62 protein-coding genes (2 of these 62 cut by a window edge) are annotated in these 57,671 nt (G+C 31.2%); 10 read left to right on the forward strand and 52 right to left on the reverse strand.

Going from position 1 to position 57,671, the window contains the following annotated elements; genetic code table 11:
• The 6 genes from oraE to glyA all read right to left on the reverse strand — a co-directional run.
• On the reverse strand, positions 1 to 335 hold the 5' portion of the coding sequence (gene oraE / locus ACREV6_RS20050; RefSeq protein WP_431579817.1) for a D-ornithine 4,5-aminomutase subunit OraE. Its footprint begins 1,876 nt before the window's first position; the window shows 335 of its 2,211 coding nt (coding positions 1-335); the start codon lies at positions 333 to 335; its stop codon lies beyond the left edge, outside the window.
• A complete protein-coding gene (locus ACREV6_RS20055; RefSeq protein WP_431579818.1) occupies positions 335 to 700 on the reverse strand; it encodes an ornithine aminomutase subunit alpha in 366 nt (121 codons plus the stop codon). Before ACREV6_RS20055 ends, oraE begins: the two co-directional genes overlap by 1 nt.
• 64 nt (positions 701 to 764) lie before the next feature.
• Positions 765 to 2,177, reverse strand: a complete 1,413-nt coding sequence (ortB, locus tag ACREV6_RS20060) for a 2-amino-4-oxopentanoate thiolase subunit OrtB (protein ID WP_431579819.1) — start codon at positions 2,175 to 2,177, stop codon at positions 765 to 767.
• Between the two features lie 37 nt (positions 2,178 to 2,214).
• Complete coding sequence (gene ortA, locus ACREV6_RS20065; protein WP_431579820.1) at positions 2,215 to 2,505, reverse strand: 2-amino-4-oxopentanoate thiolase subunit OrtA; 291 nt, start codon at positions 2,503 to 2,505, stop codon at positions 2,215 to 2,217.
• A gap of 249 nt (positions 2,506 to 2,754) precedes the next feature.
• Entirely contained in the window at positions 2,755 to 4,149 is a 1,395-nt protein-coding gene (locus tag ACREV6_RS20070; protein ID WP_431579821.1) for a sigma-54 interaction domain-containing protein, read from the reverse strand.
• Between the two features lie 145 nt (positions 4,150 to 4,294).
• Complete coding sequence (glyA, locus tag ACREV6_RS20075) at positions 4,295 to 5,524, reverse strand: serine hydroxymethyltransferase (protein ID WP_431579822.1); 1,230 nt, start codon at positions 5,522 to 5,524, stop codon at positions 4,295 to 4,297.
• Between the two features lie 402 nt (positions 5,525 to 5,926).
• Here glyA and ACREV6_RS20080 point away from each other — a divergent pair, with 402 nt between their 5' ends.
• Both ACREV6_RS20080 and ACREV6_RS20085 read left to right on the forward strand, forming a co-directional pair.
• Positions 5,927 to 6,700, forward strand: a complete 774-nt coding sequence (locus ACREV6_RS20080) for a threonine/serine exporter family protein (RefSeq protein ID WP_431579823.1) — start codon at positions 5,927 to 5,929, stop codon at positions 6,698 to 6,700.
• On the forward strand, positions 6,697 to 7,122 hold the full coding sequence (locus ACREV6_RS20085) for a threonine/serine exporter family protein (protein ID WP_431579824.1): 426 nt from the start codon (positions 6,697 to 6,699) through the stop codon (positions 7,120 to 7,122). The genes ACREV6_RS20080 and ACREV6_RS20085 overlap by 4 nt, the downstream gene beginning before the upstream one ends.
• Positions 7,123 to 7,168: 46 nt before the next feature.
• Here the strand turns inward: ACREV6_RS20085 and ACREV6_RS20090 are convergent, their stop codons facing one another.
• From ACREV6_RS20090 to ACREV6_RS20190, 21 genes are all read right to left on the reverse strand, one after another.
• Positions 7,169 to 7,456 (reverse strand): metal-sensitive transcriptional regulator, encoded by a 288-nt coding sequence (locus ACREV6_RS20090; RefSeq protein WP_224854561.1) that lies wholly within the window; start codon positions 7,454 to 7,456, stop codon positions 7,169 to 7,171.
• Between the two features lie 236 nt (positions 7,457 to 7,692).
• On the reverse strand, positions 7,693 to 9,477 hold the full coding sequence (gene aspS / locus ACREV6_RS20095; RefSeq protein WP_431579825.1) for an aspartate--tRNA ligase: 1,785 nt from the start codon (positions 9,475 to 9,477) through the stop codon (positions 7,693 to 7,695).
• Positions 9,478 to 9,533: 56 nt separating this feature from the next.
• Complete coding sequence (hisS, locus tag ACREV6_RS20100) at positions 9,534 to 10,787, reverse strand: histidine--tRNA ligase (RefSeq protein WP_431579826.1); 1,254 nt, start codon at positions 10,785 to 10,787, stop codon at positions 9,534 to 9,536.
• Between the two features lie 51 nt (positions 10,788 to 10,838).
• Positions 10,839 to 12,266, reverse strand: a complete 1,428-nt coding sequence (locus ACREV6_RS20105) for a coproporphyrinogen III oxidase (protein ID WP_431579827.1) — start codon at positions 12,264 to 12,266, stop codon at positions 10,839 to 10,841.
• Between the two features lie 55 nt (positions 12,267 to 12,321).
• Entirely contained in the window at positions 12,322 to 12,930 is a 609-nt protein-coding gene (locus ACREV6_RS20110) for an MBL fold metallo-hydrolase (protein ID WP_431579828.1), read from the reverse strand.
• 10 nt (positions 12,931 to 12,940) lie between these two features.
• A complete protein-coding gene (gene dtd / locus ACREV6_RS20115) occupies positions 12,941 to 13,387 on the reverse strand; it encodes a D-aminoacyl-tRNA deacylase (protein WP_431579829.1) in 447 nt (148 codons plus the stop codon).
• A 33-nt stretch (positions 13,388 to 13,420) separates the two neighbouring features.
• Entirely contained in the window at positions 13,421 to 15,604 is a 2,184-nt protein-coding gene (locus ACREV6_RS20120) for a RelA/SpoT family protein (RefSeq protein WP_431579830.1), read from the reverse strand.
• Positions 15,605 to 15,733: 129 nt separating this feature from the next.
• Complete coding sequence (locus ACREV6_RS20125; RefSeq protein WP_431579831.1) at positions 15,734 to 16,252, reverse strand: adenine phosphoribosyltransferase; 519 nt, start codon at positions 16,250 to 16,252, stop codon at positions 15,734 to 15,736.
• A gap of 145 nt (positions 16,253 to 16,397) precedes the next feature.
• Entirely contained in the window at positions 16,398 to 17,276 is an 879-nt protein-coding gene (locus ACREV6_RS20130; RefSeq protein ID WP_431579832.1) for a DHH family phosphoesterase, read from the reverse strand.
• 153 nt (positions 17,277 to 17,429) lie between these two features.
• On the reverse strand, positions 17,430 to 18,308 hold the full coding sequence (gene secF, locus ACREV6_RS20135; RefSeq protein WP_431579833.1) for a protein translocase subunit SecF: 879 nt from the start codon (positions 18,306 to 18,308) through the stop codon (positions 17,430 to 17,432).
• A gap of 4 nt (positions 18,309 to 18,312) precedes the next feature.
• Positions 18,313 to 19,551 carry a protein translocase subunit SecD gene (secD, locus tag ACREV6_RS20140; RefSeq protein ID WP_431579834.1) on the reverse strand — a complete coding sequence of 413 codons (1,239 nt, stop codon included), beginning with the start codon at positions 19,549 to 19,551 and terminating at the stop codon, positions 18,313 to 18,315.
• A 79-nt stretch (positions 19,552 to 19,630) separates the two neighbouring features.
• Positions 19,631 to 20,995: a thioether cross-link-forming SCIFF peptide maturase gene (gene scfB, locus ACREV6_RS20145; RefSeq protein WP_431579835.1), complete on the reverse strand. Its 1,365-nt coding sequence runs from the start codon at positions 20,993 to 20,995 to the stop codon at positions 19,631 to 19,633.
• Between the two features lie 62 nt (positions 20,996 to 21,057).
• Complete coding sequence (gene scfA / locus ACREV6_RS20150; RefSeq protein ID WP_124999239.1) at positions 21,058 to 21,195, reverse strand: six-cysteine ranthipeptide SCIFF; 138 nt, start codon at positions 21,193 to 21,195, stop codon at positions 21,058 to 21,060.
• A 67-nt stretch (positions 21,196 to 21,262) separates the two neighbouring features.
• Complete coding sequence (locus ACREV6_RS20155; RefSeq protein WP_431579836.1) at positions 21,263 to 21,631, reverse strand: TIGR04086 family membrane protein; 369 nt, start codon at positions 21,629 to 21,631, stop codon at positions 21,263 to 21,265.
• Positions 21,632 to 21,729: 98 nt separating this feature from the next.
• Positions 21,730 to 22,023, reverse strand: coding sequence for a preprotein translocase subunit YajC (yajC, locus tag ACREV6_RS20160; protein WP_431579837.1), 294 nt, complete (start codon positions 22,021 to 22,023; stop codon positions 21,730 to 21,732).
• 129 nt (positions 22,024 to 22,152) lie between these two features.
• Positions 22,153 to 23,283, reverse strand: a complete 1,131-nt coding sequence (tgt, locus tag ACREV6_RS20165) for a tRNA guanosine(34) transglycosylase Tgt (protein WP_431579838.1) — start codon at positions 23,281 to 23,283, stop codon at positions 22,153 to 22,155.
• A 50-nt stretch (positions 23,284 to 23,333) separates the two neighbouring features.
• Positions 23,334 to 24,359, reverse strand: a complete 1,026-nt coding sequence (gene queA / locus ACREV6_RS20170; protein WP_431579839.1) for a tRNA preQ1(34) S-adenosylmethionine ribosyltransferase-isomerase QueA — start codon at positions 24,357 to 24,359, stop codon at positions 23,334 to 23,336.
• Positions 24,360 to 24,392: 33 nt separating this feature from the next.
• Complete coding sequence (ruvB, locus tag ACREV6_RS20175; protein ID WP_431580047.1) at positions 24,393 to 25,448, reverse strand: Holliday junction branch migration DNA helicase RuvB; 1,056 nt, start codon at positions 25,446 to 25,448, stop codon at positions 24,393 to 24,395.
• 23 nt (positions 25,449 to 25,471) lie between these two features.
• A complete protein-coding gene (ruvA, locus tag ACREV6_RS20180; protein WP_431579840.1) occupies positions 25,472 to 26,071 on the reverse strand; it encodes a Holliday junction branch migration protein RuvA in 600 nt (199 codons plus the stop codon).
• Between the two features lie 205 nt (positions 26,072 to 26,276).
• Positions 26,277 to 27,035 (reverse strand): hypothetical protein, encoded by a 759-nt coding sequence (locus ACREV6_RS20185; protein WP_431579841.1) that lies wholly within the window; start codon positions 27,033 to 27,035, stop codon positions 26,277 to 26,279.
• Between the two features lie 61 nt (positions 27,036 to 27,096).
• Positions 27,097 to 28,092 (reverse strand): YbgA family protein, encoded by a 996-nt coding sequence (locus ACREV6_RS20190; RefSeq protein ID WP_431579842.1) that lies wholly within the window; start codon positions 28,090 to 28,092, stop codon positions 27,097 to 27,099.
• Positions 28,093 to 28,344: 252 nt separating this feature from the next.
• Between ACREV6_RS20190 and aat the strand changes: the two genes are divergently transcribed.
• The gene (aat, locus tag ACREV6_RS20195; protein ID WP_431579843.1) at positions 28,345 to 29,013 is read left to right on the forward strand and encodes a leucyl/phenylalanyl-tRNA--protein transferase; all 669 of its coding nucleotides are present in this window, start codon (positions 28,345 to 28,347) and stop codon (positions 29,011 to 29,013) included.
• An 80-nt stretch (positions 29,014 to 29,093) separates the two neighbouring features.
• On the opposite strand, the gene rd is transcribed toward aat, so the two are convergent.
• The 11 genes from rd to ACREV6_RS20250 all read right to left on the reverse strand — a co-directional run bounded on the left by rd (position 29,094) and on the right by ACREV6_RS20250 (position 38,088).
• Positions 29,094 to 29,252 carry a rubredoxin gene (gene rd / locus ACREV6_RS20200; RefSeq protein ID WP_431579844.1) on the reverse strand — a complete coding sequence of 53 codons (159 nt, stop codon included), beginning with the start codon at positions 29,250 to 29,252 and terminating at the stop codon, positions 29,094 to 29,096.
• Positions 29,253 to 29,360: 108 nt separating this feature from the next.
• The gene (splB, locus tag ACREV6_RS20205) at positions 29,361 to 30,371 is read right to left on the reverse strand and encodes a spore photoproduct lyase (protein ID WP_431579845.1); all 1,011 of its coding nucleotides are present in this window, start codon (positions 30,369 to 30,371) and stop codon (positions 29,361 to 29,363) included.
• Between the two features lie 169 nt (positions 30,372 to 30,540).
• Positions 30,541 to 30,774: a hypothetical protein gene (locus ACREV6_RS20210; protein WP_431579846.1), complete on the reverse strand. Its 234-nt coding sequence runs from the start codon at positions 30,772 to 30,774 to the stop codon at positions 30,541 to 30,543.
• A 125-nt stretch (positions 30,775 to 30,899) separates the two neighbouring features.
• Positions 30,900 to 31,391 (reverse strand): LURP-one-related/scramblase family protein, encoded by a 492-nt coding sequence (locus ACREV6_RS20215; protein ID WP_431579847.1) that lies wholly within the window; start codon positions 31,389 to 31,391, stop codon positions 30,900 to 30,902.
• Positions 31,392 to 31,657: 266 nt separating this feature from the next.
• Positions 31,658 to 32,836 (reverse strand): nuclear transport factor 2 family protein, encoded by a 1,179-nt coding sequence (locus ACREV6_RS20220; protein WP_431579848.1) that lies wholly within the window; start codon positions 32,834 to 32,836, stop codon positions 31,658 to 31,660.
• A 170-nt stretch (positions 32,837 to 33,006) separates the two neighbouring features.
• Entirely contained in the window at positions 33,007 to 33,273 is a 267-nt protein-coding gene (locus tag ACREV6_RS20225) for a CD3324 family protein (RefSeq protein WP_431579849.1), read from the reverse strand.
• Between the two features lie 291 nt (positions 33,274 to 33,564).
• On the reverse strand, positions 33,565 to 34,161 hold the full coding sequence (locus ACREV6_RS20230; protein WP_431579850.1) for a hypothetical protein: 597 nt from the start codon (positions 34,159 to 34,161) through the stop codon (positions 33,565 to 33,567).
• Between the two features lie 132 nt (positions 34,162 to 34,293).
• A complete protein-coding gene (locus tag ACREV6_RS20235; protein WP_431579851.1) occupies positions 34,294 to 35,319 on the reverse strand; it encodes a DUF4153 domain-containing protein in 1,026 nt (341 codons plus the stop codon).
• Positions 35,320 to 35,339: 20 nt separating this feature from the next.
• Positions 35,340 to 36,131: a RelA/SpoT domain-containing protein gene (locus ACREV6_RS20240; RefSeq protein WP_431579852.1), complete on the reverse strand. Its 792-nt coding sequence runs from the start codon at positions 36,129 to 36,131 to the stop codon at positions 35,340 to 35,342.
• A gap of 42 nt (positions 36,132 to 36,173) precedes the next feature.
• A complete protein-coding gene (locus ACREV6_RS20245) occupies positions 36,174 to 37,034 on the reverse strand; it encodes a putative RNA methyltransferase (protein ID WP_431579853.1) in 861 nt (286 codons plus the stop codon).
• A gap of 4 nt (positions 37,035 to 37,038) precedes the next feature.
• On the reverse strand, positions 37,039 to 38,088 hold the full coding sequence (locus ACREV6_RS20250) for an AI-2E family transporter (RefSeq protein WP_431579854.1): 1,050 nt from the start codon (positions 38,086 to 38,088) through the stop codon (positions 37,039 to 37,041).
• Between the two features lie 184 nt (positions 38,089 to 38,272).
• On the opposite strand from ACREV6_RS20250, the gene ACREV6_RS20255 reads away from it, so the two are divergent.
• Positions 38,273 to 38,533 (forward strand): glutaredoxin domain-containing protein, encoded by a 261-nt coding sequence (locus ACREV6_RS20255; protein ID WP_431579855.1) that lies wholly within the window; start codon positions 38,273 to 38,275, stop codon positions 38,531 to 38,533.
• A 66-nt stretch (positions 38,534 to 38,599) separates the two neighbouring features.
• Here the strand turns inward: ACREV6_RS20255 and ACREV6_RS20260 are convergent, their stop codons facing one another.
• Together ACREV6_RS20260 and ACREV6_RS20265 are read right to left on the reverse strand one after the other, a co-directional pair.
• The gene (locus ACREV6_RS20260; protein WP_431579856.1) at positions 38,600 to 39,310 is read right to left on the reverse strand and encodes a hypothetical protein; all 711 of its coding nucleotides are present in this window, start codon (positions 39,308 to 39,310) and stop codon (positions 38,600 to 38,602) included.
• Between the two features lie 472 nt (positions 39,311 to 39,782).
• On the reverse strand, positions 39,783 to 41,057 hold the full coding sequence (locus ACREV6_RS20265; RefSeq protein WP_431579857.1) for a DEAD/DEAH box helicase: 1,275 nt from the start codon (positions 41,055 to 41,057) through the stop codon (positions 39,783 to 39,785).
• A 408-nt stretch (positions 41,058 to 41,465) separates the two neighbouring features.
• On the opposite strand from ACREV6_RS20265, the gene ACREV6_RS20270 reads away from it, so the two are divergent.
• The 3 genes from ACREV6_RS20270 to ACREV6_RS20280 all read left to right on the forward strand — a co-directional run bounded on the left by ACREV6_RS20270 (position 41,466) and on the right by ACREV6_RS20280 (position 44,502).
• Positions 41,466 to 42,335: an SDR family oxidoreductase gene (locus ACREV6_RS20270; RefSeq protein WP_431579858.1), complete on the forward strand. Its 870-nt coding sequence runs from the start codon at positions 41,466 to 41,468 to the stop codon at positions 42,333 to 42,335.
• A 99-nt stretch (positions 42,336 to 42,434) separates the two neighbouring features.
• Positions 42,435 to 43,370 (forward strand): M15 family metallopeptidase, encoded by a 936-nt coding sequence (locus tag ACREV6_RS20275; protein WP_431579859.1) that lies wholly within the window; start codon positions 42,435 to 42,437, stop codon positions 43,368 to 43,370.
• 16 nt (positions 43,371 to 43,386) lie between these two features.
• Positions 43,387 to 44,502, forward strand: coding sequence for an amidase domain-containing protein (locus ACREV6_RS20280; protein ID WP_431579860.1), 1,116 nt, complete (start codon positions 43,387 to 43,389; stop codon positions 44,500 to 44,502).
• 67 nt (positions 44,503 to 44,569) lie between these two features.
• Here ACREV6_RS20280 and ACREV6_RS20285 read toward each other — a convergent pair whose 3' ends face one another.
• Positions 44,570 to 46,234 carry a ribonuclease J gene (locus ACREV6_RS20285; protein WP_431579861.1) on the reverse strand — a complete coding sequence of 555 codons (1,665 nt, stop codon included), beginning with the start codon at positions 46,232 to 46,234 and terminating at the stop codon, positions 44,570 to 44,572.
• Between the two features lie 307 nt (positions 46,235 to 46,541).
• On the opposite strand from ACREV6_RS20285, the gene ACREV6_RS20290 reads away from it, so the two are divergent.
• From ACREV6_RS20290 to pepF, 3 genes are all read left to right on the forward strand, one after another.
• On the forward strand, positions 46,542 to 46,841 hold the full coding sequence (locus ACREV6_RS20290) for a hypothetical protein (protein ID WP_431579862.1): 300 nt from the start codon (positions 46,542 to 46,544) through the stop codon (positions 46,839 to 46,841).
• Positions 46,842 to 47,296: 455 nt separating this feature from the next.
• Entirely contained in the window at positions 47,297 to 47,743 is a 447-nt protein-coding gene (locus tag ACREV6_RS20295; RefSeq protein ID WP_431579863.1) for an RrF2 family transcriptional regulator, read from the forward strand.
• Positions 47,744 to 47,982: 239 nt separating this feature from the next.
• Positions 47,983 to 49,953, forward strand: a complete 1,971-nt coding sequence (gene pepF / locus ACREV6_RS20300) for an oligoendopeptidase F (protein ID WP_431579864.1) — start codon at positions 47,983 to 47,985, stop codon at positions 49,951 to 49,953.
• A 116-nt stretch (positions 49,954 to 50,069) separates the two neighbouring features.
• On the opposite strand, the gene ACREV6_RS20305 is transcribed toward pepF, so the two are convergent.
• From ACREV6_RS20305 to ACREV6_RS20355, 11 genes are all read right to left on the reverse strand, one after another.
• Complete coding sequence (locus ACREV6_RS20305) at positions 50,070 to 51,368, reverse strand: patatin-like phospholipase family protein (protein ID WP_431579865.1); 1,299 nt, start codon at positions 51,366 to 51,368, stop codon at positions 50,070 to 50,072.
• A 173-nt stretch (positions 51,369 to 51,541) separates the two neighbouring features.
• Positions 51,542 to 52,315 carry an RNA polymerase sporulation sigma factor SigG gene (sigG, locus tag ACREV6_RS20310; RefSeq protein WP_124999171.1) on the reverse strand — a complete coding sequence of 258 codons (774 nt, stop codon included), beginning with the start codon at positions 52,313 to 52,315 and terminating at the stop codon, positions 51,542 to 51,544.
• A gap of 322 nt (positions 52,316 to 52,637) precedes the next feature.
• The gene (locus tag ACREV6_RS20315) at positions 52,638 to 53,504 is read right to left on the reverse strand and encodes a helix-turn-helix domain-containing protein (RefSeq protein ID WP_431579866.1); all 867 of its coding nucleotides are present in this window, start codon (positions 53,502 to 53,504) and stop codon (positions 52,638 to 52,640) included.
• Positions 53,505 to 53,737: 233 nt separating this feature from the next.
• Positions 53,738 to 54,550, reverse strand: a complete 813-nt coding sequence (locus ACREV6_RS20320) for an aminoglycoside adenylyltransferase domain-containing protein (protein ID WP_431579867.1) — start codon at positions 54,548 to 54,550, stop codon at positions 53,738 to 53,740.
• A gap of 29 nt (positions 54,551 to 54,579) precedes the next feature.
• Positions 54,580 to 54,966, reverse strand: a complete 387-nt coding sequence (locus tag ACREV6_RS20325; RefSeq protein WP_431579868.1) for a hypothetical protein — start codon at positions 54,964 to 54,966, stop codon at positions 54,580 to 54,582.
• A 233-nt stretch (positions 54,967 to 55,199) separates the two neighbouring features.
• The gene (locus ACREV6_RS20330; protein ID WP_431579869.1) at positions 55,200 to 55,667 is read right to left on the reverse strand and encodes a hypothetical protein; all 468 of its coding nucleotides are present in this window, start codon (positions 55,665 to 55,667) and stop codon (positions 55,200 to 55,202) included.
• 78 nt (positions 55,668 to 55,745) lie between these two features.
• Entirely contained in the window at positions 55,746 to 56,081 is a 336-nt protein-coding gene (locus tag ACREV6_RS20335) for a hypothetical protein (protein ID WP_431579870.1), read from the reverse strand.
• Positions 56,082 to 56,140: 59 nt separating this feature from the next.
• Entirely contained in the window at positions 56,141 to 56,314 is a 174-nt protein-coding gene (locus ACREV6_RS20340; protein ID WP_431579871.1) for a hypothetical protein, read from the reverse strand.
• 224 nt (positions 56,315 to 56,538) lie between these two features.
• Positions 56,539 to 56,790, reverse strand: a complete 252-nt coding sequence (locus tag ACREV6_RS20345; protein ID WP_431579872.1) for a hemolysin XhlA family protein — start codon at positions 56,788 to 56,790, stop codon at positions 56,539 to 56,541.
• Between the two features lie 76 nt (positions 56,791 to 56,866).
• Complete coding sequence (locus ACREV6_RS20350; RefSeq protein ID WP_431579873.1) at positions 56,867 to 57,031, reverse strand: aspartyl-phosphate phosphatase Spo0E family protein; 165 nt, start codon at positions 57,029 to 57,031, stop codon at positions 56,867 to 56,869.
• A 279-nt stretch (positions 57,032 to 57,310) separates the two neighbouring features.
• Positions 57,311 to 57,671 carry the 3' portion of a GNAT family N-acetyltransferase gene (locus ACREV6_RS20355; protein ID WP_431579874.1) on the reverse strand. Its footprint extends 155 nt past the window's final position, so only the last 361 of its 516 coding nucleotides appear in the window; the start codon falls outside the window, past its right edge; its stop codon occupies positions 57,311 to 57,313.

Raw genomic sequence — 57,671 nt, forward strand, 5'->3', positions numbered from 1 at the left:
CTTTGCCCCATTGTCCTTATAACCATTAAATGATCCGCACCATGCCATGCAGCCATTCTCATTCTTCTTATATCATCTTCAAATCTTCCTGAAGCTATTTCTGTAGTAATAACAGGTCTTGGTTGTGGGTCTATACCCTCAAAGCTTCTTGCTGCTGGAAGACCATGGCTTTTCTTTAGTGGAGCTGATATTTCATGGTATGTAAACTCTCCTACTTTTCCTTCTTTATTTTCTTCTCTCCAGTGCCAGCCTCTCCATTTTGGTTCGTATTTATCTAAGTCTTTTAATATTTCTTCCACATTAAGTTTTATATTTTCTTCTAATTTTTCAACCATTACTTGTCACTTCCCTTCATTTTTTCTGATACTATATCCCAGCCTATTCCTCTGCACAATTCCTCTCCTGCTTTAAGGTAATCCATGTTCTTAAGTTTTGCATAAGTTAAAATAACATTTCCAATACCTTTCCCGAGTAAATTATACTTTGTACCATAATCAATTAATGGTTTTGCCTGCAAACTTGAAAATCCCATTCTGAGTACTACAGATCTCTCTATAGATGGTGATGTATGAGTATAGGCTAAATCCACAATAGGTTTTACAATTTCCTCAGTTAAGTTCCAAAACCTATCATATAATTGCTCCTCGGTAAGACCTTTCAAATGTTCCCTTCTTATTTCAAAATCATCTTCTCTTTTCATAAATTAAATTCCTCCTAAAAATTTTAGTACTTAATCTATTTCATTGCTTAATTTATTTAATTTTTTAATCTATTTCAATGTTATGTTGTTTTAATATTTCAACTATTTTTTCCATGCTTAGTTTTGTTTCTAAGGATAAAAACTTGATATCAACTTTTTCCGCCTTATTATCTATCAATTTGTTAAGGCAATTTTTTATGTAGGAATTTTTTAGCCCTTCCATATCAACATCTGTGACTGTTACTACTTCTGGATGAGATGGAATTACTATATTAACGCCTGGTATTTGATCTTTAGGATCACCTACATAAACCTTAATGCCGTTATCTTTAGCAAAATTAAGCTGGGGTATTAAATGTTTTCCAGCTCCAGTATATTCAGTCTCTTGCACAACTATTATGGCATCATCATCGTATTCCTGAGCAATTGCAAAAGCTGCTACTAAAGATGTATTGCCTGCTGGTCCTCTTTCTAGTCCTTCAAGCCCCGCGAGTATTTCAGTCATCCAAAATACTTCACCTTGAGAGGTAGTTACATATCTATCCAAATATCTTAGTGGCCGTGCTGCACTTCTAGGTACATCTGACCTGTCAGGATTTGTCATAAACGGAATACCAAAACCTGTATGGCCTGTTGTAAAGGATTTCTTGTTAAAGTCTATGTCTGAGGCCATATGAAGTCCGGAAAGATCAACTGATGCTCCTATTATTTTCGTTTTCACAGCACCTGCCTTAATAAGCCCTCTTGCAGTACCAGTAACATTTCCACCACCTGCATGAGTTATAATAACTGCATCAGGATCTTTACCAAATTTTTCTCTACACTGCTCAGCTATTTCATATCCTAGTGTTTCAATTCCAGCTACACCGTAAGAAGAATATAAAGACGCATTATAATATTTTGTATCTTCAAGTATTTTTAGGTAAATATAAAACAATTCAGGTCCCACGGAAAGCCTAATAACTTCTGCTCCAAGTCCCTCACACTTTCTTCCCTTTTCTAATATTTCTGGCTGCCCTATTTTTTTTGAATCATAACATTCGTTTGCTATTATACATTTAAGACCCCTAATGTTGGCTTGTGATGCAACCGCTGCTCCATAATTACCTGAAGTAGCTGCTCCTACGCCAATGTATCCTCTCTTCATTGCATCATATACAGATATAGATGCTCGTCTATCTTTAAAACTACCAGAAGGGTTACAACTTTCATCCTTTGCAAATATTCTAGCTGCATGCCCAGTTTTTGAAGTCTTCCTTGCAAGTTTTGTAATGTTTTTCAGCTCTATTAACGGAGTATTTCCCACCCCTACCTCATTTTGAATTTCTTTAACTTCCTCTAAGCAATATCCGACATCTTTCATCAATCCTTCATAATCAAAGGAAAGTTTGCCAGTTTCATATTTACTATAATCTATTCCTATAGATTTAAGAATTATTTCATTCTTACGTTCCATAAGCTCTTCATATTTATTCACCCTTTATTACCTCCTCTTAAATTATAATTAAACCTTACTATTTTGCTATTATTTCTCTAGCTTGTTTTCCTATATTACTTATTTCTTCAACATATTTGCCATAGGTATGGTAGTATCCTGGCTCTATGTCTACAACTTCACCGCTGGCAATTCTGCCTATATTAGTTTCAATTTGTACCTTATCCCCAAGTTCACAGTCGCTAAGGCACTTTCCTCGTGTCCAGCTCTTAAGTGGAGTTTTTTTTGTCTCATCTGGTATATTTGTAGCTCTATCTTCTGGTAGCAAAACGATTTCTTCTACTTCAACCCAGGTGCCTTTTTTTATCATAATTTTTACCTCCCATATTTAAAATTATTATTGAAAGTATTTTATTTATATAGAGCAATTTCTGTGCCAAATAAAAAACACATGTATCTAAGCCATTGCTTATGTACATGTGTTTGTTATTCGCAAAATATTCTGCATACTTTTTATATAACTGAGAATTTAGGCTGGTTATTTCTAGTTGCCCACCTGTTTACTTAGGTTTCTACGTATGCATAATATTTTGCAGGTATAGCAAAAAATCTTGCTCTTTTAATACTCTCCTAGTATTTTATGTATTTTTATTTTATATTGAAGAGTTTGTCTTGAAATACAAAGTTCTCTAGCAGCTTTACTAACATTATAATTATTCTTTTTTAATATTTTTTCTATTATAGTCTTTTCAATACCATTCATATAATTTTCTAAATGGAAGCTCCCATCATCCTTTGTAAGGATGTCCCCAGCAGTAGTACAATTATCATGTGCTATTCTAAAATCAAAATAGTTTTCTTCTAAAATGGAATTATAATCTGCCATATTTATTGCGGCTTCAATAACATTTGTTAACTCTCGTACATTTCCCGGCCAATTATATTCTTGAAGTTTTTTCATCATAACTTCATCAATACCTCTTATATTTTTACATAAAATTTTGTTATACCTTTCAATTAATTCCTCTACAAATATAGGAATATCATCTTTTCTCTCTCTTAGTGGAGGTATATTTATTCTCAGTACACATAACCTATAATAGAAATCTTTTCTTAATTTTCCACTTTCAATAAGTTTCTCTGGCTCTTCATTTAAGGTAGCTATTATTCGTACATCAATATCTATACTTTTAGTCCCTCCAATAGGCCTTATATACCCCTCTTGAAGTACCCTTAAAAGTTTAGATTGAAGATAAGGTTCTAGTGAATTAACTTCATCTAATAAAATGGTCCCATGATTTGCCTGTTCAAATAATCCTTTTTTATTCTCTGCCCCTGTAAAACCGCCCTTTTCTGTGCCAAAAAGCATCCCCTCTAGAAGTAGTGCAGGAATGGCTGCGCAATTTATAGGTATGAAGGGCTTGTCTTTTCTTAACCCATCATAATGAATGCTTTGAGAAAACACTTCTTTCCCTGAGCCAGTTTCTGCATATATCAATACAGAGGAACTTGACATACTAGCTTTTTTAGCTTTTTCAATAGCAGTTTTCATAGTAGGATTATCACCATATATATCACTAAAAGTATAATGGCTATTAATTTTTTTATCCAGATTTTGCAATTTACAAATACTTTCAGTTAGCTCTTTTAGCTGAGTCATATCTTTTGCTATTTCAATCACCGCTATAACCTTATTATCTACGGTTACTGGTACTGTAGTATTTATAGTAGTGACTTTTTTCTTGTACCCATTGCCATAATGTTGTATTAAGCCCACAATTTTTTCACCGGTCTTCAGTACATTCATAAGGGTAGAATCATCATCTTTTACATCCTCTAGATACTCACTAACTTTTTTCCCTAAGACTTCACTAGGCTCTATACCTTCAACTTTTCCCATGACATTATTATAATATATAGTTTTGCCATCCTTATCTACTACTTGAATTCCTTCTTCTAAATTTTCTAATAAACATTCTAATATCTTTTCTGCATTTGGAATTTCACTCTCCATATTACCCCTCCCTAATGGAGTATTTTTACTTTAAATTAATTATACCATATGAAATTTTATTATGTAAAAAAATAACACTGGTAATGAACCAATGTTATTTTTTAATATTTATTTTACATTTATATCCTATTCAATTCCCAAGTCCCTAATATAATGGGAATTTACTACATAATTGAACTACTTTTTCTCTAATCTCTTCTAAATTTCCTTCTCTATTTTCTATAGTTTCATTCATAAGCTGCGCTATTATTTTCATTTCTGCTTCTTTAAATCCTCTTGTAGTTACAGCAGGTGTTCCAATTCTTATACCACTTGTTACAAATGGGCTTAATGTTTCATTTGGTACAGTATTTTTATTGACAGTAATCCCAACAATATCTAATAGCTTTTCAGCTTCTTTACCAGTTATGTTTTTATTTGTTAATTCTATAAGTAAAAGATGGTTATCTGTACCGCCTGATACTAATTTAAAACCATATTTTAAAAGCTCTTCACCTAGTACTTTTGCATTTTTAACTACTTGTTCAATGTAACCTTTGAATTCTGGCCTAAGAGCTTCCCCAAAACAAACAGCTTTAGCAGCTATAGTCTGCATTAATGGTCCACCTTGCATACCTGGGAAAATGGACTTGTCTATTTGTTTCGCATATTTTTCTTTACATAAAATTGCTCCCCCTCTAGGTCCTCTCAATGTTTTATGAGTAGTAGTTGTAACAAAATCAGCATAAGGCACTGGAGACTGATGTGCTCCTGTTGCTACAAGCCCTGCTATATGAGCCATATCTACAAACATATAAGCTCCCACTTCATCACAGATTTCTCTAAAGGCTGCAAAATCTATAGCTCTTGGGTAAGCAGACGCTCCAACAACTATCATTTTAGGATTATGCTCTTTAGCCAGTGCTAGAACTTGCGCGTAATCTATAGTCTCTGTTTCTAGATTGACGCCATAAGGAATGAAGTTATATAAAATCCCTGAAAAGTTTACTTTACTTCCATGAGTTAAATGTCCACCATGACTTAAATTCATGCCAAGTACTGTATCTCCTGGTTTCAGCACCGAAAAATATACAGCCATATTAGCTTGTGAACCTGAGTGCGGTTGAACATTAGCGTGCTCTGCACCAAAAAGTTCTTTCATTCTATCGCGGGCTAAATTTTCTACTTTATCAACTACCTCGCAACCACCATAATATCTTTTAGCAGGATAGCCTTCTGCATATTTATTAGTTAATATAGATCCATTTGCTTCCATTACAGCTTTGCTAACAAAATTCTCAGAAGCAATTAGTTCTATATGATCCTCTTGTCTTGCATTCTCCTCTTGAATAATTTCGTAAACTTTTAAATCACTGTTTTTTAAATATTCCATCATATAAGTACCCGTCCTCTCATCTTTTAAATTAAATTATTATTTTGGTTTCTAATTTTGAATTCAAATAAATTTTTGAAAATAATATTATACTCCTATTATAAAATTTAATAACTTATTAATCAACCTAAAGATGAAAAATTCCCCGAAATGTTCTGAATTATTTGGTAAATACACTTATTATGGGATTTAAAAACACTTTATAGCATATTACTATAAGTATGTGTGATATTTTACACTACAAACGATTACAAATAATTCAATTTTCCAAATAATAATATTTTATTTGATTTATGGTATATAATGATATTGGAAATTTGTTATTGTTTAATATACATATTGCTGTATTTACAGTTTATAATATCCATAAAATCTAAAATTAGTTTTATACTGAAAGGAGATCACATGCATATTGACGATATTATTCATGTAGCTACTGAAGCTGGTAAAATCATACTCGAAAATGGCGGAGAAACTTATAGAGTTGAGCAAACAATTAGTATGATATGTAAGTCCTATGGCATACCACACACTGAAAGTTTTGTTACTCCCACGGGCATTATGGTTTCTATAACTAACAGTGAAAATAAGACAATATCATTAGTTAGAAGAATAAATAATAGAACGGTTAATCTTCGTAAGGTTGAGATGATCAACAATCTGTCTAGAAAAATAGTTACAAAGCCCATATCCACTTATGAAATGAAAAAACAAATTGAATATATTAATAATATACCACCCTATTCTTATATGACCACCACATTTTTTGCTGCTGGCTCTTCAGGATTTTTCACCTTGCTTTTTGGCGGAAATTATAAAGATTTTTTTGTATCCTTTATAATTGGAGCTCTTATAAATTATTCAGGTGGATATTTAGATAAATTAGAGGTAAATGGTTTTCTGAAAAACATGCTTGGTGGTGCCTTAGCTGCAACCTTAGCCCTAATAGCAGCAGCTTTAGGAATAGTTGGTAATATGAATACTATAATAATAGGGTCTATAATGATACTCGTACCTGGTATTTCTATAACAAATGCAATACGAGATACTATTGCTGGTGATTTAGTTTCTGGCGTATCACGGTCAATAGAAGCGCTATTCGTAGCTATCGCCATATCTGCAGGCACAAGTATAATTTTCAAAATATGGGTATTGCTATTTGGAGGTGGTTTACTATGATTCTTAATTCATTTTATGCTTTTTTAAGTTCTCTTGGTTTTGGAGTACTATTTAATATCAGAGGTAAAAACCTAATTATAGCATCAATTGGAGGAGGTCTTAGCTGGTTTACTTATCTTCTTTCCGCAAAACTACAACCCTCTTTAGTTTTTTCATTGTTTCTCGCCTCCCTAATAGGTAGTGTTTACTCAGAAATAATGGCAAGAATTTATAAGAGTCCTGTGACCCTATTTATAATCTGTTCAATTATACCTCTTGTTCCCGGTGGTGGAATGTATTATGCTACTCTTGAAGCAGTAAAGGGTAATTTTGATGCCTCTCTATCCAAAGGTGTTGTAACCCTGTTTAGTGCAGGTGCTATTGCGATTGGAATAGTTTTTGTATCTTCTATAAGTACAATTTTCAAAAAAATAAAGAAGTAAAATTTGTTAACAAATTTTACTTCTTTATTTTTTTACTTCTATGCTATTATTTTAAAAACATAAGAAAAGTTGAAACTAGTTCTTGAATTTTTTCTTCTTCAATTGGGTCATCTTCATGTAAAAGACAGTTTTTTGTATATCTCTCTAAAACAAGCCCTCCAACTTTACTCATAGCAGCCCTTGCTGCGGCAACTTGAACCAATATATTTTTGCAACAAACTTCACTTGTCACCATCTTTTCTATACCTTTAACCTGTCCTTCAATTTTTCTTAGTCTCACTTGAATATCCCTTACTAGCTCATCATTCATTGTTTTATCTTTTTCCTTTGTCATTTCATCACTCCTATATAATATAGTGAACCATTGTCCATAGTTAATTATAACTTTTATTTCCAATCATCATACCCGGTATAGGTACTATTTATAATTATAGCATCAGAATTATTACAAATCAAGAGCTAAGCAGTTGAATTAACACATTCCTAGGAGAATTTTAAACTTATGGACGTAAAAACAGCATAATATGAAAATATTATGCTGTTTTTACTTAACAATATTATATTAGTATATTATTTCTTTATCTCTGCTTTTGTTATGCCAAGTTCCAAAAGTTGCTTGTCATCAACCATGTTTGGTGCTTGAGTCATTGGACAGAAAGCATTTTGATTTTTAGGAAAAGCTATTACATCTTTAATATTTTCTGTTCCGGCTAAGAACATTATTATTCTATCTAGTCCAAAAGCAAGTCCGCCGTGTGGTGGTGGTCCAAATTTAAATGCTTCTAGTAAGAAGCCAAATCTTTCCCATGCTTTTTCCTGGGTAAATCCTAAAACTTTAAACATAGTTTCTTGTAGGCTAGAATCATGTATTCTTATACTTCCTCCACCTAGCTCTTCACCATTTAATACCATATCATAAGCTTTGGCCCTAACTCTACCTGGCTCTGACTCTAAATATTGTAAATCTTCATCCATGGGCATTGTAAACGGATGGTGAGCTGCTACATATCTATTTTCTTCTTCGTTGTAGTCTACCAGTGGAAATTCTGTAACCCATACAAAATTAAATTCCACATTATCTTTTAAAATTTCTAGTTCTTTAGCTACCTGTAATCTTAATGCACCTAGTGATTGTAATACTATGCTATCCTTATCCGCAACAATAAGTACTAAATCTCCGGTCTTTGCTTCTACTTTATTTAATATAGATTTCATTTGAGTCTCACTTAAGAACTTAGCTATAGGGGATTTAATCTCATCTTCTTTATACGCAATATAGGCAAGACCTTTTGCTTTGTAAGTTTTAACAAACTCACCTAATTTGTCTAATTTTTTTCTTCCCATATCTGCGCAGCCCGTAACTTTTATAGCTCTTACTGAGCCACCATTATCTATGGCGTTTTTAAATACTACAAATTCACATTCGCGTACTTCTTCAGTAATGTTAACAATTTCCATTCCAAATCTTAAATCTGGTTTATCTGAGCCATATTTATCCATAGCCTCTTTGTATGTTATTCTTTTCATAGGAAGCATAACATCTTTATTTACTACTTCTTTAAATACTTTTTTAATTAGTGCTTCATTTACAGCTATAACATCTTCCTCTTCCACAAAGGACATTTCTATATCTACTTGTGTAAATTCAGGTTGCCTATTTGCTCTTAAATCCTCATCTCTAAAACATCTTGCAATTTGGAAATACTTATCATATCCAGACACCATTAATAATTGTTTGAACAATTGTGGTGATTGTGGAAGTGCATAAAAGTTTCCTGGGTAATTCCTACTTGGAACTAAATAGTCACGAGCACCTTCTGGAGTACTTTTGGTAAGCATAGGTGTTTCTATTTCTAAAAAACCATTTTCGTCTAAAAAGTCACGAATTACCTTAGCTGTTTTATGGCGTATCATAAGAATTTTTTGCATATCTGGTCTTCTTAAATCAAGATATCTATATTTTAGACGTATATTTTCTGATGCATCTAAACCTTCTTTTATATATATAGGTGGAGTTTCTGATTGGGACAATATCTTTATACTTTCTCCTTTAAGCTCTACTTGCCCTGTTGGCATATTCCCATTAGGAGATTGTCTTTTAATTATTTCTCCAGTTACAGCAATACAGTACTCTGGTTTGACTAAATCTGCCTTTTCAAAAGCTTCTTTATCTATTTCTTCTCCAAATACTACCTGTAGCATTCCTGTTCTATCTCTTAAATCGATAAAAACAAGGCCTCCTAAGTTTCTTTTTGTCTGAACCCAGCCCATTACTGTTGTTTTATTTGTTATATGCGTTTCACGAAGATCGCCACACATATTGGTTCTCTTTAAACCGTTTAATGCTTCTGCCATTTTGTTCCCTTCCTCTCTTAAATGTTAACCCTAACCCTTGAGTTAAGGGTTAACATTTATGCTTTTACTATATTAATAATTTCTTGTAAATTATCTAATTTTATTTCAAGCTGTTGTCCATCAGACATTCTTTTAATTTTAGCAATTCTCGTTTTAATTTCATCTTCACCTAAAATAATTGTATAGTAGGCTGCAATCTTATTAGCATATTTCATTTGAGCCTTTACACTTTTCTCCATATGATCGCATTCACATTTTATTCCCTTTTCTCTAAGGGAATTCACAATTTTAATTGCTTCATATTTTGATTGCTCATTCATTGAGCCAACATAAAGTTCCATGTATTTTTCTTTAGGTATTTCTATTTTATTTTCTTCTAGTGCCATTAATAGTCTTTCAATTCCCATACCAAATCCCATAGCTGGTATATCTGGTCCACCTATTTGTTTAATTAAATTATCATATCTTCCACCACCACAAAGTGCAAGACCATTTTTGTCAAGCACTTCAAATACAGTTTTGGTGTAATAATCAAGTCCTCTTACTATAAGTGGATCCACATCAAAGTGTATATCCATAACTCCTAGGTAATTTTTTAAACTTTCAAAGTGAGTAGAACATTCTTCGCAAATGTAATCGGATATAATTGGTGCACCACTAACTATCTCCTTACAACTATTAACTTTACAATCTAAAATTCTTAGTGGATTTTTTTCGAATCTGCTTTTGCAAGTTTCACAAAGAGCTTCATATTTATCCCCTAAAAATTCTTTTAATGCATCATTATATTTTTTTCTACAACTAGGACATCCCATACTGTTAATTTTTAATTGAACACCTTCTATTCCAAGCTCTTTATATACTCTCATAACAAGGCTAATTACCTCAGCATCAACAGAAGCTTCTTTAGCTCCGCAAACCTCAACCCCAAACTGATGATGCTCCCTAAATCTTCCCTTTTGCATTTTCTCATATCTGAAACAAGGGGTAAAGTAATATAACTTTGTAGGTTGCATCTCATTAAAAAGTCCATTTTCTATAAATGATCTTACTGCAGGTGCTGTTCCCTCTGGTTTTAGTGTAATACTTCTTCCACCCTTATCTTCGAAAGTGTACATTTCTTTTTGAACTACATCTGTAGTTTCTCCTACTCCTCTTTTAAACAATTCAGTATGTTCAAACATAGGTGTTCTAATTTCGCGGCATCCATATACAGAACATAATTTTCTAAATAAACTCTCTACATACTGCCATTTATAAATATTTTCAGGTAATATATCTTTTGTACCCTTCGGAGCTTGAATATCCATTTTATACCTCCTTTTATTTCTTTGATAATGGAAAGTTAAAACTTTCTATTATCAACTATATAAAGTTTCCAGCAGAGCAATTTTCTTTTCTATCATCTCATCTATCCTTTTTATGTACTCTCTAACATCCTTAATATTTGCAAACCTCTCATGCCTGTTTTCCTCTAAAAAAACAACTTTACAAACAGCGTCTGCCCCAAGTGCTATAACTGTCTGTTTTTCTTCAATCATTTGAATATTATATATTCCCTCTTTACCCTCTGTTTTGTATCCAACATTTTCCATATTACCCACCATATTTTTCTGCCTATACATATAATAAGGTTTCATATTAAGTTTTTTAGATAATTCAACCGTGTGCTCATACATTTGGTTTAATTCTTCTTGACCAGGAATTACAAACCTATAGTTATTAAGCATCTTTTCATGGAGCTTAGAAGCTCTTTTTATGGACAATCCATGAATTGTAATACTATCGGGTTTAATTTCAAATATTTTATCACAAGTTTTTATTATATGTGAAATTTTCTCCCCAGGTAGCCCTACTATTAAGTCCATATTTATATTATCAAAACCTAATTTCCTTGCCATATCAAATTTTTGGGTAACACTATCTACGGAATGAGTTCTACCAATTAATTTCAAGGTATCATCATTCATAGTTTGAGGATTAATGCTTATTCTATGAACCCCATACTTTTTCATAGTAGTTAACTTATTAAAAGTTATACTGTCAGGCCTTCCACATTCTACCGTAAATTCACGTACACTATTATTCTGAGTAAAAGCTTCATAAATACATTTCATTATAAATTCAAATTGCTCATCATTTACGGAAGTTGGGGTACCACCTCCAAAGTAAACACATTCAATATTTAGCTTCTTTTCTTTGATGTAATTACTTATCTCTTTAATCTCATGAGATAATGCCTCAAGGTAAGGCTGTACTATATCTCTGCAACTTTCTATAGGATTAGACGCAAAAGAACAGTATAGACACCGTGTAGGACAAAATGGCATTCCAATATAAACACTTATATTGTCTTTGTTTTTATTAACAATATTTCTCTCAAATTTTGCAACATCAATACAAAGTCGTGCTTTATCTTCTCTTGCAACATGCTTTTCTTTGAACTGCGCTATGATAGCTTCCTCCGAAAATCCCTCTTGTAATAGTTCAAGAGCTTTTTTAGAAGGCCTAATTCCTATTAAAGTGCCCCAAGGCAACTGATTTTCTGTATTCTTTGAAAAATATAAAAAAATAGCTTTTTTTACTTCGTCCTTTAGTTTATAAGAATTATCAACTTTGTATTCAAAACTTTCAGAGCCTTTTTGCACAGTTACTATATTTTCCTTCACTTCAATATTAAAATCATAATTTTCTTCTACAAATTTAATATCAGGGAATAAAAAAAACAAATTAATCATTTGATATACATCATAATTAAATTCTGCATTATTTAATTTTACCTTAATCATTTTAACTCCTTACGAACCATAGTTTATAAAACCCTTAGTACTATAACGCCCTATATTAATCTTGTAAAAAAGGGTTGCTTAATTTTTCATTGTTTATTGTGCTACTTGGTCCATGACCAGGATACACTATAGTGGATTCAGGAAGACATAAAAGCTTTAATTTTATACTCATAATTATAGTATTGAAATCTCCTCCTGCAAAATCTGTTCTTCCAATGGAACCTGCAAAAAGAGTATCCCCAGTGAAAACACAGTTTTCAACTTTAAAGCACATACCTCCAGGCGTATGACCTGGTGTATCTAAACAAGTGAATTCTAAGTTCGATATTTTTATTACATCCCACTGCCTTAATAACTTATCTGCCCCACCTTCAATAAGAGGACCAAACAAATACTCGCCCTTTGCTATTAAATCATCGTCTGCTTTGCTTATACATACTATTGCATTTGTGATTGCTTTTAACTGAGCCACACCGGTGGTATGATCTAGATGTCCATGGGTCAAAAGTATATATGTAACTTTCGCACCCATATCATCTATAGCGAGAGAAATATCATCCACGTCTCCACCTGGATCCAACACTACAGCTTCTTTTGTAATCTCATCCATTACAATATAACAATTTGATCCATATATTCCTGTAACAAGTGTTCTAATTTCCATTTTAATCCTCCTAGAAGTCTTTCTTGCTCTCTATAATTAAGGTTACTGGTCCATCATTTTGTATAAAAACCTGCATATCTGCCCCAAAATCTCCAGTTTTAACCTCACCTAATACATCGTTGCACTGTTTAACAAACTCTAAATATAATATTTGGGCGTCCTCTCCACCAAGGGCTCTCATGAAATTCGGTCTTCTGCCTTTTCTACAATCTCCATATAGTGTAAATTGAGAAACTACAAGCATTTCCCCACCTACGTCTATCAGGGACTTATTCATTTTTTCATCTTCTTCAAATATCCTAAGGTTTAATATCTTATCAACTAGGTATTTTACATCATCCTGCGTATCTTCTTTGCAAATTCCTAGGAGAACATTTAACCCAAATCCTATTTCACTCCGTAATTCACCATTTACTTCAACCTTTGATGACTTTACTCTTTGTACTACTGCTCTCATAAATATCCATCTCCTAAATAGAAAAAGTAACCTTTAGTTTTTTATTCTGTATACTTCTATTACACCAGACAATTTAGTGATTTTCTTTTGTAATTCCTTCAAATGCTCTGTATCAGAAACCCTTAGCTTTATATTTATTAAAGCCACATTATTTTTTAGTGTTTTTGCGTTAATTGAGTATAACTGGGTTTTTGTTACTGTTATTACCTCCATTATATCGGACAATAAGCCATATCTATCATCTGCTTTAATTTCAATCTCAGTAATATAACCTTTTCCCTCTGAAGTTCCCCAGCTTACCTCAACCACTTTATTAATTTCATTTTTCATTAATGCTTCAACATTTTTACAATCACGCCTATGAACAGAAACTCCACGTCCCTTAGTTATATAACCTATTATTTCATCTCCTGGAACTGGATTACAGCACTTAGCAAATCTTACAAGTACATTGCCCTCACCCTTTACTATTAGCCCCGAAAAATCCATTTTCTTTTTCTCATCTTTAGCTGCAGTCTTGGTTATTTTTTGTTCAATGTCCTCAATTGTTAAATTTTCTGTTTTATTTTTATTTTCAAAAACCTCTCTCAATCTATTAACTACAGTTGAAGGCATAATATCTCCTACTCCAACATAAGCAAATAAATCATCTAAAGCTTTAAAATTATATTTCTTGTATATTTTTTCTATGGCTTCACCCTTGGCAATTTCTCCAAAATTATGTCCTTGTCTCTTGGATTCTTTTTCTAATACTTCTTTACCTTTCTCAATACTCTCATCTCTCTTAGCCTTTTTGAACCAAGATTTAATTTTACTTTTAGCTTGATTACTTTTTGTAATGTTAAGCCAATCAATATTAGGGCCCTTAGGCACAGGCGAAGTTACAATTTCAACTATTTCTCCGGTTTTTAGGTGATATTCCAGGGGCACCATTCTTCCGTTTACCTTTGCACCCATGCACCTGTGACCTATATCTGTATGAATTCTGTATGCAAAATCAATTGGTGTTGCATCAAGGGGTAAATTAATAACCTCACCCTTTGGTGTAAATACAAAAACTTCATCTGAAAACAAATCAATTTTAAACCCTTCCATAAACTCTTCTGCATCAAAGGTTTCTCCTTGCCATTCAAGAATATCTTTTAACCAGGAAAGTTTAGAATCTAAATTTTCATCATCACTGCCCTGGTCGCCCTCTTTATATTTCCAATGAGCAGCTATACCATATTCTGCGGTTTTATGCATCTCATAGGTTCTGATTTGAATTTCAAAAGGTTTTCCGTGGGGTCCTATTACTGTTGAATGTAATGATTGATACATGTTTGGTTTTGGCATTGCAATATAATCTTTAAATCTTCCCGGAATTGGTTTATAAACTGTATGCACTATACCTAGAGCTGCATAGCAATTTCCAATATCATTAACTAAAATTCTAACTGCTGTCAAATCAAATACTTGATCTATAGTTTTGTTTTTAGCAACCATTTTTCTGTAAATGCTGTAAAAATGTTTTGGCCTCCCATCAATGTCAGCCTCTATTCCTACAATATTTAAGTTAAATTTCAATTCCGATATTATGTTGCTGATATTTTCTTCTCGCTCAACTCTTTTTTCTGCAATTTTTCTTACTAAATTATAATATTCATTTGGGTTTAAATACCTAAGTGATAAATCCTCAAGTTCCCATTTAATTTTAGACATTCCAAGTCTGTGTGCAAGTGGAGCATAAATATCCAAAACTTCTTTTGCCTTTAGCTTTTGATTTGCAACGGGCATATATTTTAGCGTACGCATATTATGAAGCCTATCTGCAAGCTTAATAAGGATAACTCTGATATCCTTTGCCATAGCAAGTAGCATCTTGCGAATATTATCAGCTTGTTCCTCTTCCTTAGTCTTATATTTTATGAGACCAAGTTTTGTTACACCCTCAACTAAATTTGCTACTTCTATATTAAATTCCCTACTTATATCTTCATAAGTATATACTGTATCCTCAATTACATCATGAAGCAAGCCCGCAACAATGGTACTAGTATCAAGCCCCATTTCTGCCAGAATACAGGCTACCTCTAATGGGTGCACAATATAAGGCTCTCCTGATTCTCTCTTTTGCTCTTTATGTGCAGCATAAGAAAAATTAAAGGCCTTAACAATGAGCTCTTTATCCATAATATTGCAATTATTTTCAATCTTATATAACAATTTTTCCAGCATGGCTTATACACTCCTAAAATCAAAGGCTGGTTTAATTAACCAGCCTATACTTTTTACTAATATTATATAATATTATGTAGAATTATGCAATTTGAATTTAATAATTTACTACATAAATTTAAATATGAATTAAATATCGTACTTTACAAGAGACATTATATCATAACCCTGTAATTTGTCTTTTCCATTAAGCTCCGTTAATTCAATTACAAAGTTTAAAGAAACAACCTCTCCGCCCATTTGCTCTATAAGTTTTGTTACTGCCGCTACTGTTCCGCCTGTAGCAAGTAAATCGTCTACTATAGCTACCTTTTGTCCAGGCTTTATAGCATCTTTATGAATTTCAAGTTTATCTGAGCCGTATTCAAGATCATACTCAATTTTTATAGTTTCATAAGGTAACTTACCAGGTTTTCTAATTGGTACAAATCCTGCTCCAAGGGCATAGGCAACTGGTACACCAAATAAAAATCCTCTTGCCTCTGGTCCTACTATAACGTCTATTTTTTTATCTTCTAAATATGCTACCATTCCATCTATAGTATACTTAAGGGCATTGTAATCTTGTAGCAAGGTAGTTATATCTTTAAAACTGATACCTTTTTTCGGAAAATCCTCTATTATTCTAATATTATTTTTTAAATCCATGATAATTCCCCCCCCAAAAAAATAAAAATGAATGAGTGTACAAACGCCTAAGCATTTGATTATTTTTTTCATCAATACTACTTATTATACTGCCCATTATATATTATAATGAGCTATTTATGCAACACAAAGATTATGTATTATCTCACCTACCTATGAGACTATGTTTTAATTCTTTATCTAAGTACTTTGATATCTGTAGCGCTCTATTGCTATCTGAGGTAATAAATAACTCAACAACAATTTTAGCATTATCCATTCTTCCAACGGCATTAATTGTAGGCATTACTGTTAATGCTAATTTTGACACTGTATCTTCATTAATAATCAAAATATTATGAGTTTTTAGTAATGCACAAAACCCATAATTATTTGTGCTTTTTAATTGCTTTATGCCTTCCTGGGCAAATATCCTATTCTCACTCTCAAGCTTTGTTTTACTAGAAATAGTACCTATCATTACCAAATCCATATATTTGTTTATAGAATTCATCTTATAGTAGGATGATATTGCTTGTGCTATCTTAAAGGTTACTCCGCAAGCGCATAGACCCTTGAAAGGGTAATTGCAGCCCTTCTGTTTTGGATTGACAACAATGGTGTCTGGAGCCATATTAACAGGTTCATGAAAATCTGTGATTATGACATCAATACCCATGTATTTGCATAATTCTATTTCATTGAAAGAATTTATGCCACAGCCTAAGGTTATTATAAGCCCCGGGCCTAAATATTTTATATGATTAGTAATATCACTTTCAGATAAATCACGACTTTCACTACATTCACCTGGTATAAAATACTCAACATCAGCATTTAGAAACTTAAGAACTAACATCAATAGGGAAATCGCTGTAATACTATCTACATCATAAAATCCATAAAGGACTATTTTTTCTCTCTCATTTATAGCTTTGACAATTCTAAATAATGCAGCCTCCATCCCTTTTAATAAAAATGGATTATACATATTATAATCTATAAAGTCATTATTATTCATCTGCATGTCTTTAAGATAATCCATTATAAAAACTCCTCAAAGTTAATAAAAAATAAAATAAATTTAAATTTCTTATTTAACAAAATTAAAAAAGACAAAGAAGTAATTAATACATCATACTTCTTCGTCTTTAATTTTTAACTATTTGAGCCAAAGTGTAACTCCAGCAATTGCTTCTTATGCTCTTGCTTTCCTAGTTGCCTTACTACTTCTTTTTTTAAGTAATACCCAAACTGGACTTGCTATAAAGATTGAAGAATAGCATCCAACTAATATACCCACTATTAATGGGAAACTAAGTTCTTGTATAGATGGTACAAATACATATACTGCAATTATAGTAAATAATGTTGTAGCAACTGTATTTATTGATCTTGCCATAGTTTGTGTAATACTTGTATTAGTAACCTCATCTATAGATGCTTTTCTCATACTCTTTTGATTTTCTCTTATTCTGTCAAATACAACTATAGTATCATTAATAGAGTAACCAACTATAGTCAAAATAGCCGCTATAAAAGTTGCATTTACTTGTATTTGGAATATTGCATATACCCCAACCATAATTAGAATGTCGTGCACTAATGCAACTATTGCTGCAACTCCGAACTTAAATTCAAATCTTATCCCTATATACCCTAGCATACAAAGCATAGCAATAATCAAACCAGTTACTGCTTTTGTCTTTAATTCATTACCAACAGTTGCACCAATTGTATTTTCTGTAAGTAATTCACTAGATTTAAACTGAGTCTTAATTTCTTTTACCATGGTTGCTGTTTGATCAGCGGTAAGGGCATCACTTTTTACGGTTATTTCCAAATTTTTGCCTTCATCTAATGTTTTTGACAAATATTGATTCTTTGCGTGTTTGTCTATTATTTTATCTACATCTGCTTTTACAAAAGCCTGATTCATTTTTATATCAAGTTTTGTACCACCTTTAAAATCTATACCTAGGTTTAGTCCTTTTGTTACCATGAATCCCATTCCTATTACAATAATGAATAGAGACATAGCAAACCATAATTTAGTTTTTTCAACTATCTTTAGCATATGCTTACCCCCTCTTCACGCCAAAATGGGATGTTTTACTTAATAGTCCCATTTCGACAGCTAATTTTAATAAGAATTTAGTGCTAGTAAGTGCTGTAAATACACTTATAACTATACCAATCATAAGAGTTAGTGCAAAGCCTTTAACTGCACCTGATCCAACAATATATAGCACTAAAGCAGAAATTATAGTTGTAATGTTTGAATCTAATATTGATGACAAGGCTCTATGAAAACCAGAATCTACAGAAGATTTTATTGATTTTCCAGTTTTAAGCTCTTCTTTTATTCTTTCGAATATTAACACATTAGCATCTACTGCCATACCAACCGTAAGCAGGAACCCTGCTATACCTGCAAGGGTCAAAGTAGCATTAATGGCTGAGAATACGCCAAGAACCAATACCACATATAAAATTAGTGATATATCTGCAATAATTCCAGGTGCTCTATAATATAACATCATAAATATTAATATAATTAGTATTCCAACAGCTCCAGCCTTCATACTTAATGGTAGTGCATCTTTACCCAGAGTGGCTCCGACTGTATTAACTGAAACAGCTTTTAGTGTTACAGGCAGTGCTCCTGATGTAATAATTTGAGCTTGTCTTGAAGCTTCTGCCAAATCCTTACTTCCGGAAATTTCAGCCTTACCATTTGAAATAACTACTTGTACTGTAGGATCAGTTAATTTCTCATTATCCATAAGAATAGTAATTTTCTGTCCTAAAAATTTCTGCGTAGCTACTGCAAATTTTTTCGTTCCTGCTTCATTAAGTTCAAGATTTATAATAGGTTTATTTGCTTCACCAAAGCCTGCAGTAGCAGTTTTTACATCTTTACCAGTAAGAATTGTAACTTTATCAGGTCCAACAAATTTAAGTTCTCCTGACTTTGCAACAGTATCAAGAACTGCTTTAGAATCAAATATACCCGGTATTTCAATTCTGATTCTATTATTACCTTCTTTGGCAACTAATGTTTCACTAACTCCCATTTTGTTGACTCTCAAAGAAATAAGTTCAATTGTTCTGTCTAAGGTCTTTGCATCAACCTTTCCGCCTTGAACTTCTTCTAGGACAGAAATTCCACCTTGCAGATCTAATCCTTTATTTATTGTTTCAGTAAATGGTTTAAATCTATAATCGCCTATTGTAAACCCTTTAAATCCTGCAAATGCCAATATCCCAACAACTAAAACACTGGCTAAAAACATAAACATGCTTTTCTTCTTTTTCATCTTTATCCCCCTCTGTTGCTTAATCATAAATACAATTATATTATGATTAACAAATTTAGTCAATATTAGGTAAATTTATTTATTTTTCCATGGTTTTTGCTTTTAGCGCTATAGCACATTCTATTCTTTTCTTTTGCATCTTGCATCCAATTTCATAAGGAATGTGCATATCTCCATTAAAATTGAAATTATTTGCTTGGCATCCACCACTACAATAAAATTTGGCCCAGCAATCAGTACATTTAGGCTTGTTGTAAATGTGCGCTTCTTTAAACTCTAGCTCCATTTTTTTATTATGCATTCCATTATATATATCGCCCATTAGAAAATCTTTATTACCAACAAATTGATGACAAGGGTATATATCACCATCTGGAGTAACAGCTATATATTCATGTCCTGCTCCACATCCGGAAATTCTCTTATAGACGCAAGGGCCGCCTTTAAGATCTATATTAAAATGATAAAATTTAAACTCATTTCCATCTTTATGTCTTTGAAGCATATCTTTATATAATTTATCATATTGCTCAAAAATAACCGGCAAATCTTCCTCTCTAAGCGACAGCGCATGTTCATTTGGTAGAACTACCGGTTCTATTGATATTTCTTTGAACCCTAAATCTGCCATATGTTTTATATCTTCAAAAAAGTCAGTATTCTCTCTAGTGAAAGTTCCACGAGCGTAATAAGCTTTTGACTTATCTCTCATATCAACCATTTTTTTAATCTTAGGAAGTATTCTATCATATGAACCAGTTCCATCTGCCCGGACTCTAACCTTATCATTAACAGATTTTCTACCATCTATGCTAAGTACTATATTACCCATATTTTCATCCATATATTTCATGATTTCGTCATTTAGCAATGTAGCGTTAGTTGTCATAGTAAATCTTATAGATTTATTATGAAGTTTTTCTTGAATTTTCGCATGTTCCACTATTTCTTTTATTGTATCAAAAGCCATAAGTGGCTCTCCACCAAATAAATCCACTTCAATGTTTTTTCTTGGACCAGATTTTTCTATAACAAAATCTATTGCTTTCATTCCCACTTCTGCGGACATAACGCTTCTAGCACCATGATATTCACCCTCATCAGCAAAACAGTATTTACATCTTAAATTACAATCATGTATTACATTAAGACACAGTGCCTTTATGTATGATTCAGTTTCTCCAATGCCCATAGCGATTTCCCTGTACAAATCTTTTGTGTACAGCATTTCTTCCTCAATTAAGCTGAGAATTTCACTATAGGCTTCTTCAATATCTGCTACCGTATATTTATTTTTAAAATTTTCTAATAACTCCTCTTTTTCTCTAAGGGAATTATCATCCAAAAGATCATAAACTATTTCATCAATTACATGTAGTGCTCCAGAATTTACATCAATTACATAATACTCGTTGTCTTGTATATATTTATGAATTAGTGACAAGTTATTTTCCTCCTAACAAATTTAAAGCAGTAACTCTAAGTGTTACTGCCACATTAGTAATATTAGTTTTCACAAGCTAAGTTAGCTACTGTACAAGAAGTTTTGCATGCTGATTGACATGAATTAGCACATTCCTTGCATCCTGGTTTCTTTAAACTTTCTTTAATACTTGTTTTATTTATAGTTTTTATATGTTTCATTTCAATTCCTCCATTCCTAAAGTTTCGATATGATTATATCATAGTATCTTGGCTAAATAAAGCATTTCTATAGATTTATTCCAAGCATTCCAGCAAGTGTACCTATACCCAAAGCTAACGCTGTTCTTATTACTTCTCTCATACCAATAGCAGTGCTTCCACCACCAACAACTTTAACTAGGTATAAAATCACCATGTAAATAGCTGCCACCATAATACCCATTAGCCAACCTTTTTCTCCTGCTTTTTTCGCAGCATATACTGCTCCATAAAGCACACTAACTAATGTTATTACAATATAAAAAACAGATGTTACCTTCATGCTAGCTGGTAAATAGCTTGTTATTATAGAATAAGCTACCAACACAATCAATGTTAAAATTGACGCTCTAAATACACCTTCTGCAGCACAAGAATATTTCACTTTGTTTTCCATGTAAATCCCCCCCTTTTTTATGGATCCCAACAAAAAAAATTTGGTTGAAATCTATAATATTAATTATGATTAAAAAGGGGGTTTTATTACTTAATTCTTTACTTTTTCTCTAGTACCACATCAGAACTGTTTGAATTTCTAACAGAACCTATTCCGTTTCTTGCTAATTTAATTTTAGTTCTATCTGGACCACTTTCTAATATAACAAATTCTTCTTGAAGATTGACGATCTTTCCAATTATACCGCCTTTAGACATTACTTCATCATTTAATTTTAAATCATTTAGAAGTGCGGCGTATTTTTTCTTTCTTTTGTTTTCTGGCATCCATATTACTAGATAAAACACCCCTAGCATTACTGCCATAAATATTAATCCTCCGAACTGTCCCATTTATATTCCCCTCCTTTCAATATTTTTTTAAAATTATAATAAAATAATTCTCCTATAAAAATTAACACCTGTGAATTAATAACTTTCTTATTATTACTTTGTATAGGGTAATCATATTATAGCAACTAATTATGCGTTCTCATTCCACTGAGCTAGTTTTTCGGCCTTAAATTCTTCAAAGCAATCATTATCAATAGCCGACCTAATATCTTCCATAAGTTTATTATAAAAATATAGATTATGCAGCACACAAAGCCTCATAGCCAGCATCTCTTTTGCCTTAAATAAGTGTCTTATATAGGCTCTTGTATAATGCTTGCAAGCAGGACACTGACACCCTTCATCAATAGGAGCTGCATCTAGTTCAAATTTAGCATTCATTATATTTATTTTACCATCACTTGTAAACACATGTCCATGCCTTCCATTTCTTGCAGGCAAAACACAATCAAAAAAGTCCACTCCTCTTGATACCGCTTCTAAAATATTGCTTGGATAACCTACTCCCATAAGATATATTGGTTTATCCTGTGGTAAGTATGGAACAACTGCATCAATTATTCTATACATGTCTTCATGAGACTCTCCCACTGCAAGACCTCCAATAGCATAACCATCCAAATTCATTTTAGTAATAGTTTTAGCATGTTCTACTCTGATATCAGCGTATGTTCCCCCTTGATTTATTCCAAATAACATTTGTTTGTTATTGACAGTGCCCGGAATGGAATTAAGTCTATCCATTTCAATTTTACATCGTTCGAGCCACCTTGTAGTTCTTGCTACAGAATCAACTACATATTCCCTGGTAGATGGGTTGGGTACACATTCATCAAAAGCCATAGCGATGGTAGATCCTAAATTGCTTTGTATTTGCATACTTTCTTCTGGACCCATAAATATTTTCTTTCCATCAATATGTGAATTAAAATAAACCCCTTCTTCTTTAATCTTTCTCATGGCTGCTAGAGAAAATACTTGAAATCCACCTGAATCTGTAAGAATAGGTCTATCCCAATTCATAAATTTATGAAGTCCTCCCATTTGCCTTACAACCGTGTCGGTCGGCCTTAAGTGCAAATGATAGGTATTAGATAATTCAACTTGGCAGTTGATTTCTTTTAAATCCATGCTGGAAACAGCACCCTTAATAACCCCTTGAGTTCCTACATTCATAAAAACAGGCGTTTGAATTATACCATGTGGAGTTGTAAACTCTCCACGTCTCACTTTACCACTTTTCTTAAGTAATTTATACATTTTTACCCTTCTTTCTTTACAATAATTAAGAGTTAGTTCTTAATTATTCACTAATATAAAAACATTGCATCTCCAAAGCTGAAGAATCTATATTTTTCTTTTACCGCCATATCATAAGCACCCATAACTAAATTTTGGCCTGCAAAAGCGCTAACTAGCATTATTAGTGTAGATTCTGGTAAATGAAAATTGGTTATTAATGCATCAACAATTTTGAATTTATAGCCTGGATATATAAATATGTCTGTCCAACCTGATTTTTCTTCTACCCTGCCATTTTCATTTGCTATACTTTCTAAAGTTCTATTAGAAGTAGTTCCTACAGCAATTACTCTTCCGCCATTTTCTTTTGTCTCATTAATTACATCCGCTGTCTGTTTATTTAACACGTAGTACTCTGAATGCATTTCATGCTCTTCCACTATTTCAGCTTTTACAGGTCTAAAAGTACCTAGCCCTATATGTAGTGTTACAAATGCAATTTTCACACCCTTTGCTTTGATTTGTGACAGTAAATCCTCTGTAAAATGAAGCCCTGCAGTTGGCGCCGCTGCTGACCCTATTTGTTTTGAAAACACAGTCTGATATCGTTCTTTATCTTCTAATTTTTCAGTTATATATGGTGGTAGAGGCATCTCTCCAAGTTTATCTAAAACTTCTTCAAAGATTCCTTCGAATTCAAATTTTACTATTCTACTACCGCCCTCAGATACACTTATAATCTGTGCCTTTAGCTGTCCATCACCAAAAACAAACCAAGTTCCAATCTTTGCTTTTTTCCCAGGTTTCACCAAGGTTTCCCAGTGATTCACATCAATTCTCTTTAGAAGAAGAAATTCCATTTTACCGCCTGTATCTTCTTTCACACCTATAAGTCTTGCAGGTAAAACCCTAGTGTCATTTAACACTAAACAATCTCCGGTATTTAAATAGTCTATTATATTTTTGAATTTTTTGTGTTCTATTTCGCTACTAGTTTTATTAACTACCATAAGTCTTGACTCATCTCTTTTTTGGAGTGGATGTTGCGCAATAAGCTCCTTTGGTAAGTCAAAATTAAAATCTTTTACTTTCAAAAAAATTACATCCTTTCTTTATGCAAAAATAATTTAAATTTCATCTTTATCATCAAATACTGTAAGTTGTTTAAGATTTTTATGAACCTTTGACTTTTTCATTAGTCTATTTAAATGTTCATAAGCCTTTTCAGAGGCTATTCTTCCCCTTGGAGTCCTTATTATAAATCCCTTTTGAATTAAATAAGGTTCATAGACATCCTCAAGAGTCCCTATTTCTTCACCTATAAAATAAGATAGTGTCTCTATGCCTACTGGTCCACCATTAAAATTATCTATTATAGCTTCCAGCATTTTATTATCTATTCTATCAAAGCCCTCACTGTCTATTTCAAGAAGTTCTGACGCCGCCTTTGCTAAAGACAAATCAATAATTCCATTGCCTTTAACGTCACAATAGTCACGAACCCTCTTAAGTAAACGATTAGCAATTCTAGGAGTGCCCCTTGAACGTCTTGCAATTTCAACAGCTGCCTCATCAGTAATTTCCACATTAAAAATATCAGAAGATCTAATTACTATTTCTTTTAACTCATCTTGCGTATAATATTCCATAGCACTTAGCACACCAAATCTATCACGAAGAGGTGCTGTTAGAAGTCCTATTCTAGTGGTTGCTCCAATGAGTGTAAACTTTGGTAAATCAAGTCTTATGGATTTAGCTGAAGCTCCCTTTCCAATTACAATATCTAGTGCATAATCCTCCATAGCAGGATATAATATTTCCTCAACATTTCTATTAAGCCTATGTATTTCATCAATAAAAAGCACATCATAATCACTAAGTGAAGTTAAAATAGATGCCAAATCCCCTGCTCTTTCAATAGCAGGACCTGAGGTTACTTTTAAGTTTCCCTTCATTTCCTTTGCAATAATATTGGCAAGGGTTGTCTTTCCAAGACCAGGCGGTCCATATAAAAGCACATGATCAAGAGCTTCTTCTCTATTTTGAGCTGCTTTAATGAATATATTTAGTTTTTCTTTTATCTTTGGTTGACCAATATATTCACTAAGCCTTTGTGGCCTTAGTGAATATTCTGCCTCCATATCTTCTTCAATGATAGACGAAGTAATAATTCTTTCCTCTATATCATCCATAATATACTCCCACCTTAGTTCATTAAATATTTCAAACAATCTTTAATCATATTTTCAAGTGATAGCTTCTTATCGCTAGCTTTCAATGCTTTTTCAGCTTCTTTTTCAGAATATCCAAGTGACATAAGAGCTCCTAAAACCTCCATTAGTTTTCTATCCTCGACTAAATCGCCACCTGAGTTTTGTGCTAAATTATTAACTTCAGACTGCTCAATGTGAATTTTTTCCCTTAGTTCCAGAATTACTCTTTGGGCAATTTTTTTTCCTATGCCAGGGGCTCTTTGTAGCGTTTTTTCGTCTCCTGATACAATAGCATATCTTAGACTTTGTACACTACAAATAGAAAGTAGTGATAAGCCAGCCTTTGCACCAACTCCATTGACCCCAATTACTAGGCTAAACATCTCAATCTCATCTTTTGTTAGAAATCCGTATAGTCCAATAAAATCTTCTCTAACAATTTGCTTTATATATAATAACACATGCTCGCTAGTTTTAGGCATCTTTGCCATAGTACTACCAGAGGTATATATTTTGTACCCCATACCATTATTATCTACTACAATATAGTCTTTATTAATACCTACAAAAATTCCTTTTATATATTCGTACACAATATTCCTCCTAGCGTTCTCTAAGGGTATGTAAATTGACAATTATTATTTCCCTCAGAAAATAGCGACTATCTAATACTTTACCACCTAACCGCTATTAATTCAATAATTAACAATGGAAAAGTTTATAAATAATTAAAATAACCTTAAGAAATATATTTTTCTTAAGGTTATAGTGCTTATTTTTTTATTTACCATGGAGATATTAAGATTTTAATAAACCCCTAGCATAATCAAAAGCTTTTTCAGGAGTTTTGAATTCACCACTTTCATATTCTTGATCAATTTCTACAGCTTGGGTACCATCAATTTCTTTACTATGTTTTCTACCGCGAATTAGGTCTTCTGCCAGTCCGTCTTTTTCTTTTAGGTCATCTATTTTTATATATTGTAATTCTCCACTATCCTTTGACTCAAAATCATATTGCTTTTGTTTACCATCTTCTGCATATACATTAGAATTAAATATTTTATGAGCTATTATATCGCATTTATCATCTGTTTTATAAATTGTTACAAGGTTATCATATACACCTAAAAAATATCTATTTGCACTATAACTGTACCTATCACTATTATTAACAAAAACGATTTCATTGTCACTCATATTAGAAACTGTGTACCCTTGTTTTTTGAAAAGCTCATCAAGTTGTGCTTGTGTTTTACTATTTAGTAGAGTAGATCCATTAAAATGTTTTTCTAATACCATATTTCTTACTTCACTATCTTTATATTTAATTTTAAAAACAAATTTCGTATCTTCTGAAGCCTTACGCAAATTAGTAGTCACTGAAGCTTGCATTGAATCCTCACTTTTGGCAGTAAGTTTTAAATATGGCATTTTACCAGAAGATTTTAGCACTAAATTATGATTAGTAATATATTGAGCAAGTGAGTAACTAGCTATAACAAAAGCAATTAACAGGGTTGTTAACATTGCATATAAAATTTTTTTATTTTTCATATTACCCCTCCTTACTTGGAATTATGTCCATATGAAGAGGTATTTATTCAATTGATGCATTTTATTTATTTAGACCTTTCCCAGAATCAGTAACATTATCTAATTCCAAAGGGTAAGGCTCAAAAAAGCTTTGATTAATAAGGTTTTTTTCTTCAAAACGTATAGCATTTGATTTTATAACATAAAGAGGTACACTAAAAGGTACTTTACTTTGTCTATATTGTTCTATTGTATCTAAAATAAATTCTTTTTCTCTATGAGTTAGCTTATCTGAAAAATATCCCATAGACTTTGTTAGTACATTTATATTTGAAGTATATCTTGGTAGCTTATTTAGAGCCAAACTAAGATTTTCTTCGTACTGCGCGTAGACCTGTTGCACATTTAATTCGCCATTTCTTCCTACAATACTACCTAATATTTTTAATTGTTTTTGATTGTATGACATAAGAAGAAGTTTGTTAGTGCCGTGGAATTCCACTAAATCTTCTATTATCATATTTTCTTTTATCACTCTAAAATTCTTCATAATATATAATTTTGTTAAAAAATGTTGCCTTATATTATAATTTTTAACCCGTCCATCATCTTCAATGGCTAAACCTTCAAATTTTTCCATTACAAGCCCGCCAAATAATCCACTACCCTTAACAGAGGTAGAACCTTTTTCTATACTTTTATAAATTTTCACTTCTTTTATTCCACAAGAAGGAGATTTACTCTTTAGTATAAATCCATCCACTTTTGGTAACTCTTTAAGAAACTTTTCTCCAAATCCCATCATTTCACTACTAAATTCTCTTTCACCGCCATGTTGCATAAGTTTTACAGGTGCATCCTCATTTTCTTTAACCACTCTTATAGCTTCTCTTGGTATTTCCAGTCCTATTTGAACCTCTGGGCATACAGTTATAAACTCAACAAAATCCTTTAGCTTTTCCACTAAATTACAACCATCCAGCTGGCCGTTATACCTGCAAGCTTCAAATCCTAAACATCTACTCACTACAACTACTGGTTTCACATTATTTATTCTCTCTTTATAAGATAGTTTCATATGTAAACATCCTTTCAAAATCAAAATTAGCCTTAAAAAATCTATTTTAAAGAAGCTATTTTACCTTATTCAATATTAATCTAAATTATCCTCTTTTTTAGCATGCACCACAATGTATTTTTTAATTCCTTTTGTATAATGAATACACCACAAAAAAACTGAATATTATTACATCAAATTCATAATTTTAATAGATATTGTGTTATACTTTTAGAACAATTAATATGCTATATGTCCTGAAAGGAGTGTATTATGCCTATTTATAGACTATCAAATGATATAGTATTCCCTGACCCATCTCTTGCAGAGGATGACGGCCTTTTAGCCCTAGAAGGTGACCTATCCCCTGAGAGGTTAATCCTTGCCTATTCTAATGGAATATTTCCATGGTTTTCAGAAGAGGAGCCCATACTTTGGTGGTCACCTAATCCAAGATTTGTTCTTTATCCAAAGGATATTAAAATTTCTCACTCTATGAAAAAAACACTTAAAAAAAACACCTATAGAGTTTCCTTTGATACTTGTTTTAGAGATGTTATATCCAATTGTTCTAATATGAGAAAAGAAGAAGGCACATGGATTACAAATGAAATGATTGAAGCTTACTGCAAGCTACATGAACTTGGTTTCGCTCATTCCGTAGAAGCCTTTTATGAAGATAAATTAGTTGGTGGATTATACGGTGTGTGTATTGGAAAATGTTTTTTTGGTGAATCCATGTTTTCAACCATGAATAATGCCTCTAAGGCTGCATTTATTACTCTTAGCAAGGTACTCGAGGAAAAGGGATTTGTTGTGATTGACTGCCAAGTTCATACAAATCACTTGGAAAGTCTAGGCGCAGTTTATATTTCTAGAGATAATTTTTTACAAATGGTACAAAGAGGAATTTCAATAGAACCTTTAAAATTGTGCTTTTAGTTACTAGAATCATAAATATGGATATAGCAAAACAAATCAGTATAAAGATTTAGATCTTTATACTGATTTGTTTTTTTCTATTATACTTTTTCAAACTCTGATTTACTAACTCCACATAGTGGGCAAACCCAATCTTCAGGGATATCTTCAAACTTAGTTCCTGGTTTAATTCCACCGTCATCATCCCCTACTGCCGGGTCATAAATGTAACCACATACTACACAAACATATTTATCCATAAATATTCCTCCTTTTTATACTTACAAACTTTCTAATAACTTAAACTTATTGCTATATTAGCATATTTGCTATGGATTAACGATACTTATTTTTTTTAATAGTTAGTATTAAGTAAAATACTCAATTATTGCTCCATGAAAATTATCATTTATCAGTTTTGATATATAATTATTCATATCCTCACTATCTGGTTTCTTATATACATACTTAAATTTTCCATAAGGTCCCCATTTTAATTGCCTCTTTTCTTCATTGAGATCCAGCACAGTATTCTTAAATCTTTGAACTATTAGTTCCTTTGCTGCTTTAGTAAATCTATGTTGAATAAGTTCAAAGCTTATTTCGCCATTATAATCCTGTAATGCTAATTTCAGTGTCTCAAATAATTCCTTATACTCCTCTTTCCAATTATCATATATCATAATAGGTGCAATTATGAATCCTATAGGATATCCAGCACAAGCAATTTTTTTAACTGCTTCTATTCTCTCATGAAAACTGGAAGTATTATGTTCGAAGTTATTTATTACATAACGGGAATTTAAAGTAAATCTAAACTTTGTGTGCTTGTTATGTTTTAGTTTTAAAAGTGCATCAACATCATCAAATTTAGTAACTAACCTCAATCTGCCATTTGAACTCTCTCCAAAATATTCTATACATCTTTTTAAATTTCCACTTAAGTGCTCAAGCGCAATAGGGTCTGTTATACTTGCACATTCAAATGAAGTAATATTGGGCATGTTATTATCTATATAACTTTGAATAACTTCCAAAATCTCATGGATATTTAGAAAAATTTTCATAAAAGGTTTTTCACCTTGAGTTGTCTGAAGATAACAGTATTCACAATTGGCAGGGCAGGAACTTGATAGTGAAAATTGATAGTCTGCTGATGGTCTGCAACTTACCAATTTTTTTTGGCCATTTGTTGTAAAAAGAACAGTTTTTTTAGCCATTACATAATTTTTCTCAGGGCTTTCTCCATCTATTACTACTTTTTTAGAATTAACTATGGGAATATTTAAGCTTTCTAAATATTCTATAACTTTTTTACTCTCAGGGTATTTTTGAATCTTTGGATCTATATATGCAATATCTGGTACAAATAACTTCATTATTTTCACCTCATAGGTATTATTTTATTAAATAAAGCTATTTATACATTTTATATAATACATTATCCTTTAAATATTGAAGCTGATGGCTTTCTATAAAATATAGGGAGACTGATACAATAAAAATGTATCAGTCTCCCTATATTAAATTGCTCTTACTAAATAATTCTTATCTAATATTGTATTTATTGATTACCTTATTTTTTAATTTTATGCCAAGTGTCTCATTTACAAATCTATCAATTATATCTTCCTTAGTAGCTTTACCTTCTACAAATATGTTATATCTCTTGCAAAGCTTCCCTAAGTCGCCCTTACTTATCTCACAAGTTTTAACAAAGCTTTTTGCAGCTTTAACACTAGTCATAATCATTATACGTTTATATATCTCATCGTTAGTCATATATGCACCTCTAATCTCTTATTTATCTAATACATTATAACATCTTAAAGAGCATGATTAAATCATTTCTACTGAAATAATGAAATTTTATTAAAAAATCCAATATTTTAATAGTATTTTAGTATTTACCCATTATTTTTGTTTTTATTATCATGTAATACTTGATCAATTACAATTACCATTGCTAATATAAACGCTTGATTTTCTTGTTCATTGATATTAATCTCATAAGTATCTCCCCATGAAACCCATTTTTTGTTTATTTCAGCAATTATGATACCATTTTTTGTAATCGAAAAATCATGAGCAAAAAAATCTCCTTCAATCTGATAATTGCCCATATTGCTGTCTATGTCGAACTTATTGCTAAAGAAAGTAAATTCTTTTTTTACTCTTGCAGCATAGTTTCCATTTAAATATATGTTATATTCCGGAAGTAATTTAAATAACTTCTGCTCAATATATACAATCTCATTGTTATCCACATCATAAATTGTAAGCTTGTTTCCCAATGAAAAAATCTTTCCCTCTACATTGAACACATCATTACCTGAAACATCCTTAATACTAAACTTGTCACCTATTGAAAATACCTTTTCTCTAATATAAAACTTCATATAAAGTTCCCCCCTCGTAAAATTCATGCTTATATATTTTATTAATAATTTATAATATTGTTCCATTTAATAACCATATTTTAACGGCATTTCAGAAGGAAGTCGTTAATTGCAGCATCGCAGATGATGATTTAACATAGAATATAGATAATAGAATTAATACTTTAAAATATATGGAGAATTAAATATTTTATTTTTTGAATACAAAAACTAAAGACCACGTTGAATATTACTTCAACGTGGCAAAAATACTAAAGCGTCTTCATTTACTCTTTGATTCTCACCCCTGGTATTCCATCAGAATAATCTGAGTACTGTGCATGTTGAATAAGCCATCTTCCATGTTCTTTTACTAAAACCCCTGAAAATCTCATTGGTGTAATATAAGCTTCACCTTTCTCATTCTCATAAAGTAAATCTAAAGTATCCCAAAGAACTTCCATTAGCTTATTTTTTGGTGTTTCCTCAGTTTCAAATGTATCTTTAGTTGAGCCGCTAATCCATTGAAGTATTTTTTCATTAGATATAATTCTATTTAAAATTGCCTTTGTAGTAAAATAAGCAACATCTCCATTAACACATATTATAGCGTCCTCAACGTTCATCTTAAAATCGCCCCAATATTTCCAATCTGATTCAACTATTCCTCTAGTTGCATCAATTCCTAAACAAAGCTCCTCTGCATCGGTTCCTATTACTACTAAATCCTCATGTAATAGAAAAACTTCCTTCATATATTCATCAACACAATCTAAATTTCTTTTTGTATATCCATCTTGGAATACCTGAAGCACTTTTTTAATTTCTTCAATTTCTCCATTTGAATTAGCTTTAGACATTTCAAATATACTCTTATCATAGTTATCTTCAGTAAATCTATATGAAAATGACTCTGAATCAAGAGAAAACTGCATTTGATGGAATCTCCAAGTATCATTTTCCTTTATAAGTACACAAGTAAATCTAAAAGGCCATACATAATTTTCCCCCTTCTCTATTTCTCTTAATGTTCTCGCAATCTTCCGCGCCGCGTCAAGTACATTTTCCTTTGACTTTTCTTCTCCTTCTAAAATATCTTTTACTTTACTAATTGTCTCTTCTATTTGCCCCTCTTCAGAGAGGGTATTACTAATCTTTCCAATAGAAACAACCCAAGCTACATTTTTATTTGCAAAAATCTTAGCTTCTCCAAATTTAAAATCTATTTCTCTCCAACAGTTGTTTTCATTATCAAAATGAAATTTAATAAGTTCCTTTATATCATCACTATTAGAGCACCACTGATTTAACCCGCTTCCAATTGTAGCAAAACCCTTCTTTAAAGAAAATCCGTTCTTTACAAAATCCTCAATCTTACCCTCATCTTTCTTTGTATATAATTCTTGAAGATTCTCAAGAACTTTATTTACTTCATTAATTGATTCTATATTTTTATATCTTTCCATAATTAATTCCCCCAATGTATATAATTTTTTTATTAATTTTTGTCTTACTTTAACAAGCTCCTATGGATAATTATAGCAACAATAACATATTTATGATATGCAAAAGATAATTATTAAACGTTCTTTGCACAAAAAGCTGGTTGGAATATATTCCAACCAGCTTTTATAAACTATTTATTACAATAAACAATTTTTTTAATACTGTCAATAGAAAGACAGAAGGTGGTACAAAGCTTCTCAATAGATGATCCCTCCCCAAATTTTTCACGAATCTCAGTATTGCGACCAGTGAGATAAGCTCTATTGCCTGAGCTCTCCCCCCATTCTTTCCGATTTCCATTTGAATTTGGAATATAAACCATTTCCCCTTGTACATATTTCTGTATTTCTTTTAATAACTCTTCTGGAAAAATAACATTTGCTTTTATATATTTCATTTATGCTCCGCTCCTTAAAATAGTTTTTGATTTTAAGGTAGCAAAGTCTACACTATAAACAGTTTCCACTATAAAAAATTATAACGGATACTGGCGATTATTTTTTAGCTCCATGCAAGCAAACGCCGTTGTTTATATTACAGACTTTGCATGGAGCTTTTTTAGAAAGGTAACTTTAGCCCAGATCATATTATCCCCCCCTATTTCCTAATACTAACATAATAACAATTATTACAAAATGAGTCAATAATAACCGAAAATTGGGTGTAGGATAATCCTACACCCAATTATTTATTTTACTTTCACGATAACATAAAATTCAAAATTCTTTGATTCTATTTTGCCACTTGAAGTATTCTTATTTCCTGATAGATTAGAGAATTGAATCTTAATTTTCACTTTATCATTTTCATCTTCAAAAGACATTTCCTCAGGAGAAATATTTTTCTGATCTTGATTGCTTCCATATTTATCCATAAGTTTTGTGGCAAAATCCATTAAATCTTTTTCATATATACCTTTTCCTTCTTGAGCTATCTTTAACATGCTTGATTCATAATCAAAATTTATGCTAAAGTCTGAGCTACTTGCGCTCTGTTGCCTAGAATTTCTTGAATCAAACAAATAGTTATATCCTTTTATATCAATTGGTTTTAATGCACCTGTAGAATTAAAGTAAAAATATCCATTGTTACCCGTATTATATTCATCAGTATATTTTACGCTTAAAACTCTCTCCATATCAGAAGTTTTAAAGTCTTGTGGCAATCTTTTAACATCATTTAGACTATGCTTTCTTTGAAAGTAATTAAGAATACTAGATATTTGTCTTGAATCCTCAGAAGAAACCACAGCACTTGCTTTAATTATATTGCTATCTTTAATCATATTGTTTGCAAGGAATATCTTAGTTAGCCTCTTATTTTGACTGTATTTTGAAACTGAATAGCTACTAAAAGGTCCAAATACAGATATAAATGTTATTACTGAAAGGGATAGTGGAAGAATTATATTTCTTAGTTATTTTATAGCTGCAAAGTATACCATAACCAAAAATGTCCATATACCAAGTGCTACAACAAAGTATCTATTTTCAGTTACCCCATATGCGTTAATTCTTATTCCTATAGAAATAAACATCATGACTATTAACGGAAGAATTGCCTTTGGAAAATACTTCATATATCTTTTTGGCCAGGTCTTTTCATGGAGTAGTGGTGATATAAAAAATAGCACTGCTGAACTTATTACAGAATACCAAAGCACCAAATGAGATACAAGCCCCTCTGGCCATTGCCTTGTAATAATTATTTTCCCGAAATATATATATAGTATTATTGTATATATTGAAATAAGTGGCATTATGATGTATAGCACAAGTACATTTAAAAGGCGCGAATAGTCCTTTAAAGACAATAATTCATTTTTCTTAGGAATCCCTGCAAGAAAAAACGATGGTGAGAATATACCAGTAACAATAAGAAAAGTGTAATAGTAAAATTCACTTTTAATATTAATTCCTAAAAGTTTATCAATTGTAAAAAGAATGGCCGCTAGTCCAAGATATAAAACCAGAGAGTATAAAACTGTAGTGAAAAATCTAGTAAAAACCCTTACAGCAAAAATCTCAAAGTCCTCTCGATTTGGTAAATATGATATGAAAATGAAAATCAAATATAGAATAAGACTAAAGGCAATATATCTTGACATTGAAACCATGCCAATCATCTCTATATCCTTTAGGAAAACGTAATAATAAAAGATTAGTAAAATAGTACCTCCTAGATAAGAAGCGTACAGCGATACCTTCTTATAATTTTCTAAGCCTTCAAAAAAAAGGTTGATACATAATGAAAGTGGAATTCCAAGAGCAACAATCATAGCAATTCTACGGAGGGTTTCTATAAAACCGCCACTTGTTCCTGATATTATTTCTGATATATAGATAAGAAGTATAACACAAGCCGTTGATATACCAATAGTTTGTGGAAATCTGTTAATACTGCTCGCAACGCCTTTCAATATTGCATTAAATGTTTTTTTCATTACATTCCGCCTTCATTATTTTATTTTTCTCCTTTAAGTTCATTTATTTCCTTATCTTTTAGTTCTATTATCTTTTCATATTTTGCTTCCATCTCGATCCAATTTTTATTTAGTAGATTTATTAGAGAAGCCATCTCATCGGAACTACCTGCTATACGATTAAATAATAGTAAATTAAGTGCTAGCACTTCTGGAATTTCCTTATGAGAATATCTTAGCTGATGGTCGATTTCACCATAGCCTTCCTCAAATATTGTTCTCACCTGAATCTCAGCTATAACCTTTTGACTGGTAGGAAAAAATTCTATCAAATAGTGTACAGAACGATATCCTGATTTTCTAGAATGAATTTGAATATTAAGTTCGTCAAACCTTTTAGTATCATCACCTTCACGAACATTGGCAGTTATTTCAATTACTTTCCAAGTACTATAAATAAAATTGTGTATATCTTCCCAATCTTCTTTAAAAATATGTATTGCGCGAACCCCTATTAAATCATTTATTTCTTCTTTATAGTTTTCCATGGAGAATTGAAATTCTGCGCCATATTTTTCTTTTCGCCCTGATGTCTTTCTAATAATCTTCTCAATTAACCTATCCGATTCTTTAACTCTAGACTTTACTGAATGTATTTTTTTATGTGTTCTTAGAGTATCTGCAATAAATCCAGCCTGACTTTCATAACTACTCCTATAGCTATCAAAGTCAGTATATATTTCATTTAATACCCACCAATCTATTTCATTTTTAATGATATCCGCTTCTGTAATATGAGTTTTCTTGAAGAATTCTTCTTTTATAAGATTCATGCTTTCCCCCTAATTAATATGCTTTAGGATTTCAGTATATTATTAACATTTTTCATATACACTAATATTAAAATGAAGTAGGGTTGAAAGTTTAGAAGTTCCACTGGCTTTTTCTCTCATACAATTATCAAAAGTCCAATAATAAGGAGTCATTGCAATAAGATTCTTTACATGCTCCCCATCGTCTATATGAATATCGTACTTAACTTCTGCTCTGTCAATTAACTTAAATCCCTCAAAGGAAATTTCTTTTTCTTCATGTTCTCTAGGGTTTACATATAATATTTCTTTTAACCCATATAAATGTTGAATACCAGGTGTTACAACAATTAACTTGCCCTTATCCACTAGAACCCTCTTAAGCTCAGTCTCATCAGAAGGTGCAAAGTTTCTGATAATAATATCTATGGTATTTGTCATTATAGGTAAGTTAAAATTACTTCCAACTATAAAGTGTATTTTTTTATCTCTTTTAGTTGCATACGTAACTGCAGCTTTTGAAATGTCTACACCGAAAAATTCAAACTTATTTTTTTGAGTAATGTTAGGTTCACTGCTATATATATCTTCCTTTAATTTCCATAAAAAATACCCTTCTCCACATCCAGCATCAAGTATATTTATATTGTTTCCACTTATATTTGATATTATTACCTCGCTTAATTTTTCAGAAAAAGTGTGATAATAACCTTTATTTAAAAAATCTCTCCGACCTTCCATCATTTCTTTACTGTCCCCAGGCTCTTTTGTGTTCTTTTGATTAGCAAGCAAAAGATTAATATATCCTTTGCTTGCTATATCGTAACTATGATTATTTTTACATATGTATTGTTTTTCATGTTTTTTTAAACACAAATTGCAAACAGGACATTTTAATATAGATTCCATATTTTCTGTTGTCACAAAATCACTGCCTTCCTTTTAATTCACTTTTAATGTGATCTTTTTCGCTTAAATCCACTCCAATTATATCTAATAAGAATATAAATATTGGTATTCCAAGGAGTAGACCCCAAATGCCCATAAAATGTTCTGAAACTATTAATGTAACAAAAGTAAAAAACACAGGGAGATTGGTGGTGTCAGACATAAGCTTTGGGTTTAAAACATAACTTTCAATAGCATGAATTATAAAAATCATAATAAGCACAAAAACCACTTTAATTAGTCCCCCTATTTTAAACGCAATTAAACACAGTGGAATTAATGAAATAAATACCCCAGCTACAGGTACAAGACTTAAAATAAATATCATAAATGCTAGAGCAAATAATTGAGGAAAGCCCATTATAGTAAGTCCAATAATTGATAATACTGTGTTTATAATAGCTATCATTATTTGAGCCTGTATTACTTTACCAAAAGAATTTAAAAAATTATTTCCAAAATAGCTAAAGTAGTTATATTCCACTGATATTTTGCTCCCTTTAAACATATATATAAATTTTAAGATACTGTCTTTCTCTAATATAAATATAAAGCTTAGTAAAAGTGCCATAAAAAAATTCAAGCTCCATTTTCCAAAATCAGCTACAAAAAGCATTATACTTTGTATACCAGATTTTGCATAGCTCGCTATGTCAATTTTCTCTAACATTGGTGTTAAATAAACCATTACTCCACTATTACTCTCGGGAAATTTAATATACTCCATTTTATCTAGGATAAGTATACTTTCTGATATAGCAATTGGTATATACTTAACTAAGAGAAGAACTATAGTTGCTGCCATAAACATATATATAATTATGGTAATAATAGTTGGATTTACTTTTATAACCCTGTTAATTTGCTTAACTATTAAAGACTGTAAACTATTTGCTAAATAAGTAATCATAAAAGTTAATAAAATCAAATTAAAAATTGATCTTATTAAATATGCGAATAGTACTAATGCTAGCAATAACACTATTTTTATTACTGTTTCTCTCTGGAATAACCGCTTAACTGTTTGCATTCAAGGTGCTCCTTCATTTGTTTTATTTATTTATTTATTTTTAACTATTTCATTATAGCAAATCATTTAACTGATTTCTATAAATAATTATTATTATAATAGGTGAAGAATGTGTAAAATGGTGTATAATATTAATATATATAATTTTATATATATTAATTAGAAAGTTTGGTGGTGATAATAAATGAAACCAGTAATTATGTTTGTAACTGAATGGTGTCCCTATTGCAAAAAAGCACTTACTTGGATGGCTGATATAAAAAAACAAAATCCTGAATATGCTGATATTGAAATTAAAATAATTGATGAAGAACTTCAACCGGATATAGCAAAGCAATACACTTACTATTATGTACCTACCTATTATGTAGACGGAGTTAAAATTCATGAAGGCGCTGCCTCTAAAAATATTGTTAACAAAGTATTTGAAATGGCATTAAAATAGAAAAATTTATATTAGGCATCTAAAAAAATACTAGTAATTAGACTAGTTATTTTTTTTTAGATGCCTTTATTTTTGGTAATGTTGTGCTTCTATCCTAAACTTCTTTTCCATATCTTTATAAGCACTTAAACTCTGAATCCTTATAAGAAAAAAATCTATACCTTTTTCCATATTTATAATGCACTTTCTCATTTTTGCTAAAGCTACTTTGTCTGCAATTATTTTTCTATTATATTTTTCTATACTATTGTTATCACATTGTTTTTTTTGCCTGATAACCTCTTTTCTTTTATTACATTGTACAATTTCAGATTTTATACTAAGTTCATCAGAATATTTCAAAAATACCCTTCTATAGCTCTTAAAAAATATTTTCTTAATAATTTTAAATTTTTCCCTTTTAAGAAAAATTCGAAGAGCTCCATTATATTTTTCACTTTGTCTTCGCTCTTGTATTATTTTATTTTCTAATTTATTCATATGTAGTTTAATCACCTTAATCTCTTGCTTGTGTTGTTTGATTTTATCTTTAAGCTCTATTTGCGTTTTCTCAAAGCCCTTTATTTTTGATTTGTTTATATCTATATTTCTTATAAACTCTTTTTCATATATGTCTATTTCTTCAGCCTCAAACACTGCTATCTTTAAAAGATTACATATGTCATTTCTAAATTTAGTTAAAGCTTCAACTTGACTTTTCATTCCTTCTAAAAGAGACCCACTTAATTTAAATTCTATTAGAATAGCATTGTATATTTCATTATCTTCTACCATCATTGTTGTTAATACCTCTTTTCCTGCTTAAATCCAATAATTACACAAATGTATTTTACCATATTTGTGCAATTTCTGCAAAGCTCTATAATCTTACAATACTTCTTATAGAAATGGCAGTGTGCTATTTTTATAGCTATATCATAAAGCTAAAAGATTCCTTATTACAATACGCAATAGACGCTACAGAAGTTGCTATTAAATGATCTTTTTAATATATAATTTTAAAATTTTATTTTACGCATATCTTTTTAAGTCCTGGTTATACTATTATTGTAGTCAACTAGCCAACATTAAACTTATAAAGGGAGATGTTAGTTATGTTAATCAATAGATTTATAGTTTTAAGCGTAGGCAGTATTGCTAAAGCTAAGAACGGAGATTACTAAGTAAGTCCATATGAAATTTAAAATATGGATTAGTAAAGCCAATGATTATTTAATATAATCATTGGCTTTATGCATTTCATCTTATTTTATCTTGCTGCTCTAGCATTTCTAGGTTGTTGTCTTCCGGATTGATTTCTTTCATTTCTTCTTGCATAGCCATTTGCTCCTGACTTTCCAGTAGAGGCTTTCTTTGTATTATCCTTAGTAACTACTATTGGTAAATTACTTGCAGGATAAGGATGATCCTCTATTACTGGTATTGATTTTGCAATAACCTTCTGAATATCCTTTAGGAAATCTTTTTCTTCTGCGTCACAAAATGAAATTGCTACTCCACCAAGTCCTGCCCTGCCAGTTCTTCCTATTCTATGTACATAGGTTTCTGGTATATTAGGCAGATCAAAATTGATTACATGAGACAATTCATCAACATCTATACCTCTTGCTGCTATATCTGTTGCTACTAGTACCCTTGTAATACCAGCCTTAAAATTATTTAAGGCAAGTTGCCTAGCACTTTGTGATTTATTCCCGTGAATAGCTTGAGCCTCTATACCTGAATTATTTAGGTCTTTAGTTATTTTATTTGCTCCGTGCTTTGTTCTTGAGAATACCAAAGCAGAAACTATGGACTTATCTTGCAGCAAATGAATTAGTAGAGGCTTTTTATCTTTTTTATCCACAAAATATACTGATTGCTCAATAATTTCAATTGTAGAAGAAACAGGTGTTACCGCTACCTTTACTGGATCCACAAGAATAGAATCCACTAGCTTTGAAATTTCTGGTGGCATAGTCGCTGAGAATAGCATGGTTTGTCTGATTTTAGGTAGTTGCGCTATAACTTTTTTTACATCGCGCAAGAATCCCATATCAAGCATACGATCTGCCTCATCAAGTACAAACATTTCCACATGATGTATGTTAATGAATTTCTGTTGCATTAAGTCAAGTAGCCTACCAGTAGTTGCAATTAAAATATCTACTCCGCCTTTTAGTGCATCAGTTTGTTTTTTTTGTGACACGCCTCCAAAAATAACTGCACTAGTAAGATTCATATGTGCACTGTAGGCATCAAAGCTTTCTCCAATTTGAATTGCCAGTTCTCTAGTTGGTGCCAGGATTAGAGCCTTTATATTTTTAGGTCCCTTTATCACTTTTTGCTTTCCACAAAGAATTTGAAGTATAGGAATTGCAAAGGCTGCTGTCTTTCCAGTGCCTGTTTGAGCACAACCTAGAAAGTCTTTTCCATTCAATATACTAGGAATTGCAGCTTCCTGTATAGGTGTAGCCTCCACATAGCCTTCAGTTTCTAGTGCTTTTTTTATTGGCGTAATAAGATTTAAGTTTTCGAATAACATTATTTTCTCCTTTTGAAGTGGCTGTCTTGAACTTTAAATGTCGCAAATCACTGATATCCTGTTATGAATCTTCTTGAAAATTGGAAACAACAACTTTCGTGCATGATTATATTGCATCTAAGAAACCACCCTTTATTAGTGATATGAGTATATTTAGGCTGATTAATCTTCATTTTAACTCTGACTTTATGGGTCTTTATTTATAAATAAATTTGTTTCACTTATATCAACTTAATTTTATATTTATTTTAATTTAAATGTTCGTTGCACTCATATTTTTTAATTATAACATATTTCTACCTTTCTTGCTATTCTTCTAATGGATTGTAGCTAAAGTGAATATAAATGTTCTTTTATCATAAACTATGTGTACAAAAATATATTTTATTTAAAGAAGGAGCTATTTTTATGAATGAAAACTTTAATTTTCCTACCAGCGTGCCTGAACAAAAACAAAATAAACAGCCAGGACTCGAGTCACTTATGAATCCAAGACCTATTTTTGAAAATCCAGATTGCATAGGCTCTGGCAAATTAATAAATAAAGTTGCCTTAATTACAGGCGGTGATAGTGGCATTGGAAAAGCAATTGCTTTGTCTTATGCCAGAGAAGGCGCAGATATAGCCATAGTATATCTTGATGAGCATGAGGATGCAGAAGAAACAAAAAAACTCATTGAAATAAAAGGTAGAAAGTGTATTTTGATCCCCGGAGATATAGGAGAAGATGCTTTCTGTAATGAGGCTGTAACCAAAACAATAAATGAACTTGGCAAAATAGATATTCTTGTGAACAACGCTGCAGAGCAACATCCTCAAAATAGTATTGAAGATATTACAGTGGATCAACTAGAAAAAACCTTTAAAACCAATATCTTTTCCATGTTTTATATGGTCAAAGCTGCATTACCTCATTTAAAAGAAGGTGCTACAATTATAAATACTTCCTCTGTTACAGCTTATGAAGGTCATAAAACTCTAATTGATTATTCCTCAACTAAGGGCGCAATAGTTACCTTTACTCGTTCCCTATCTCTTTCTCTGGTAAGTAGAAAAATACGAGTTAATGCTGTGGCCCCAGGTCCTATATGGACGCCTCTTATACCCGCGTCCTTTAGTGCCAGTGAGGTCGGTAAATTTGGAAATAAAACTCCCATGGGAAGACCTGGTCAACCTGTGGAACTTGCTGAAACTTATGTATTTTTAGCTTCCGAAGGTGCCTCCTATATAAGTGGCGAAACTATCCATGTCAATGGTGGCGTAGTGATAAATGGCTAGTGCCACCTACGTGGCAAGTGGCATCTTTATCCACACATATAATAAGAATTCATAGGCAATTATATATAGCAAAAGTATTTTTGAAAAGGAGATATTCTTATGAAGAAACACTCTGCTTTAATTTTTGCTACTAGTTTTCTTTACATCATAGTAAATATAGCAATACCCCCTGTTGCAAATGCTATTTTTACTAAGGAAAATACTAATATATATAATGTGAAAATGAAGCAAGACCTACTATGCCTAATGATAGCTTATCCTGAATATATCACAAATATTGAAGAAAAAAATGGGCATGTATATTTAGTGCTTAAGTCTGGTAAAAAACTTCTGTACGATGACAACCTAAGAAAAAATTCACAAGAAAAACTAACAAACCCAGACCTTCAAGATACTCTAGAACAAATATATCCCCTTTCACCTGTTCGAACCATTATGAAAACAGATTATGACCCTGGTCGTGCGCGTTCCTATGGGTTATTAACAGAAATTTATGGTTCTTCTAAAAAAGATATAGAATCTAGACTTACAAAAGTTAAAGTAGGCTACAACAATTATCAATTCAATATGAGTAGCGGTGCAGCGAGTTCACTGCAAGCTGTTATGAATGAAGTAATGCCCCTTTCGCAAACAAACCGCAATGTAAGAAAATGTCTTTTACCCTGCAGTGGTACTTTTAATTACCGGGTAATTTCAGGCACAAGTAGGTTAAGTCCTCACGCTTTTGGAATTGCTATAGATCTCGCTAGTGACAAAAGAGATTATTGGAAATGGGCATCAAAAGAAGATGGAGAAAAAAGATTAGCCTCCTATTCCAGTGAACTTGTAGAAATTTTTGAAAACAACGGCTTTGTTTGGGGAGGTAAATGGTCACACTTTGATATTCTACATTTCGAGTATAGGCCTGAAATAATTTTAAAGGCACGTTATTTTACAGCTAATGTGGATTCAACAAAATCATGGTATGAAGGTGCAGCATTACAGCAAGTGGTTATAAAAAATGCTATAGAAAAAATTAATGCACTAATAAAATAATAGGAGTAACAATATTATGAATATTTTTAAAGGGTCAAATTTACAATGGTCCAAAAATAGATTGTTTATATTTATAATACTTCTTTTATTGGTACAGCTATGCTTTCCTAGCTACAGCTATGCTGCGACAGATGAAGAAAAAAAAGAAGTTACTAGTTATATAGAACAAATTTTTCAAAGTAGAAACAAAGCTATACTAAGTGGTGATTTAGAATTAATTAAATCAATTTATAATCTTAAAACCAAATATGGGACTTGGGCTTATGAATATGAAAAAAGAAAGATGAATTATATTAATAATTGGACACAAAAACAAGGAATTAAGTTTATAGATATCAAACCAACAGTAATTGTAAAAACAATCAAAGGTGGCATTGATAATTTTTACATTTACCTATTGTGTTCCACAGAATATAAATATGTATATGAAAACCAACTTGAAATAGAAAATATTTCAAAAATTGGCACCTATCACATATTACAACTTACTAGCAAAGAGGGTTCTTGGGTAATTTCTAAAGAATGGTATAAAGATCCTTTTGGAGATTCACTAAACTTAGATAATATTAAAGCAGATTCTATAAAAAGTTATATACTATCTCAAAATGCTAAAGATTTATCCACCCTAGACAAAAGAAGAACAAAAGCTACAGAATATGCTGATAAATATTGTGGTGCTGCAAGTACCGCAGAATTTGAATATAAGTATAATAAAGAATATAGGGACTATAATCCTCAGGGTGGTGATTGTGCAAACTTTGCCTCACAAATTCTTTTTGAAGGTGGAAAATTCAGAAAAAATTCTGCATGGAACTACGACAAAAATGGAGCAACAAGAGCTTGGCTCAACGCAGATGGCTTTAAAAAATACATGGTATATAGTGGTAGAGCCTCAGTAATTGCTTATGGTAGCTACGATAAAGTATATAAGGCTAGTTACAAACTACTACCAGGAGATTTTGTTGCCTATGAAAAGAAAAATGACATCACTCACATTTCTGTTGTTACAGGTGCTGATTCCAGAGGGTACTCCTTGGTTAGTTGTCATAATTCAGATAGAAATAAAGTGCCTTGGGACCTTGGATGGAGCAATAAAAGCATTAAGTTTTGGTTAGTTAGAGTTCATTATTAATAAAACTATTAAAAGCTGAGAGCATTAACCCCTCAGCTTTTAATTGTCACTTGGATGGACTTGTTTCTTAAATTTCCATAATAATAGGGAAAATAATAGGTCTACGATTTGTTTTTTGATATAAATATCGCTCTACAGATTTTTTCATATTAGATTTTAATACATACCATTCAATGATTTTATTATCTAAGCATTTGTTAAGTTCAATCCTGACAATCTCTTTTACTTCACTAATTAATTCATCTGATTCTTTTGCATATATAAATCCACGAGTGATTATATCTGGTCCAGCAATAATACTATATGATTCCCGTTCTAAGGTAACTACTATAGTAAGCATTCCATCTTCTGCTAAGTGCTTTCTATCTCTAAGTACTATGCTTCCAACATCCCCCACACCTAGACCATCTACAAAAACAGCTCCAGTTTGTACACGTCCTGTCACTTTAGCTTCATCTTTTGTAATTTCTAAAACAAGCCCTGTTTCCATGGTAAATATATCTTTCTCCTGCATACCTAATCCCTGTGCTAACTTAGCATGCTGCCTTATATGTCTGTATTCACCATGAACTGGCATAAAATATTTAGGATGAACTAAGGCATGGATTAATTTTAATTCTTCTTGATAGGCATGGCCGGATACATGTACTTCTTCCAAATCCTCATAAATTACTTCTGCTCCTTTTTTAAATAACTCATTTATTACTCTAGATATAAGTTTCTCATTTCCTGGAATTGGAGATGCAGAAATAATATATAAGTCCTCCGGCTCAATGGTAATTTTCCTGTGAGTAGCAAAAGCTATTCTGGCAAGACCTGCCATGGGTTCCCCCTGACTTCCAGTAGTTATTATTGTAATGTTTTTATTGTTGTAATTTTGCATATCATCCATATTTATAATGTAATCTTCTGGTATATGAAGATATCCTAGTTGCATAGCCACTTGTGAGATATTCTCCATACTCCTTCCGCTAAAAACAATTTTTCTATTATACATTACGGAAGCATCTGCTATCTGCTGCATTCTATGAATGTTTGAGGCAAATGTGGCTACAATAACTCTTCCCTCAGCATTAGATAGTATTCTAGTTAGGGTCTTTCCTATAACTTTTTCTGAAATCGTATGCCCTTCCCGTTCCACATTTGTGCTATCAGCCATAAGTAGTATTACGCCCTCTTTACCTAAATTTGAGATACGTTCTAAATCCATGACTAATCCATCAATGGGTGTAAAATCAATTTTAAAATCACCTGTATGCAATATGACACCCAGTGGTGAGTGAATTGCAATAGCACAGGAGTCCGCTATGCTATGAGTGACCCTTATAAATTCAATTTTGAAGTTTAGTAGTTCTATTATGTCTCCAGCATTTACATTGTGAAGTTCACAATCTGATAACATATTATGCTCTTTTAGCTTATTTTCAACTATTCCTAGTGTTAGCTTAGTTCCATAAACAGGTACATTTAATTGCTTAAGAATGTATGGCAATGCGCCTATATGGTCTTCATGCCCATGAGTTAAAAAAATACCTTTTACCTTTTCTGTATTATTTTTTAAATAAGATATATCTGGAATTACTAAATCCACACCATACATTTCCTCATCTGGAAATGAAATACCACAATCTATAACAATGATTTCGTCCTCGTATTCAATAGCAGTTATGTTCTTACCTATTTCTCCAAGGCCTCCTAAGGGAATAACCTTTATACACTCTTCCTTTTCCACTAAATCCTCTCCTTAATTTATATGTATAAATTATTAATTTCATTTTCTTTATTTTGCCTTATATTGTGAATTTAATACCTTTCTTTTGGAGAATTATTAATGCAATGTATCTTCAAAAAAATAACTACTTTAAAGTAGCTTCTACATTGCTTATATTTATAATTAAAATAGCAATCATCTTTAAAGTCATAGCTGTTCTCCAAGTGAATTTGCAAAAATATTTAAAAGAATACTAAAAAAATTAATGAGCACCCTAATAGTATAAATAAAACCGTTAAAACTATAAACTATAAGGAGATAAACTAATATGAAAACTGAAGAACAAATCAAATCAGAAGTGTCAAGGCAAGTTATTGACAGTATGAAAACGACTTTAAATGAAGAGTTAACTCAGGTAGAAAAGGAATTTGAAGAAACTTATAAAAATAAGCTTGAACAAGAACTACAATATTCCTTAGAGCTTGCAGAAACTGGCCTTCAACACAATTCTAGCAAAACCCTAAAAGTAGAAAACAAAAAACTAATGCAGCAATTAGATAGCATAAGAGTTGAGAAAATGAAAGTTGAGAACAAGTTAAAAACATTAAATGAATTCGAAAATATATAGTATCAAAGGGTCAATAAATCAATTTAAGTAAAGCCCATGACCTTCATGGGCTTTTTATTTTTCATTCTATTTTCCTCCTAAATTTTATTTTTCCTCACTTTACTTTGTTTCTATGTGCTTATCCTACAATCTCTTGTTTTTTTAAGTATTATTTAAGTGAAAATATAAAATAAAACATAACATAAACTGTACCCATATTTTCTTTCCTTTCTGATGAGAAGCTAAAAAAGATTGTGGATATGACTGGTCATAAGGCCTACAAGAAAGGATCTCTATTATGCCACTCAGGGGGGAAATCTGATACCTTATTTATAATTAATGAAGGTGGAGTAAGTATTTAGATAAACCACAATTTGACTTATTCTTTTCAATATAGTATCATTTAATTTAATGAATAAATATTACATTATGCGTTATTTGTATATTTTAGTATAGATAAGGAGAATTAATTTACCATGAATATTTCTACTAAAGGAAGATATGGTTTAAGGGCAATGGTTGATATAGCAGTGAATTCATTGGGAGACTATATCCCCTTAAAGGTTATCGCTGAAAGACAATCCATCTCAGAAAATTATCTAGAGCAAGTTTTCTCAGTACTTAGAAAAGCTAAGCTTGTAAAAAGCGCAAGAGGGTCACAGGGCGGTTATACCCTATCAAAAGAGGCCTCAAAAATCACAGTAGGAGAAGTTTTAAGAATTCTCGAAGGTGACTTAAGTATTACAGGAGATGATGATGGGGCCCTAGGCATTGATAAAACCATTAAAGTTTGCATAAACACCATGGTATGGCAAAAGGTTAATGAACAAATTAATAAAGTTATGGACTCTGTCACACTACAAGATCTGGTAGAAAAGTACAATACTCTGAATACAGAATATACCTTGGACTTTATAATATAAATGAAGAATAATAACACTTGGATTATCCAAAGGTTATTATTCTTCATTTATTTTCACGGATAATTTTTTATTCCTCCACTTTCTCATGGAACTCTTAACTATTATAAGTTCCAAATAAACTATTTTTAGAATTTTTACATTATTTTAACATAACTCTTGAAATAAATTAAAACTCAGTATATAATTACAATTATGTACTAATATTTACATTTTTAAAAAGATATGGGGGGGGATATGTTATGTTAAATTCAAAAAAGAAAATTATTATATCATGTATGGCCGCTGGGATATTTTTGACTACATCAATTAATGCTTCTGCATTAGTTAATGTAAATGGAGTAGATACAAATGCACGCCATTCAGCAATTTATGCAAAAGATAAACAGTATGAACCAACACCGGCACCAGCAACACCACAAAAAATTGATGACAAGTACAAATGGAACTTAGCTGATATCTATGCAAATCTGCAAGCATGGGAAAAAGATATTGAGAAATTAGAAAAAGAATGTTTTCCTAAGTTCAAAGATTATAAAGGAAAACTAAATGACCCTAAAAAATTACTTGAATTTTTAAAATTAGATGACCAAGCATCAAGTATTATAAATAAAGTTTATTGGTATGCTGGATTTAAATGTGATTTAGATCAAGGAGATACTGAAGCTACAGAGTTAAAAGCTAAAGCAGAAAGTATTTATGGAGAATATGGACAACTTGTAACCTTCTTCACTCCCGAACTATTGGCTCAAACTACTGATTCATTAAAAACCCTTGTATCAAATCCTATTTTAAAAGATTATGCTCATTTTATAGATGTTTTAATTAAGCAAAAGGCACATACTCTTTCAACTGCAGAGGAAGATATATTAGCTAATGCATCAGAATTTGCTAGTTCTCCAGAAGAAATTTTTACTAAATTAAAAAATTCAGATATGAAAAAAGCAGTTATAAAAGATAAAGATGGAAAAGATTTAGTACTAACTCCAGTAGCGCTTTCAAAGATTCTTGATGGTAAAGATAGAGAATTAAGAAAAACAGCTTTTCAAGCTAATGGTAAAAGTCAAGAAGACTTTCAAAATACCTTTACTTCAATTTACTTATCTTCTGTAAAGAAGGACATTTTTTTAGCTAAATCTAGAAAATATAACTCTTCTCTTGAAGCTTCCCTTACACAAGATAGCATTCCAACAGAGGTTTATGAGAATTTAGTTAAAGCTGTTAATAATAACATGAAGCCACTTCATAAATATATAGAGTTAAGAAGAAAAGTTTTGAATGTTGATAAAGTTCATGGCTATGATTTATCTGTTCCATTAGTTGCTGATTATGAATTAAAAATCCCTTATGAAGAAGCTAAGACCATGATTTTAGATGGATTAAAACCACTTGGTAATGACTATTTATCTATAGTAAAAGAGGGCTTTGATAATAGATGGATAGATGTTTATGAGTCAAAAGGTAAAACAACAGGTGGATATAATTTAGGACTTAATGATGTACATCCTTTTATACTTTTAAACTATAACGATTCATTAGATGCAATGTCAACAACAGCTCATGAAATGGGTCATGCTGTAAATGCTGTTTATGCACAAAAGGCTCAAGCATTTAGGAACTCAGATACCCCTATATTTACTGCAGAAGTAGCTTCAACTGCTAATGAATTATTAATAACAAAATATCAAATAAAAAATGCTAAAAATGATGATGAAAAATTATATTTATTAAACCAATTAGTTGATAATATAAAAAATACAGTGTACACTCAAGTAATGTTCTCAGAATTCGAAAAAATAGCACATGAAAAATTAGAGGCAGGCGAACCTTTATCAGCTAAATCTTTAGGAAAAATATATGGTGACCTACAAATAAAATACCACGGTGATAGCTATGTATTAGATGAAGTATCAAGTGTTAGCTGGGCTAAAGTATCACATTTTTATAGAAACTTCTATGTTTATAAATATGCTACTTCTATGGCTGCTTCAAATGAAATAGTTAAAAATATACTTGATGGAAAAGACAAAAATGCAACTGAAAATTATTTCAATTTCTTAAAAACAGGATCTTCAGAGTATCCTGTTGATGCTCTAAAAAAAGCAGGAGTTGATCCAACAAAAACAACTTCAATTGATAACCTATTAACTGAATTTGGACAATATGTAGATCAGATGGAAACAATTCTTAAAAAACAAGGTAAAATAAAATAACTACAAGTTGAAAAATTATTATGTTTCTTAGGTTCAGAGTGAATTCTATCCCATATTTAGGATTAGAATCCACTCTTTACTTTTTGAAATAACCCTAAACTATTATAGTTAAATATTTATACTTTTAATTTTCTATTTAGTAATAGTGAAAAAAATAAATTCGCTATTGCATATTTGGGTTGACTTAAGGCAATTAAGCTTCTTTTTTTAATAATCGAGGGAGATGTTTCATTTAAGTTTGGTTCATAAAATACCAATGCCTTATTAAGGTTATCCACTTTACTTATTAAAATAATAATATTTGTTTCTAATGCTACTTTCTTATAATTTTCATATTCTTTCATAATTTCTTCAATAAGTTCCTCTAAACTGTATATCTGTATTCTATGTATTCCTAAACATTCTGAACATATTTCGGCCATAGATATAATAACACTATGTCCATCTAATTCCCCTGTTACATATTTTCTTATTTTTCTTAGTAGTCTAAATTTAATGCTATTTACAATTTTCGAAGTACTTTTATTTATATTTACTCCATAAAATGCATATATTTTTTCAATTTCTTTTTCTTCTAAATCACTAACATATGGATTTTTGCGCCCCTTACAAATTTCAGAATTTACAATGTAGTACTGTTTTCCTATTGTCTTGCCAAAAGCCCTGAGAGTATCAAAATAACCTAGTTTTATATTGTTTTTAGAGTTTTCTTCATTAAATTGAAGTGTTCTTCCAAGATATTCCGAATTCTTAATATAAATAATTTTATTATTGCTTGTATCAACCTTTTTTATCCTACCTAGGCCAGAAACATCTACTAGGATGATATTTTTACTTTTCTCAAATATTAATGAAATGGGTATATTATCATATATTCCTCCATCTACATATCTTTTATTATCAATAATCTGTGGTTTGAACGTAGGAAAACATGAACTGGCAAGTAAATAATCTATGAGCTTACCTTCTGGAATATCTTTTATAAAAATATTTATTGGTTTAAAATCTGTTAAAGAAAAAGTGACAATACCAAAATCAATTTTTGATTCTCTTATTTTCTTTTCATCAATCACTGTGTATAATAGCTCTTTTAATGGTGTGACATCCATGCCACCTGATAGTAGTGAACTTTTTATAGTATTTATAATTGATGCTAAGCTTAAGTTTTGTGATAATATATCCCCTTCTTGACCAAAATTAATGATTTTGCTCATGGTCAAATCATTCCACATGTTGTAAGCTATATCAAAATCTCCTTGCACCATGATGGCTCCATTCAAAGCCCCCACAGAGGTTCCTACAACTACCTCCACATAAACATTCAATTCATTTAAAGCTTTCCAAACTCCTATTTCATATGCTCCTTTAGCACCTCCACCGCCTAAAACCACTCCATATTTTTCATTGTTTATCATAATCTTTTCCTCATATTAAATTTCCTCCTTAATCCTATATTAGTATTATACCAATAAAAAGAGTACATAATTACAAGTAGGTCTTTTATAAAAGAAAATTCATTCTTTCTGTATAAGTATGGAAGAAAAATGTATTAAAATAAAATTAAAAAAAGGGTCCCACTTTGGGGACCCTATACATACTTTCTCATGTGCTTTAATGCATTTTTTTCAACTCTAGACACCTGTGCTTGTGATATGCCTATTTCATCAGCCACTTCCATTTGAGTTTTTCCATCGAAGAACCTCAAATTTAAAATTAACTTTTCTCTATCTTTTAATTTTTTCATACCCTCATTAATTGATATATTTTCAAGCCAACTATCATCTGAGTTTTTACTGTCGCTAATTTGATCCATTACATATATTTCATCTCCACCATCATGATAAATTGGTTGAAATAAAGATACCGGATCTTGTATAGCGTCTAGTGCAAATACCACGTCCTCCCTTGGTAAATTTAGTTCTTTTGCTATTTGAGATATTGTTGGTTCTTTATTATCCTCATTTACCAATCTATCTCTAACTTGTAATGCTCTATATGCAATATCCCTTAATGATCTACTAACTCTTATAGAGTTGTTATCTCTTAAGTATCTTCTTATTTCACCTATAATCATAGGAACTGCATATGTTGAAAATCTAAGGTTTAGACTTAAATCGAAATTATCAATGGATTTCATTAAACCAATACAGCCTACTTGAAATAAATCATCTACATTTTCTCCTCTATTATTGAAGCGCTTTATAACACTTAAAACCAACCTTAAATTCCCCTCAATAAATTTTTCTCTACACTCATACTCGCCATTTTGTATCCTTAATAATAACTCTTTCTTCTCTTTTTCTTTTAATACAGGCAATTTTGAAGTATTTACTCCACATATTTCTACTTTATTGAACATCATAAGGTCATCCTTCCCTTCAGAGTAATTGCTTTTAAATTATGTCCTTATGATTTATTTTTTATACTACAGACAACCCTAAAATATTTTCGTATAATCTTTGCATTTAACATTTATTAGCTTTTAGCCATCATAACCCATTGAGAACGCTTACCATTATTCCTCAAATTCTTAGTTAACAGATTCTTATAAATAAAACAAAAAATCACTATTATTAACAATTCAGCTTACAAATTAAGTAAGCTGAACATATGTATACAAAAATACAGACTTGCATTCTATGCAGTCTGTATTTTTTCTATTATTACATTTATTCTAACCATAATCATTTTTTACTGATTGCATCAAGAGTCAATTCATTTATAACATTATCATCTATAAAAGGACACATTGCTGTTAATGAATTAATACCAGTTGCTTCATAACTTTTTCTGGCACAAGTCGTTATTATGTTATCACTAATAAAAGGTGCTATCGGAACAAGAGCATTAATACCGTTTAAATCAAAGGCTTTTATAGCCAATTCATCGATAACATTATCATCTATAAAAGGACACATCGCTGTTAATGAATTAATACCAGTTGCTTCATAACTTTTTTTCGCACAATTAGTTATTATGTTATCACTTATAAAAGGTGCCATGGACACAAGAGTATTAAGGCCATTTAAATCAAAGGCTTTTATAGCCAATTCATCTATCATTTCTGAACTAATAAAAGGAGCAATGGACGTCAAAGCGTCCATCCCCTCAATTTCGAATGCTTTTTTTGCACATTTATCTATAATCTCATTACTAATGTACGGAACAATAGAATAAATATCCTTAGTAGATAGTTTGTCATTGATATTTTCAAATACTTCATCAGACTGCTCAGTCTTAAGTAACGGCGCGACATTTGAAAATTCTTCAAAGGATACCTCATTTTGTTTCAAGTATTCTTTTGTTTTTCCCTCCGTTATGATTTTAACAATGTGGGTACCTTTCTCATTTTCAAGTATCTCGTCAATACTCACACCAAATATCTCAGCAATTTCAGGCAGTTTTGATATATCTGGCATAGTTTGCCCTCGTTCCCAATTACTTATTGCTTGAAAGCTTATACCAAGTATATCGGCCATCTCCATTTGAGTTAGATTTTTTATTTTTCTTAACTGTGCGATTTTCCTACCAATGTTTACCATGTTAAACATATAAATCACTCCTTATAACTTTGATGTTACCATTATATCAATCAAATAGATTACCCGTACAACAAGCAGTAATTGAAAAATCAGCATTTCTTTCAAGTACTAATTGAATTTGTTTTTCGAAACACAATTGTTAGTACTTTTGAGATAAATTAATCATTATGAAATAAATCTTTATCAGTAACTGAACTAAATTATATAGAACAAAGCATTTCCACTAAAGTAAATATTATTGCTCAATCTTTATCACTTATGCCTATTTCACTAATAATAAAATCCTTTAGTAATTCTAAATCAGCTATAGTATATTTTTTCTGTTTTTCATCAAAATAGCGTGAAGCCGTTGCATTTACAACAATATATCTTACTTGATGTGGAAGCCGACTTTCTGCCCATAAACCTGCTTCGTATTTTGAAAGTATTTTTTTTTCAACTTTATATGACCATATGCGACACAATGTTAAAATGTTACTGATAAAATAACTGCTACCATAATCACGAAAATCAAAGTCTTCTATATCCCTTGAAATTGAATTCCAAAAATCATATTCTGGAACATCAGGAAAAACTTTATCAATAGGTCTTCCTAAGAGAGCAATACCACTTTGTTTTATTAGCTTAATGTGACAAGCAATATCTTCGTCCTCAAAATCTTTATTTAAAATCCAATGGGTTAAATCCGCATCTTCAATCATTCTTCTATATTCATTTTCCCAATAATCACTAAAATGGAATTGACAAGGAGTTGGATGTTTCCAAGGCTTTAAATGTTCTGTAAATATTACAGATAGTTCAATAGGAGACGGTTGCTTATGTACTTCCATCATTTCCCTCGCTAATTCTAAGCGTTCAATAGATGTAAGTTTTTTATCTGAGACTATTAAAATGTCAATATCACTTTTATCCTTAATAAAACAATTTAATACAACTGAGCCATGAAGGTAAATCCCAACAAGACTATCATTTAATCGCTCAGAATATATTGATACCACACGTTCAATTTGCTTTTTTACATCTCTTGGTATTGTATAATAGTTATAAAAGCTCATATTGTTTATTATACCTCCATTCGCATGAACTATTTTTCACTTTTGATATACTCTTCTATCATTTTTATATCTTGTATATCCTTTACTCTTCCTAACTCTGATTTTTGCTTTTTAATACTTTCTAAAGTACCTACAGGTAATTCATCAATGAATTCTATTTCATCAACAAACCAATTTTCTAGTATTTCTATTGTATCATTTATCTCCATAATTCTTGAATTATCTTCCGCTACTCTGTACTTACAACCCTTTTTTAGAAAGTGTTCAATTAAATTAGTACTGCACCCTAGATCAATGTCATTTGTTCTTTCTTTAACTCCATGAAGTACTAATCCTGCACCAGAGGTTATCCAATATTCGCTTAAAGGCAAGTCCATATATTTAAGTATTTTAATTATATCCTCTTTATATAACATTTTACTATCCTCCAAATATATTTGTATATTAATCAATTCACCATATATACTTCAGGAGATACAGTTCTCCCTGTGCCCTATATAGTTGTCTGTGTACACTTCATCTTGCTGTCACGCTTCAATGAAACACTCGATATGAGTGATTCGTTAGACCTTTCTCAACAAGGTCTTTCACCTCGTAAGTAGATGCCACTCTTTGCTTCGCGCATTAACGTTCCTTGTTGCCGATGTTCCTAAACCTTATCTACATTATCAATATATTTAGATAACCAAGACGATTCAACTGATAATCCCCACCAATTAATAAGACCACCTTGTTTGTTTTTTATCTTAATAATAGCAAATACTGAATTATCATTTTTAGGCATAATGTTTATCTCTCGGGTTATTCCGTTAATATCGCTTTTGAAAAAAATAGTAACCGTAAAACCCTGTGAATAATTATTAGGGAATGATTTTTTCATATCTATTTTAGTGCTTTGAATAAGTTGGTCACTAATTTGTTTAGAGTCATTATACCCAATTTTATAGTCATAGGATAATCCCTTATTTCCTTCAAATACCCAAATTTTGTTCAAATCTATATCACTAAAGGTTAGTGCATTAATTAGTTTATGATTTTTACTTGATTTTCCTACAGCAATGAAACTCCCCCCAATTATTATAAAAATTATTGTTAGAAGTATAATTATTTTTTTCAATGGCAGCCCCCCTACTTTTATTGTTTGTGACGTCTAAGTAGAATATTGTTTATTAACTCTGATTAACTAAGCATTTTATTAGTACTGAAATTTTCTTTCTGATACAATAACAATCCACTTTGACAAAGCAGTTTTACTAAACAGAACATTATTGTCAATGTTGTAATATGGTATTCCTATCTCATCCATTGATTTAGAATTACCTACTAATGATTTTAGTTTTGTTTCTGAAATTTTCAAGAAAACTGTAGCCTCTGAAAAGGATAGTATGTCCTCACTGCTTTTTTGTTCTGTAGAAATTTGCTTGTTTGATTTTTCTAATGCCAATATAGATTTACCTACAAAGACGCCACTAAAAGTAATTGATATACTTAATAGTATGACTGATAAAAACAACCACTTTTCTGATTTCATTTCTAATTATCCCCCTTCTCGTATAATAAAATATAGATATGCAAAAATCAATTTAACTATTACGTCACAGTATAGGATTTCGATTTAATATTACCATAATTTAGTATAAATATAAAGATTTTATATTTCTTAGTATTCACGCCAGCATATATAGCCTTGAATTGTCCTTTTGAAAAGGTTTTAACCTCACAATCGAATAAGAATTCTCTTAAAACATCGTTTAATTCCAACAAAAAAAACACCTCCAGATATATATAGCTTTATACATACATCTAAAAGTGTTATTTGCCATCATGAATCAATGAAACCACGTATGCCATCATCGTGATAAACGTTTACCACAACGCATGCGTTGGTATGCCTGTTGATGCGGTACATTGTCCATTTATTAATATTGTATGTCCGAATCTTACTGCTATTTTCTTAAATTTAATCATAATTATCATCCTTTCCTATTTTAAAATAATCCACTTTGAATTGCATAAAAAAAGAACCCAAGTAAACTTGTTACCCAAATTTCCATAAACCATTTCATTGTGCTTGTTAGATTCTTTATGTTTTCACATAAATTTTTAATTTCTACTTTAAACTCACTTTGAGCTTGCTCTAATTTATCAATCCTCTCTGAGTGATTATTTATCCTAGTGTCATGTGTTATTAATCTTTCATCTATCCTCTTATGTTTTTCTACACATACGTCATCATTCATGATGCACCTCCAATATTTTTTTAAATTAAAAAGAGGACTATAAAAGTCCTCTTAGTTGATTTGATACGATAAATTATTAACTTCTGTTTATTAATCTATCATATTCGTTTAGTAGATCATCTAGCTTTTGGCTAAGCACTACTAATTCTGGGTCAGTTAACTTTTCTTTTTCATTCATTAACTGATGCATTAAAGCTCTGAGTTCTTCATTTTTTTGTGTTATTTCTTTCAATTGTGCCATAATATCCCCCCTTCCACTAACAATTGTAGCGAAAGCAGGAATATGATTGTATATAATTGTAAATACCTTGATTTCTATAAAAATAAGCAAAATAAAAAGACTATTTAAAGTCCACTATTTTGCTTTTTAAAATTGTTGAGTTGTGTCGCGATAGTTTCCTAAGTCGTCACAAGTAAAAACGCCACAAACTTTTATCGTTTGTGACGTCTAAACAGAAAAATGCGAAACAACTGAGTCTAAAATTATGTTAATTCAAATCTACAAATTGGAATTTAACGCTTATAAGGTTTTCCAATATCTCCTTGTTATTATTTTCTGTCCATCTATAAGGTTCTCTACTTTATCTTGGAGTACCATATCATTCTTTTCCATTATTTTAGCAGAAGCAATGTTATCATCATCACAAGTGATTAGAACTTTTGAAATATCCATCTTCTTTGCTTTTTCTAACGCCAGTTTAAGCATAAAAGTTCCATAGCTTTTATTCCATTCAGAATAGCGAATACCATACCCTATATGACCACCATCTCGTAGTAGTGAATCCGTGAGATAATGTCTAATGCTGATTTCGCCTATAAAGAAGTCTTTTTCATCATCAACCAACCAAAAATAATTCGACCCAACCCTATTTGGTTGCAGA

This window comes from Clostridium sp., from assembly GCF_050717515.1.
Classification (GTDB): domain Bacteria; phylum Bacillota; class Clostridia; order Clostridiales; family Clostridiaceae; genus Clostridium_AD.

Coding starts and splice junctions, on each gene's coding strand:
- ACREV6_RS20055 (WP_431579818.1), bottom strand. CDS start 700: ATGAAAAGAGAAGATGATTTTGAAATAAGAAGGGAACATTTGAAAGGT.
- ortA (WP_431579820.1), bottom strand. CDS start 2,505: ATGATAAAAAAAGGCACCTGGGTTGAAGTAGAAGAAATCGTTTTGCTA.
- ACREV6_RS20070 (WP_431579821.1), bottom strand. CDS start 4,149: ATGGAGAGTGAAATTCCAAATGCAGAAAAGATATTAGAATGTTTATTA.
- glyA (WP_431579822.1), bottom strand. CDS start 5,524: ATGATGGAATATTTAAAAAACAGTGATTTAAAAGTTTACGAAATTATT.
- ACREV6_RS20080 (WP_431579823.1), top strand. CDS start 5,927: ATGCATATTGACGATATTATTCATGTAGCTACTGAAGCTGGTAAAATC.
- ACREV6_RS20085 (WP_431579824.1), top strand. CDS start 6,697: ATGATTCTTAATTCATTTTATGCTTTTTTAAGTTCTCTTGGTTTTGGA.
- ACREV6_RS20090 (WP_224854561.1), bottom strand. CDS start 7,456: ATGACAAAGGAAAAAGATAAAACAATGAATGATGAGCTAGTAAGGGAT.
- aspS (WP_431579825.1), bottom strand. CDS start 9,477: ATGGCAGAAGCATTAAACGGTTTAAAGAGAACCAATATGTGTGGCGAT.
- hisS (WP_431579826.1), bottom strand. CDS start 10,787: ATGGATATTCAAGCTCCGAAGGGTACAAAAGATATATTACCTGAAAAT.
- ACREV6_RS20105 (WP_431579827.1), bottom strand. CDS start 12,266: ATGATTAAGGTAAAATTAAATAATGCAGAATTTAATTATGATGTATAT.
- ACREV6_RS20110 (WP_431579828.1), bottom strand. CDS start 12,930: ATGGAAATTAGAACACTTGTTACAGGAATATATGGATCAAATTGTTAT.
- dtd (WP_431579829.1), bottom strand. CDS start 13,387: ATGAGAGCAGTAGTACAAAGAGTAAAGTCATCAAAGGTTGAAGTAAAT.
- ACREV6_RS20120 (WP_431579830.1), bottom strand. CDS start 15,604: ATGCTGGAAAAATTGTTATATAAGATTGAAAATAATTGCAATATTATG.
- ACREV6_RS20125 (WP_431579831.1), bottom strand. CDS start 16,252: ATGGATTTAAAAAATAATATTAGAATAATAGAGGATTTTCCGAAAAAA.
- ACREV6_RS20130 (WP_431579832.1), bottom strand. CDS start 17,276: ATGGATTATCTTAAAGACATGCAGATGAATAATAATGACTTTATAGAT.
- secF (WP_431579833.1), bottom strand. CDS start 18,308: ATGCTAAAGATAGTTGAAAAAACTAAATTATGGTTTGCTATGTCTCTA.
- secD (WP_431579834.1), bottom strand. CDS start 19,551: ATGAAAAAGAAGAAAAGCATGTTTATGTTTTTAGCCAGTGTTTTAGTT.
- scfA (WP_124999239.1), bottom strand. CDS start 21,195: ATGAAACATATAAAAACTATAAATAAAACAAGTATTAAAGAAAGTTTA.
- ACREV6_RS20155 (WP_431579836.1), bottom strand. CDS start 21,631: ATGGAAAACAAAGTGAAATATTCTTGTGCTGCAGAAGGTGTATTTAGA.
- yajC (WP_431579837.1), bottom strand. CDS start 22,023: ATGGGACAGTTCGGAGGATTAATATTTATGGCAGTAATGCTAGGGGTG.
- tgt (WP_431579838.1), bottom strand. CDS start 23,283: ATGTATAAATTACTTAAGAAAAGTGGTAAAGTGAGACGTGGAGAGTTT.
- ACREV6_RS20185 (WP_431579841.1), bottom strand. CDS start 27,035: ATGAAAAATAAAAAAATTTTATATGCAATGTTAACAACCCTGTTAATT.
- ACREV6_RS20190 (WP_431579842.1), bottom strand. CDS start 28,092: ATGAAACTATCTTATAAAGAGAGAATAAATAATGTGAAACCAGTAGTT.
- aat (WP_431579843.1), top strand. CDS start 28,345: ATGCCTATTTATAGACTATCAAATGATATAGTATTCCCTGACCCATCT.
- rd (WP_431579844.1), bottom strand. CDS start 29,252: ATGGATAAATATGTTTGTGTAGTATGTGGTTACATTTATGACCCGGCA.
- splB (WP_431579845.1), bottom strand. CDS start 30,371: ATGAAGTTATTTGTACCAGATATTGCATATATAGATCCAAAGATTCAA.
- ACREV6_RS20210 (WP_431579846.1), bottom strand. CDS start 30,774: ATGACTAACGATGAGATATATAAACGTATAATGATTATGACTAGTGTT.
- ACREV6_RS20215 (WP_431579847.1), bottom strand. CDS start 31,391: ATGAAGTTTTATATTAGAGAAAAGGTATTTTCAATAGGTGACAAGTTT.
- ACREV6_RS20220 (WP_431579848.1), bottom strand. CDS start 32,836: ATGGAAAGATATAAAAATATAGAATCAATTAATGAAGTAAATAAAGTT.
- ACREV6_RS20225 (WP_431579849.1), bottom strand. CDS start 33,273: ATGAAATATATAAAAGCAAATGTTATTTTTCCAGAAGAGTTATTAAAA.
- ACREV6_RS20230 (WP_431579850.1), bottom strand. CDS start 34,161: ATGATTAAAGATAGCAATATAATTAAAGCAAGTGCTGTGGTTTCTTCT.
- ACREV6_RS20235 (WP_431579851.1), bottom strand. CDS start 35,319: ATGAAAAAAACATTTAATGCAATATTGAAAGGCGTTGCGAGCAGTATT.
- ACREV6_RS20240 (WP_431579852.1), bottom strand. CDS start 36,131: ATGAATCTTATAAAAGAAGAATTCTTCAAGAAAACTCATATTACAGAA.
- ACREV6_RS20250 (WP_431579854.1), bottom strand. CDS start 38,088: ATGCAAACAGTTAAGCGGTTATTCCAGAGAGAAACAGTAATAAAAATA.
- ACREV6_RS20255 (WP_431579855.1), top strand. CDS start 38,273: ATGAAACCAGTAATTATGTTTGTAACTGAATGGTGTCCCTATTGCAAA.
- ACREV6_RS20260 (WP_431579856.1), bottom strand. CDS start 39,310: ATGATGGTAGAAGATAATGAAATATACAATGCTATTCTAATAGAATTT.
- ACREV6_RS20265 (WP_431579857.1), bottom strand. CDS start 41,057: ATGTTATTCGAAAACTTAAATCTTATTACGCCAATAAAAAAAGCACTA.
- ACREV6_RS20270 (WP_431579858.1), top strand. CDS start 41,466: ATGAATGAAAACTTTAATTTTCCTACCAGCGTGCCTGAACAAAAACAA.
- ACREV6_RS20275 (WP_431579859.1), top strand. CDS start 42,435: ATGAAGAAACACTCTGCTTTAATTTTTGCTACTAGTTTTCTTTACATC.
- ACREV6_RS20280 (WP_431579860.1), top strand. CDS start 43,387: ATGAATATTTTTAAAGGGTCAAATTTACAATGGTCCAAAAATAGATTG.
- ACREV6_RS20290 (WP_431579862.1), top strand. CDS start 46,542: ATGAAAACTGAAGAACAAATCAAATCAGAAGTGTCAAGGCAAGTTATT.
- ACREV6_RS20295 (WP_431579863.1), top strand. CDS start 47,297: ATGAATATTTCTACTAAAGGAAGATATGGTTTAAGGGCAATGGTTGAT.
- pepF (WP_431579864.1), top strand. CDS start 47,983: ATGTTAAATTCAAAAAAGAAAATTATTATATCATGTATGGCCGCTGGG.
- ACREV6_RS20305 (WP_431579865.1), bottom strand. CDS start 51,368: ATGATAAACAATGAAAAATATGGAGTGGTTTTAGGCGGTGGAGGTGCT.
- sigG (WP_124999171.1), bottom strand. CDS start 52,315: ATGATGTTCAATAAAGTAGAAATATGTGGAGTAAATACTTCAAAATTG.
- ACREV6_RS20315 (WP_431579866.1), bottom strand. CDS start 53,504: ATGTTTAACATGGTAAACATTGGTAGGAAAATCGCACAGTTAAGAAAA.
- ACREV6_RS20320 (WP_431579867.1), bottom strand. CDS start 54,550: ATGAGCTTTTATAACTATTATACAATACCAAGAGATGTAAAAAAGCAA.
- ACREV6_RS20325 (WP_431579868.1), bottom strand. CDS start 54,966: ATGTTATATAAAGAGGATATAATTAAAATACTTAAATATATGGACTTG.
- ACREV6_RS20335 (WP_431579870.1), bottom strand. CDS start 56,081: ATGAAATCAGAAAAGTGGTTGTTTTTATCAGTCATACTATTAAGTATA.
- ACREV6_RS20345 (WP_431579872.1), bottom strand. CDS start 56,790: ATGAATGATGACGTATGTGTAGAAAAACATAAGAGGATAGATGAAAGA.
- ACREV6_RS20350 (WP_431579873.1), bottom strand. CDS start 57,031: ATGGCACAATTGAAAGAAATAACACAAAAAAATGAAGAACTCAGAGCT.